This is a genomic window from Ruegeria sp. HKCCD7303, assembly GCF_013111185.1.
In the GTDB taxonomy this organism is placed as follows: domain Bacteria; phylum Pseudomonadota; class Alphaproteobacteria; order Rhodobacterales; family Rhodobacteraceae; genus Ruegeria.
In genome coordinates, this window is the sequence record NZ_WVRE01000001.1 from 173,015 (window position 1) to 230,685 (window position 57,671).

At 57.4% G+C, this 57,671-nt stretch carries 51 protein-coding genes (2 of these 51 running past the window's edge); 33 read left to right on the forward strand and 18 right to left on the reverse strand.

Features of this window, described 5'->3' with window-relative positions:
• The 3 genes in view from bhcC to bhcA are tightly spaced (at most 12 nt apart) and all read right to left on the reverse strand, a layout consistent with a single transcriptional unit that may run on beyond the window.
• Positions 1–842, reverse strand: partial view of a 3-hydroxy-D-aspartate aldolase BhcC gene (gene bhcC / locus GS630_RS00760; protein ID WP_171620818.1) — the 5' portion only. Its footprint begins 322 nt before the window's first position; 842 of the gene's 1,164 nt are visible here — the first part of the coding sequence; the start codon lies at positions 840–842; its stop codon lies off the left edge, out of view.
• A 12-nt stretch (positions 843–854) separates the two neighbouring features.
• Positions 855–1,829 carry a beta-hydroxyaspartate dehydratase BhcB gene (bhcB, locus tag GS630_RS00765; RefSeq protein WP_171620819.1) on the reverse strand — a complete coding sequence of 325 codons (975 nt, stop codon included), beginning with the start codon at positions 1,827–1,829 and terminating at the stop codon, positions 855–857.
• 10 nt (positions 1,830–1,839) lie between these two features.
• Complete coding sequence (gene bhcA, locus GS630_RS00770; protein ID WP_171620820.1) at positions 1,840–3,030, reverse strand: L-aspartate--glyoxylate aminotransferase BhcA; 1,191 nt, start codon at positions 3,028–3,030, stop codon at positions 1,840–1,842.
• Positions 3,031–3,240: 210 nt separating this feature from the next.
• Between bhcA and GS630_RS00775 the strand changes: the two genes are divergently transcribed.
• Positions 3,241–4,056 carry an IclR family transcriptional regulator gene (locus GS630_RS00775; protein WP_171176568.1) on the forward strand — a complete coding sequence of 272 codons (816 nt, stop codon included), beginning with the start codon at positions 3,241–3,243 and terminating at the stop codon, positions 4,054–4,056.
• A 124-nt stretch (positions 4,057–4,180) separates the two neighbouring features.
• On the opposite strand, the gene GS630_RS00780 is transcribed toward GS630_RS00775, so the two are convergent.
• On the reverse strand, positions 4,181–5,110 hold the full coding sequence (locus tag GS630_RS00780) for a LysR family transcriptional regulator (protein WP_171238019.1): 930 nt from the start codon (positions 5,108–5,110) through the stop codon (positions 4,181–4,183).
• 60 nt (positions 5,111–5,170) lie between these two features.
• Between GS630_RS00780 and GS630_RS00785 the strand changes: the two genes are divergently transcribed.
• The 4 genes from GS630_RS00785 to GS630_RS00800 all read left to right on the forward strand — a co-directional run bounded on the left by GS630_RS00785 (position 5,171) and on the right by GS630_RS00800 (position 10,329).
• On the forward strand, positions 5,171–5,962 hold the full coding sequence (locus GS630_RS00785; protein ID WP_171176572.1) for a 2OG-Fe(II) oxygenase: 792 nt from the start codon (positions 5,171–5,173) through the stop codon (positions 5,960–5,962).
• Positions 5,959–7,218, forward strand: a complete 1,260-nt coding sequence (locus GS630_RS00790; RefSeq protein ID WP_171620821.1) for a Xaa-Pro peptidase family protein — start codon at positions 5,959–5,961, stop codon at positions 7,216–7,218. The genes GS630_RS00785 and GS630_RS00790 overlap by 4 nt, the downstream gene beginning before the upstream one ends.
• Positions 7,219–7,289: 71 nt before the next feature.
• On the forward strand, positions 7,290–9,086 hold the full coding sequence (locus GS630_RS00795) for a cobalamin-dependent protein (RefSeq protein ID WP_171711812.1): 1,797 nt from the start codon (positions 7,290–7,292) through the stop codon (positions 9,084–9,086).
• Between the two features lie 136 nt (positions 9,087–9,222).
• Positions 9,223–10,329 (forward strand): Hint domain-containing protein, encoded by a 1,107-nt coding sequence (locus GS630_RS00800; protein ID WP_171176577.1) that lies wholly within the window; start codon positions 9,223–9,225, stop codon positions 10,327–10,329.
• An 11-nt stretch (positions 10,330–10,340) separates the two neighbouring features.
• On the opposite strand, the gene GS630_RS00805 is transcribed toward GS630_RS00800, so the two are convergent.
• The gene (locus GS630_RS00805; RefSeq protein WP_171176579.1) at positions 10,341–11,267 is read right to left on the reverse strand and encodes a LysR family transcriptional regulator; all 927 of its coding nucleotides are present in this window, start codon (positions 11,265–11,267) and stop codon (positions 10,341–10,343) included.
• A 106-nt stretch (positions 11,268–11,373) separates the two neighbouring features.
• Here GS630_RS00805 and GS630_RS00810 point away from each other — a divergent pair, with 106 nt between their 5' ends.
• The 5 genes from GS630_RS00810 to GS630_RS00830 all read left to right on the forward strand — a co-directional run bounded on the left by GS630_RS00810 (position 11,374) and on the right by GS630_RS00830 (position 17,896).
• Entirely contained in the window at positions 11,374–12,750 is a 1,377-nt protein-coding gene (locus GS630_RS00810) for an aminotransferase (protein WP_171176581.1), read from the forward strand.
• A gap of 109 nt (positions 12,751–12,859) precedes the next feature.
• The gene (locus GS630_RS00815; protein ID WP_171711813.1) at positions 12,860–14,344 is read left to right on the forward strand and encodes an aldehyde dehydrogenase family protein; all 1,485 of its coding nucleotides are present in this window, start codon (positions 12,860–12,862) and stop codon (positions 14,342–14,344) included.
• A complete protein-coding gene (locus GS630_RS00820) occupies positions 14,341–15,603 on the forward strand; it encodes an aminotransferase class I/II-fold pyridoxal phosphate-dependent enzyme (protein ID WP_171620823.1) in 1,263 nt (420 codons plus the stop codon). Before GS630_RS00815 ends, GS630_RS00820 begins: the two co-directional genes overlap by 4 nt.
• Positions 15,604–16,617, forward strand: coding sequence for a glutamate cyclase domain-containing protein (locus GS630_RS00825; protein ID WP_171176587.1), 1,014 nt, complete (start codon positions 15,604–15,606; stop codon positions 16,615–16,617).
• A gap of 19 nt (positions 16,618–16,636) precedes the next feature.
• Positions 16,637–17,896, forward strand: a complete 1,260-nt coding sequence (locus GS630_RS00830; protein WP_171176589.1) for an aminotransferase class V-fold PLP-dependent enzyme — start codon at positions 16,637–16,639, stop codon at positions 17,894–17,896.
• Positions 17,897–17,939: 43 nt separating this feature from the next.
• Here GS630_RS00830 and GS630_RS00835 read toward each other — a convergent pair whose 3' ends face one another.
• The 8 genes from GS630_RS00835 to GS630_RS00870 all read right to left on the reverse strand — a co-directional run bounded on the left by GS630_RS00835 (position 17,940) and on the right by GS630_RS00870 (position 30,273).
• A complete protein-coding gene (locus tag GS630_RS00835; RefSeq protein ID WP_171176591.1) occupies positions 17,940–20,354 on the reverse strand; it encodes an FAD-dependent oxidoreductase in 2,415 nt (804 codons plus the stop codon).
• A 5-nt stretch (positions 20,355–20,359) separates the two neighbouring features.
• On the reverse strand, positions 20,360–22,777 hold the full coding sequence (locus tag GS630_RS00840; protein ID WP_171620824.1) for an FAD-dependent oxidoreductase: 2,418 nt from the start codon (positions 22,775–22,777) through the stop codon (positions 20,360–20,362).
• 4 nt (positions 22,778–22,781) lie between these two features.
• Entirely contained in the window at positions 22,782–24,200 is a 1,419-nt protein-coding gene (locus tag GS630_RS00845) for a trimethylamine methyltransferase family protein (protein ID WP_171238020.1), read from the reverse strand.
• A 261-nt stretch (positions 24,201–24,461) separates the two neighbouring features.
• The gene (locus GS630_RS00850; RefSeq protein ID WP_171620825.1) at positions 24,462–25,700 is read right to left on the reverse strand and encodes a Tm-1-like ATP-binding domain-containing protein; all 1,239 of its coding nucleotides are present in this window, start codon (positions 25,698–25,700) and stop codon (positions 24,462–24,464) included.
• A gap of 25 nt (positions 25,701–25,725) precedes the next feature.
• Positions 25,726–27,210, reverse strand: a complete 1,485-nt coding sequence (locus GS630_RS00855) for an aldehyde dehydrogenase family protein (RefSeq protein WP_171620826.1) — start codon at positions 27,208–27,210, stop codon at positions 25,726–25,728.
• Positions 27,211–27,216: 6 nt separating this feature from the next.
• Positions 27,217–28,737, reverse strand: a complete 1,521-nt coding sequence (locus tag GS630_RS00860) for a tripartite tricarboxylate transporter permease (protein ID WP_171620827.1) — start codon at positions 28,735–28,737, stop codon at positions 27,217–27,219.
• A 7-nt stretch (positions 28,738–28,744) separates the two neighbouring features.
• Positions 28,745–29,281: a tripartite tricarboxylate transporter TctB family protein gene (locus GS630_RS00865; RefSeq protein WP_371809099.1), complete on the reverse strand. Its 537-nt coding sequence runs from the start codon at positions 29,279–29,281 to the stop codon at positions 28,745–28,747.
• 62 nt (positions 29,282–29,343) lie between these two features.
• On the reverse strand, positions 29,344–30,273 hold the full coding sequence (locus GS630_RS00870; RefSeq protein ID WP_171620829.1) for a tripartite tricarboxylate transporter substrate binding protein: 930 nt from the start codon (positions 30,271–30,273) through the stop codon (positions 29,344–29,346).
• 108 nt (positions 30,274–30,381) lie between these two features.
• On the opposite strand from GS630_RS00870, the gene GS630_RS00875 reads away from it, so the two are divergent.
• Entirely contained in the window at positions 30,382–31,161 is a 780-nt protein-coding gene (locus GS630_RS00875) for an IclR family transcriptional regulator (RefSeq protein WP_171620830.1), read from the forward strand.
• A gap of 34 nt (positions 31,162–31,195) precedes the next feature.
• Entirely contained in the window at positions 31,196–32,548 is a 1,353-nt protein-coding gene (locus GS630_RS00880; protein ID WP_171620831.1) for an aminotransferase class III-fold pyridoxal phosphate-dependent enzyme, read from the forward strand.
• Between the two features lie 33 nt (positions 32,549–32,581).
• Here the strand turns inward: GS630_RS00880 and hpaR are convergent, their stop codons facing one another.
• Positions 32,582–33,022, reverse strand: coding sequence for a homoprotocatechuate degradation operon regulator HpaR (gene hpaR, locus GS630_RS00885; protein ID WP_171620832.1), 441 nt, complete (start codon positions 33,020–33,022; stop codon positions 32,582–32,584).
• Positions 33,023–33,127: 105 nt separating this feature from the next.
• Here hpaR and GS630_RS00890 point away from each other — a divergent pair, with 105 nt between their 5' ends.
• From GS630_RS00890 to GS630_RS00925, 8 genes are all read left to right on the forward strand, one after another.
• Positions 33,128–33,526 carry a 5-carboxymethyl-2-hydroxymuconate Delta-isomerase gene (locus GS630_RS00890; RefSeq protein WP_171620833.1) on the forward strand — a complete coding sequence of 133 codons (399 nt, stop codon included), beginning with the start codon at positions 33,128–33,130 and terminating at the stop codon, positions 33,524–33,526.
• A gap of 3 nt (positions 33,527–33,529) precedes the next feature.
• Positions 33,530–35,038, forward strand: coding sequence for a 5-carboxymethyl-2-hydroxymuconate semialdehyde dehydrogenase (gene hpaE, locus GS630_RS00895; protein ID WP_171620834.1), 1,509 nt, complete (start codon positions 33,530–33,532; stop codon positions 35,036–35,038).
• Between the two features lie 57 nt (positions 35,039–35,095).
• Complete coding sequence (hpaD, locus tag GS630_RS00900; protein ID WP_171238023.1) at positions 35,096–35,938, forward strand: 3,4-dihydroxyphenylacetate 2,3-dioxygenase; 843 nt, start codon at positions 35,096–35,098, stop codon at positions 35,936–35,938.
• Between the two features lie 111 nt (positions 35,939–36,049).
• Positions 36,050–37,447, forward strand: coding sequence for a pyridoxal-dependent decarboxylase (locus GS630_RS00905; RefSeq protein ID WP_171620835.1), 1,398 nt, complete (start codon positions 36,050–36,052; stop codon positions 37,445–37,447).
• Positions 37,444–38,298 (forward strand): fumarylacetoacetate hydrolase family protein, encoded by an 855-nt coding sequence (locus GS630_RS00910; protein WP_171620836.1) that lies wholly within the window; start codon positions 37,444–37,446, stop codon positions 38,296–38,298. Before GS630_RS00905 ends, GS630_RS00910 begins: the two co-directional genes overlap by 4 nt.
• Positions 38,295–39,095 carry a 2-oxo-hept-4-ene-1,7-dioate hydratase gene (hpaH, locus tag GS630_RS00915; protein WP_171620837.1) on the forward strand — a complete coding sequence of 267 codons (801 nt, stop codon included), beginning with the start codon at positions 38,295–38,297 and terminating at the stop codon, positions 39,093–39,095. The genes GS630_RS00910 and hpaH overlap by 4 nt, the downstream gene beginning before the upstream one ends.
• Positions 39,096–39,106: 11 nt before the next feature.
• On the forward strand, positions 39,107–40,162 hold the full coding sequence (locus GS630_RS00920; RefSeq protein ID WP_171176625.1) for an aldolase/citrate lyase family protein: 1,056 nt from the start codon (positions 39,107–39,109) through the stop codon (positions 40,160–40,162).
• Positions 40,163–40,413: 251 nt separating this feature from the next.
• Positions 40,414–41,004 (forward strand): hypothetical protein, encoded by a 591-nt coding sequence (locus GS630_RS00925; RefSeq protein ID WP_171235800.1) that lies wholly within the window; start codon positions 40,414–40,416, stop codon positions 41,002–41,004.
• Between the two features lie 24 nt (positions 41,005–41,028).
• Here GS630_RS00925 and GS630_RS00930 read toward each other — a convergent pair whose 3' ends face one another.
• The 4 genes from GS630_RS00930 to paaG are packed head-to-tail and all read right to left on the reverse strand — an operon-like array spanning position 41,029 to position 44,177.
• Positions 41,029–41,625 carry a TetR/AcrR family transcriptional regulator gene (locus tag GS630_RS00930; RefSeq protein WP_171176628.1) on the reverse strand — a complete coding sequence of 199 codons (597 nt, stop codon included), beginning with the start codon at positions 41,623–41,625 and terminating at the stop codon, positions 41,029–41,031.
• 3 nt (positions 41,626–41,628) lie between these two features.
• On the reverse strand, positions 41,629–42,939 hold the full coding sequence (paaK, locus tag GS630_RS00935; RefSeq protein WP_171620838.1) for a phenylacetate--CoA ligase PaaK: 1,311 nt from the start codon (positions 42,937–42,939) through the stop codon (positions 41,629–41,631).
• 24 nt (positions 42,940–42,963) lie between these two features.
• The gene (gene paaI, locus GS630_RS00940) at positions 42,964–43,389 is read right to left on the reverse strand and encodes a hydroxyphenylacetyl-CoA thioesterase PaaI (RefSeq protein WP_171176632.1); all 426 of its coding nucleotides are present in this window, start codon (positions 43,387–43,389) and stop codon (positions 42,964–42,966) included.
• A 2-nt stretch (positions 43,390–43,391) separates the two neighbouring features.
• Positions 43,392–44,177: a 2-(1,2-epoxy-1,2-dihydrophenyl)acetyl-CoA isomerase PaaG gene (paaG, locus tag GS630_RS00945; protein ID WP_171711814.1), complete on the reverse strand. Its 786-nt coding sequence runs from the start codon at positions 44,175–44,177 to the stop codon at positions 43,392–43,394.
• Between the two features lie 103 nt (positions 44,178–44,280).
• Here paaG and GS630_RS00950 point away from each other — a divergent pair, with 103 nt between their 5' ends.
• From GS630_RS00950 to GS630_RS01010, 13 genes are all read left to right on the forward strand, one after another.
• A complete protein-coding gene (locus tag GS630_RS00950; protein WP_171620839.1) occupies positions 44,281–46,314 on the forward strand; it encodes an FAD-dependent oxidoreductase in 2,034 nt (677 codons plus the stop codon).
• Positions 46,315–46,384: 70 nt separating this feature from the next.
• Positions 46,385–47,404: a TRAP transporter substrate-binding protein gene (locus GS630_RS00955; RefSeq protein WP_171176638.1), complete on the forward strand. Its 1,020-nt coding sequence runs from the start codon at positions 46,385–46,387 to the stop codon at positions 47,402–47,404.
• Positions 47,405–47,461: 57 nt separating this feature from the next.
• Positions 47,462–47,965: a TRAP transporter small permease gene (locus tag GS630_RS00960; protein ID WP_171176640.1), complete on the forward strand. Its 504-nt coding sequence runs from the start codon at positions 47,462–47,464 to the stop codon at positions 47,963–47,965.
• Positions 47,965–49,317: a TRAP transporter large permease gene (locus GS630_RS00965; protein ID WP_171095159.1), complete on the forward strand. Its 1,353-nt coding sequence runs from the start codon at positions 47,965–47,967 to the stop codon at positions 49,315–49,317. The genes GS630_RS00960 and GS630_RS00965 overlap by 1 nt, the downstream gene beginning before the upstream one ends.
• Entirely contained in the window at positions 49,317–50,504 is a 1,188-nt protein-coding gene (locus tag GS630_RS00970) for a cytochrome P450 (RefSeq protein WP_171620840.1), read from the forward strand. The genes GS630_RS00965 and GS630_RS00970 overlap by 1 nt, the downstream gene beginning before the upstream one ends.
• A 117-nt stretch (positions 50,505–50,621) precedes the next feature.
• Positions 50,622–52,652, forward strand: a complete 2,031-nt coding sequence (gene paaZ / locus GS630_RS00975; protein ID WP_171620841.1) for a phenylacetic acid degradation bifunctional protein PaaZ — start codon at positions 50,622–50,624, stop codon at positions 52,650–52,652.
• Between the two features lie 61 nt (positions 52,653–52,713).
• Positions 52,714–53,529 (forward strand): PaaX family transcriptional regulator C-terminal domain-containing protein, encoded by an 816-nt coding sequence (locus tag GS630_RS00980; RefSeq protein ID WP_171176648.1) that lies wholly within the window; start codon positions 52,714–52,716, stop codon positions 53,527–53,529.
• Between the two features lie 221 nt (positions 53,530–53,750).
• The gene (pcaF, locus tag GS630_RS00985; protein WP_171176650.1) at positions 53,751–54,953 is read left to right on the forward strand and encodes a 3-oxoadipyl-CoA thiolase; all 1,203 of its coding nucleotides are present in this window, start codon (positions 53,751–53,753) and stop codon (positions 54,951–54,953) included.
• A gap of 15 nt (positions 54,954–54,968) precedes the next feature.
• Positions 54,969–55,946, forward strand: coding sequence for a 1,2-phenylacetyl-CoA epoxidase subunit PaaA (gene paaA / locus GS630_RS00990; protein WP_171620842.1), 978 nt, complete (start codon positions 54,969–54,971; stop codon positions 55,944–55,946).
• Between the two features lie 18 nt (positions 55,947–55,964).
• Entirely contained in the window at positions 55,965–56,249 is a 285-nt protein-coding gene (paaB, locus tag GS630_RS00995; RefSeq protein ID WP_171620843.1) for a 1,2-phenylacetyl-CoA epoxidase subunit PaaB, read from the forward strand.
• Positions 56,249–57,016 (forward strand): 1,2-phenylacetyl-CoA epoxidase subunit PaaC, encoded by a 768-nt coding sequence (gene paaC / locus GS630_RS01000; protein WP_171620844.1) that lies wholly within the window; start codon positions 56,249–56,251, stop codon positions 57,014–57,016. The genes paaB and paaC overlap by 1 nt, the downstream gene beginning before the upstream one ends.
• Before the next feature lie 6 nt (positions 57,017–57,022).
• Entirely contained in the window at positions 57,023–57,481 is a 459-nt protein-coding gene (gene paaD / locus GS630_RS01005; RefSeq protein WP_171176656.1) for a 1,2-phenylacetyl-CoA epoxidase subunit PaaD, read from the forward strand.
• A gap of 13 nt (positions 57,482–57,494) precedes the next feature.
• Positions 57,495–57,671, forward strand: the 5' end (the start) of a protein-coding gene (locus GS630_RS01010; RefSeq protein ID WP_171620845.1) for a 2Fe-2S iron-sulfur cluster-binding protein. Its footprint extends 897 nt past the window's final position; the window shows 177 of its 1,074 coding nt (coding positions 1–177); it begins with the start codon at positions 57,495–57,497; its stop codon lies beyond the right edge, outside the window.

Below are 57,671 nucleotides of genomic sequence, written 5' to 3' on the forward strand. Positions count from 1 at the left end.
CACTCTCCCCGGTCGATGCGGTTGCCGTTTTCATCCAGGATGCGGCCATAATCGGCATCCATGAAGGCGTAGGAGCCGCATTGCAGTTCGTTATACACGCCCGAAGTGCTCTCGAAGTAATAAGACCCGGTACCGCCGCCGCCGACGATGTCACAGTCCAGCCCTTCGGCGGCCAGCCCGCCCACGGCGTCTTTGACTTGCGCCACGGCGATGTCGATCTTGGCTTTGCGGTCCTCATACAGATCCATGTGCTGCATCGCGCCCTGATAGGCCTGGATGCCCGCAAACTTCAGCCCCGGGGCCGCGTCGATGGCCTTGGCAATCGCGATCACTTCTGGCGTGGTGGTTACGCCGCATCGACCCGCGCCGCAGTCGATCTCGACCAGACATTCGATCTGGGTGCCGTGGCGCTGCGCGGCCTCGGACAGATCGGCGACATTGTCGATATCGTCAACGCAGCAGATCGTGCGCGCGCCCAGCTTGGGCATCCGCGCCAGACGGTCGATCTTGGCCGGGTCGCGCACCTGATTAGACACAAGCACATCCTTGATGCCGCCACGGGCAAAGACCTCGGCCTCCGAGACCTTTTGGCAGCAAATGCCACAAGCCCCGCCCAGCTCGACCTGCAGCTGCGCCACGTCGACAGATTTGTGCATCTTGCCATGCACCCGGTGACGCATGCCGTGGGCCTTGGCATAATCGCCCATCTTCTTGATGTTGCGCTCCAGCGCGTCCAGATCCAGCACCAGAGCCGGGGTTTGAATCTCGGATGCGTCCATGCCGATGGCGGCGGGGATGTCATAGCCAACCTCAAGCTGGTCGATATTCACAGGCATATTCATCTCACTTCCTCCTCAGCCCTGGGTCCAGGGCAATTTGTCCAGATCCACGTTGCCACCCGTGATGATCACGCCGACGCGTTGGCCTTTGAACACCTCGGGGTGTTTCAGGATCGTCGCCAGCGGAACGGCGCAGCTGGGCTCCATCACGATGCGCAGGTATTTCCAGGTGATCTTCATCGCGGCGATGATCTCGTCTTCGCTGGCGGTGTGGATGTCGCGCACAAAGTTCGACACAAAGTGCCAGGTGTTTTCTTTTAGCGGCACTTTCAGCCCGTCGGCGATGGTGATCGGTGCGTCGTCGGCGATGATGTGACCAGCCTTGAAGCTGCGATAGGCGTCATCGGCCTGTTCCGGTTCCGAGGCATAGATCTGCACCTCGGGCGCCAGGTTCGACAGGGTCAGGCAGGTGCCCGAGATCATGCCACCGCCGCCGATGGGCGCAACCACCGCGTCCAGCCCGTCGGTCTGTTCCAGCAGCTCCGCCGAACAGGTCGCCTGCCCCGCAATCACGCGCGGGTCGTTATACGGGTGCACGAACTCGCCGCCTGTGCGGGCCTGCACCTCGGCAAACACCACCTCGCGCGAGGTGGTCGAGGGCTCGCATTCGGTGATGATCCCGCCATAGCGGCGCACCGCGTCCTTCTTGGCCTGCGGTGCCGTGCGCGGCATCACCACGTTGCAGGGAATGCCCCGGCGGCCCGCCGCATAAGACAGGCTGAGCGCATGGTTGCCGGAAGAATGCGTGCAGACGCCGCGCTCGGCGGCCTCGTCATAAAGGCCAAAGACCGCATTGCAGGCCCCGCGCACTTTGAAAGCGCCCGCCTCCTGAAAGTTCTCGCACTTGAAGAACAGCTGCGCGCCGGTCAGATCGTCCAGATACTCCGACCGCAACACGGGGGTGCGGTTGATATGGGGTTTGATCCGCTCATGCGCCTCGCGCATATCGGCGATGGTCAGGCAATCGGCTGTGGTCATTGCATCCAACATCAGAGCCTCCTTACGCAGCAGATTGCATGGGTGTGGCACGGCCCGCGCGGAAGTATTCCTGCGCTGCGGCCACACCGCGGCCCAGCTCGATCGGATAGTCCAGATCGGCCATGGCCATTTCGATCGTGGCCAGACCGGACAGAACCATCACGTCCGTCAGGCTGCCCAGATGGCCGATGCGGAAGGCCTTGCCGTTCATCTCGCCCAACCCGATGCCAAAGCTGACACCATATGCGTTGAAGGCGTGATCCGTCAGCGCATTGCTGTCGAACCCGTCGGGCACATAGATCGCGCTGACGGTGTCCGAGTAGAGATCCGGCGACTGCGCCACCAGCTCCAACCCCCAGGCCGAGGTGGCCTTGCGCACACCTTCGGCGAGACGGAAGTGGCGGGCATAGACATTGTCCAAGCCTTCCTCGAACAGCATTTTCAGGCTTTCGCGCATGCCATAGATCAGCTGCAGCGGCGGGGTATAGGGAAAGCCGCCCGACGCGTTGGCATTCATCATGTCGCGGAAGTCAAAGAAGGTGCTCGGCAGTTGTGCCGTCTCCATCGCCGCCAGCGCCTTGGGGCTGACACACAAGATCGCCATTCCGGTGGCCAGCATGAAGCCCTTCTGCGAGCCCGAGACCGCGATATCAACGCCCCAGTCGTCAAACGCGAAGGGCATCGAGGCCAGCGAGCTGACGCAATCCACAAACAGCATCGCCGGATGAGTGCTGGCATCCATCGCCCTACGTACCGCTGCAATATCCGAACGTACGCCAGTCGCCGTCTCATTATGGGTGACCAAAACCGCCTTGATCTCATGGGCCTTGTCGGCGGCCAGAGCCTCGGCGAACTTGTTCGCCGGAGCACCGCTGCCCCATGGGCATTCGATGATCCGGACATCCAGCCCGTGACGCTGACACAGGTCGATCCAGCGATGGCTGAACATGCCATAGCGCGCCACCAGAACCGCGTCGCCGGGGCTGAGGGTGTTGGTGATCGACGCCTCCCATCCCCCCGTCCCGCTGGCCGGGAAGGTAATGACCTGACCGCTTGTCGTACCAAATACCCGCTTGGTGTGTTCCAACACAGGGGCAAACGTTTCAACAAAATTGGGCGCACGATGGTCTAGCGTCTGAACCTGCATCGCAAGACGCAGACGATCGGGGATATTTGTGGGCCCCGGAATAAAAACTGGGTTTTGTTGAGACATGGCTTGCCCCTCCTCTTTGGTAATATGATGTTACCAATGCTTGGGGTTTGCAATTTTCTCGAAAATGTTTTTCACATAGCGAAAAAATTACCTAGCGCATTGAAACACATGGGTAAGATCGTTTTTCACTTTGGAGAGGAAATTTTTCAAATTTGAAAAATTCTGCAGCGAAGCCTAAAAGCGACCTGTGGACCACATAGGAAAATCCCCATGGAGAATCACAAAAAGCCGCGCGGCAGGCCCAAGTCACTGTTCAAGGAAAGTTCAGCCGGAACACTGCAATCCCTCGACCGGGCTTTGGAGACATTGACGACCCTGGCGACGCTGGAACGCTGTACGCTGAGCGACCTCAGTCGCGAGACGGGCGTGCCAACGGCTACGACGCATCGCATACTGACGACGCTGTCCAACCGCGGCTATGTCAGTTTTGATGAGCAACGCCAGGAATGGATGATCGGGATCGAGGCGTATCGGACTGGTGCGTCTTATCTGAACCGCAACAGCGTGGTTGAGATTGGTCGACCGATCCTGCGCAGGCTTATGCGCGACTCGGGTGAGACGGCGAATATGGCAATGCCAGATGGAAGCCATGTGGTATTCGTCAATCAGATCGAAACCAGCAATCCGATCAGGGCCTTTTTCCCGCCCGGCGCGCGGACGCCGATGTACGCGTCGGGGACCGGAAAGGCATTGCTGGCCGAGCTTAGCCAGGATGCCTTGGGCAGGCTGACGTCGGACCTTACGTTTGAGCCTTACACAGATCGCACGCATAGATCGACGGCGTCTCTGTTTGAAGATCTTACACTGATCCGACAACGCGGTTGGTCCTTTGATGATGAGGAGCGTTACGAGGGAATGTCCTGCACCGGAGCGGCAATTCAAAACCAATTTGGCGTTGCATGTGCGGGTATTTCCGTCTCTGGCCCCACTGCGCGGATCAACAAAGCGAACGCTGCTTACTTCGGCGAAATGGTCCTTGAGGCGGCGCACGAAATTACATTGGCAATCGGTGGTCAGCCGCGCTGAGCAGCCTCTGCCTTTGTGCGCTATGAACGTGACATTCGAAACAAATACTCAGGGACTTGCCCTGGGCAAAGACCATCATCTAAGCGATCAAGCGTTGATTAACTAGCGGTGTGCCGGTGCTCGCTCATGCCCAATTCAGTGCCAGATGCGCGCTGAACTGACGGACGGCAGAGGTATCGAAACGCGCATGCGGGATCACGCAAACATAGTCCTTTTTCATTTTCAAGGCATGTTTCGACGGGATAACGAGTAGCCCCGATGCAAGGTCCGTTTTGGCCAGGACGGAAGGCACCAGCGCGATACCGGCCCCCCGCTTGGCTGTTGCGATGGCGAAGGTCAAATCGTTGATCGTCAAACCCGCATCAGAAAACGGCGTTGCATCAGACTCGACCTGGCGCCTCCAATCCGACCAAAGTGGCTCGCTTGCATAGTTTGAGCCCCATTTGTTGTGGATGAATTTGTTGTCCGGGACATTTGTCAGTGCTTCATCCATGTTGGGATATGCTTCACAGAACCAGGGGGCGCAGACCGGTATCGCAACATCTGAAAACAGGCGAGTTTCCCGGTAACCCGGATAAAGCGCCGAGCCATAGGTCAGACGTATGTCGATGGCTTCACGTTCAAAGTCGATCGGGTCTTCCTGAACGCGAACATCCAGCGATATTCCGGTTTCTTCGGTAAACGTGATGGCTTTGGGCAGAAACCACAACTCAGCCAATGCCGGCAGCACGCTGACAACCAACTGCCGGGTTGACGTATCGCTGCGTACGATCCGAGCGGCTTCAGACATTTCCTCAAAGGCACGAGCGAGCTTGGGGTACATCATTTCACCCGCATCCGTCAGCGAAATCCGGTTGCCTTTGCGGACGAACAGTTTTTTGCCGAGATGATCCTCAAGGGTTTTGATCTGTAAACTGATCGCGGCCGAGCTGACGCTCAGTTCTTTCCCAGCCAATACGAAACTGCCACATCGGGCTGCGGCTTCAAAGGCGCGCAACGCGGTCAGAGGCGGAAGAGTGTGCCCATAGCCCATAGTAAAACTTATGATACCCAATAATTTTCCTGGTTTCTTTTGTCATAAACTGAACTTCAATGAAGTAAAGGAGGACGCGCCATGAAGCACTTGCTGGATCTTGAAAAATACCCTTTGCACAGACCTGACAGCCGGGAATACGAGAAACTGGTGAAAAAGTGTCGGGCAGACCTGGCATCTGACGGCATGTTCAACCTGCCAGGATTTTTTAAGCCTGGCATCGCACAGCAAGCTGCAGATGCGGCGAAACCCGCGTTGGACACAGTCTCATTCAGGCATGCGCGTAAACACAACGTCTACTTCAAAGATGATATGCCCGGCATCGACGATGCGCATCCGGCGATGGTCAAATCGCAGACTGTCAACCATACACTGTGCGCCGATCAGCTAGAGGGCAACCCGGTGATCGATGTATACGAATGGCAACCCTTCGCCGACTTTCTGGCTGCAACAATGGGCAAAGAAAAGCTGTATCAGATGGATGACCCCATGGCGCGTGTGAACGTGCAGGCAACACGGGATGGCGAAGGGTTGAACTGGCATTTCGACCGCTCGGAATTCACGACGACGATCTTGTTGCAGGCCCCTGAGGTGGGCGGTGAGCTTGAGTATCGCAAAGACCTGCGCACGCCGGATGACCAAAACTATGAAGGTGTTGTCGCTGTTCTGGCCGGGAAGGACCCGGAAGTAAAACGGATCATGCCGTTGCCCGGCGCGCTTAATGTGTTCCGTGGGGTGAATACACCGCACCGTGTTGTACCTGTTCAAGGCGACACCGAACGCGTGATCGCGATTTTCTCGTTTTATGAGACCCCTGGCGTTTATTTTTCCGCCGAAGAACAAATTGGTTTCTATGGGCGTTCCGTGTCATGACTCAGGTGCGCCCTGCCTTCAAGGATGAGCGCAAGCTAACCTACCTGAACCGCGACGGTGCGGATAAGCCGCTGATCAGCCCAGTCCCACAGGCCACTCTGGATGCGGCCCGTGCCTATCGATTGGCCCGATTGCGACAGAAGATGGCACAGCATGATGTGGCAGGTCTGTTGCTCTATGATCCGATTAATATCCGCTATGCGGTCGACAGCTCGAACATGCAGATTTGGACGGGCCACAATCCGGTTCGTTATGCGATGATCCTGGCGGGCGGCCCAGCAATCCTGTGGGAGTTCAAGGGCTGTGAACACCTGAACAATGGTTTGCCCGGTATCGACGAAATTCGAACCGCCGTGTCATGGATGTTCATGACAAAGGGCGACAAAGCCCCTGTTGGCGTTGAAGGTTGGGCTGATGAAATAGCTGACGTAATCCGCCAACATGGTGGTGGCAATCGCCGCTTTGCTGCAGACAGGCTGGACGGCCCGGGACTTCACGCGCTTCAAAAGCGCGGTCTAACTTTCGTGGAAGGGGGTGAATTGACGGAGCGCGCGCGCTCGATCAAGTCCCCTGACGAAATCGAACTGATGCGTTGGACCATTCGCGTCTGCGAAGCTGGGATGGCACGTATCTACGAACATTCAGTTCCCGGCGTAACCGAACGCGAGCTATGGGCCCATCTTCATTTTGAGAATGCACGTTCGGGCGGAGATTGGCTTGAAACCAAGCTTTTGACCTGCGGTCCTAATACAAACCCTTGGTACAAAGAATGTTCGGACCGGGTATGCCGATTGGGTGAAATGATATCGTTTGATACAGATATGATTGGCCCGTACGGTTACTGCGCGGACCTCAGCCGCAGTTGGACCTGTGGTTATACCCCGATGACGGATACCCAGCGGCGGATCTATGCGACGGCTCTCGATCAGATCTACCATAACCTGGATGTGTTGAAGCCGGGGATGACATTTGCCGAGTTTAACGAAAGAAGCTGGCGCATTCCTGAACGGCATGTTGACTATCGATATTCGCTGGCGGCCCATGGCGTGGGCATGGCAGATGAATGGCCTGTCATCCCGTTGCATGTCGATTTCGATGAGACCGCCATGTCGGGAGTAATCGAGCCGGGAATGGTCGTCTGCGTCGAAAGTCTTGTTGGGGAGGAGGGCTCGGAAAGTGTCAAACTGGAAACTCAGGTGCTGGTAACCGAAACAGGGATTGAACGGTTGGACAGTTTCCCTTGGGAGAGTATCTAGGTGCCTTCGTCACCGGAAATCGCTGGGGTTAATAGACTTGCCTGCTGCACTGAATTGGCCATTGTGGCGAAATGGACGATCGAAACCTCAGAATTGACAGAGCGGCGCTTCTGCCAGAGCAGGACCTGATCAGCGGCCCAGAGCTGTTGAGCTGTGGTAAGAAAATGGTGTCGGACTGGCGTGTCGGCAGCAGTGCTTTCCAGGTCGCGACCGGGTACAAGAACGAGATTGAATACAAGAAGTCCATGATCCGGTCCGGGCAGGTTATGCAGCATGCGCATCTTGGATTTCGGGACGTGTCCCACAGTATTGATGCCATCCGAAGGGTGTATGATACCTGCGCCCAGCGCGATGCACGGGTTGATCGCTTTGGTATGTGTCTGGATTGGTCGATGGGGTTTCCGAGACATCAAAGAACCGAAAACGTGCGTGGAACAGGTGTTATCCTAAAGGATGCGGACGCGTTTGCGCGTCTTACACAAGCCAGCCCCGCGGCGATGCATTTCGGTGATTTCATGCTGGGGTTTCCGGCAGCTTTGGAAAACACATGCGCTGCACTTGCGGCTGGGGCCACAACGATCGGCAATCTGGGGCAGTATTTCACGTTTCGTCTGCCGGGCTACCAAGACGATATAGAGACCACAAAAGCCACCGTTAAGGCGCTTGGCCTGATTGCCGCGCAACCTGTTCCTGTATTGGTGCACTCAAATCTGGATGACGGATACGCCGCAATATTCGAGGACCTGACCTCGGTCTTGGGTCAGGCTTTGCTTGAGAAGCACATTGTAACCGGGCTGATCGGCGCGCCTTATGCTGTTTGCTATGGCCATCACTTTACCGAACCCCTGACGCGTCTGGCATTTCAACGCGCCTTGGCGCAGATCAGCGATGGGGTTCCGGGGTCGCAGATCTATGGCGCAACGGTGCTTTACAAAGGATCGCGTGCCGAAAACTATGCAGGGCTGTCCTCGTATCTTTTGTCCGATATTGTGGCGCAGCGGTTGCGACCAAGCGGGCACGCGCTGAACCCGGTTCCAGTAAGCGAGAATGAGCGCATCCCCGACGTGACCGAGATTTGCGACGCACAATGTCATTTGAGCAGGTTGACCGAGCTGGCAGAGGGGTATCTGCCCCTGTTTGACATGACTGAGATTGATCGGATCAGCGATATGCTGCTACGCGAAGGTCAGCGTTTTGCAGATCGGGTTCTTGCTGGATTGTCAAAAGGTGGCATCAATACAGACGATCCCTTTGAGATGCTGCTGGCCCTGCGTCGCATCGGTGGGCGCGCTTTGGAGCAAGCCTTTGGCGGAGGTGAAGAAAGGCCAGATGCGCCGCGTCGCAGAACCCCCATTGTAAGCGCTACAACATATCGCGAACTAGAAGAAGCCGCCGCGCGTTTCATGTCCTCTGAAGCCGGTCGGGCAGTGGCCCATTTGGCCAAGTCTTCTGCCCGTATTCTGACTGCAACCACAGATGTGCACGAGCATGGGAAGATGCTTTTGGATCTGGTGTTCGGCAAAGCAGGATTTGTTGTCATAGATGGTGGCGTTTCAAGCGACCCGGATCACATTGTGGCCTTGGTCAAACAAAACGCGGCCGATGCCATTGCACTTAGCACGTATAATGGCGTGGCGTTGCGGTACTCAAAAACACTGTTGCAAAAGTTGGAAGAGGCCGGGTTGGATGTGCCGGTTCTGATCGGCGGTCGGTTGAACGAGATACCAGAAGGCACGAATACAAGCCTGCCTGTGGATGTGACCGATCAGCTGACCGAGATCGGGGTCATTGCCTGCACTAATCTGGAGGCTGCCGCTGAGGCGCTGGAGAATGTGCTTGCCCGCAGCATACCAGACCGTGGATTGTAACTCTTTTCACGTAGCGCTGCTTTGGGCGAAATGTCCGTCAATAGCGAATCCGTCAATGTTTATCTGTTGTGCCTGTTTGCAAGAAGCCGACAATCCTTTAGCCTGAAAAAGCGTTCCGCAAGTGAGCTGAGGGGACATGGCTGACTATATCGTACACGCTTTGGCTGCCAGCCAGGTCTCGATCACTGGAGGTGAAAGCCTGAGCGGTATCACCCAGGGTGATGGGTCAAACCTTGTCGGTCAATTTATAACGATCGGCAATGGCCCGCTGACGGATCTAAACGTGTCAGACGCCGGATCGGACTCCGATTTTGACGACAATGACGGGAACCAGCGCTTAAACGGTGCTCAGAGCTTTGATGGTACGACCTATGCCGATGGGACGCGTATCGAGGCTGAATACAGCATCACGCTGCGTGACAACAGCACCGGGCAAACCTATCAGGTTCTTGGTGTCAACATTAACAATTCCTCTCCTTCGTTTGGCACCACCGAAGGTGTGGCCTTTGTTGGTAGTTTCCCACCGCGCGGAGTGCCGCTTGAGGTTATCTCATCCGCAGAAGGGCCAGGGTCTTCGGGACAGCCGCCTGTCGATGAGAGCAGTCTGGTACCTTGTTTCACCGGGTCAACATTGATTTCAACGACGACCGGGCCAGAGCGGGTCGAACAGATTACACTGTCGGATCTGGTCCTTACACGTCAACATGGACCTCAACCTGTGCGATGGATTGGCAGACGGCGGGTCGCTGAATCAGAGCTTCATGCCAACCCAAAGCTATACCCGGTTCGAATTCTTGCCGGGTCTCTGGGAAACGGATTTCCGCAGAGGGATCTGTTGATATCGCGGCAGCATCGAATGCTTGTCCGCTCGTCCATTGCCGAACGCATGTTTGGCGTCCCAGAGGTTCTTGTCCCGGCTATCAAATTGACAAGCCTTCCTGGGGTTTACGTGGACAAGACTGTCCAGGAAGTCGAATACTTCCACCTGCTGTTTGACCGGCACGAGATCATCTTTGCTGAAGGCGCGCCGTCAGAGAGCCTGTTTACCGGGCCCGAAGCGCTCAAGGCGATTAGCGCTGAGGCGCGAGAAGAGATTTTCGTGCTGTTCCCAGAACTGAAACAAACGGATGTGTTGCCAGAGCCTGCCGGGTTCATCCCGACGGGCAAACAGCAACGGAAACTCATTGACCGTCATGTCAAGAACGAGAAACCCCTTGTGTCATTAGCTGACATCGCACTTTAGACCTATTGCGGTCAGGTTATGTGAAACCCACAGTCAGGCAGGCTGCACCATTCCGACAACAACTTGGCGATTTGTAAAATCGGATCACCATCTTCCATATCCTCTGACCTTAATACTGCGTGCCACGGCACGGAAATACCGTCCCGAGTAACCTGAGCGCCAACGATGCGGCCTTCTTTGAGCGCTGACTGAAGCGCCCAGTTCGAAAGCACACTGGTACCCAGATCCGAGGCAACCAACTCGACAATCGCTTCGGGCAATTCGACAGTTGCAGCCCATTTCGGGTAGCTGTCCGTCGGGCGGAACAACAGCGCGAATTCGCGGTCAGGCTCTGGGATCTTGGTATAGGTGATAAATGGCTCACCCACGATATCAGACCCTTCCACATATGGGTGATCCGCCAGACGATGTGACGGTGGCATGATGTAAAGCAAAGGGTCGTCAAACAGTTTGATGCTGCTGAGCCCGGCTTGCGAGACCGTGCCAGAGGTAATCGCGATGTCCAGATGCCGGTTTAGTAGCCCGCTCAGCGGGTCGCTGCGCGCGCCAGCCATGATTTGGATATCAATCCCGTCGGTGCGCGCCTTCATGAACTTGATGAACGAGGGCAGCCAGCGATAGTTGCTGTAGGCTTCAACCGACAGACGTACGACATGTTGTACGTTGGCATTCATGCGCCGCACGTCCTCTTCCGCGCGGCTCAGATCGGTCAGGATGCGCTCGGCCACGATTGCCATGTAGTCGGCAGCGGGCGTCCGGCGCAGTTTCTTGTGCATTCGGGTGAACAGAGGCACATCCAGTCTGCGCTCGGCCTCTCGCAGACGATGCGACAGGGCCGAAGGTGTCACGCCCAGCTTTTTGGCGGCATCAGTGATCCGGCCAGTTTCATTGATGGCTTGGATCAATTGCAGGTGGCGCAGATCGAGGAGAGGTTTCATGTGTTTTTAGCCTGAAAAATATTCACAAAAACCAAAAAACTTCGAAATTGAAATTCAGTCAATAACAAGGTGAAGTCCCGGCAGGTTTTCTTTTGGAGCATACGCCATGAACGTTGACGCCCGACGCGCGATTGAACAGGACAAGGCGCATCACGTCCATCCGCAGTCTAATTTGCGTCAGCATGCCGAGAATGGCCCGACCATGATCACCCATGGTAAGGGCGTCTTCATCTACGACAGCGAAGGGCATGAGATCATCGACGGGTTTTCCGGGCTGGGTTGCGTCTCGTTGGGTTACCATAACGAGCGCCTATCCAACGCGGCCAAACGCCAGATGGATGTTCTGCCTTTTGCACCGACCTTCTACAACCGTTCGCACCCACGTGTTGCGGAATTGGGTGAGCGCCTGATTGGTATGGCTCCGGTCGACATGGACCGGGTAATGTTCCAGTGTTCCGGGTCCGAGGCGAACGATACTGCGATCAAGCTGCTGTGGTACGCCAACACCGCCAAAGGCGAGCCCAATCGCCGTAAGATCATTGGCCGCGTACGCGGTTACCATGGCAACACGATAGCCACCGTGTCCTTGTCGGGCCAACCGCATATGCATGCCAAATTTGGCCTGCCGCTGTCCGAATTCAAGCACACCGAATTGCCAAACTACTACCGCTTCCACATCGACGGTGAGAGCGAAGAAGAGTTCTCGGCCAGAATGGCGGCCAAGTTTCAAGAGCTGATTTTAGCGGAAGGCCCTGAAACCGTGGCGGCATTCTTTGCCGAACCGGCCATCTCAGGCGGTGGTGCACTGATGCCGCCCGAAGGCTATTGGCGAGAAATGCAGGCGGTTCTACGTAAATACGACATCAAGTTCCTGGCCGACGAGGTCGTTTGCGGCTTTGGTCGCACCGGCAATATGTGGGGCTCGCAGACCTGGGGGTTAGAGCCTGACATGATCTCGTGTGCCAAAGCGCTGTCGGCGGCGTTTTTCCCGATCTCGGCGCTGATGTTCAAGGATGAGATTTACGCCGACATGATGAAGAACTCGGATGAGGTTGGCACGTTCGGTCACGGCTACACATATGCCGGACACCCGGTAGGTGCTGCCGTCGGGCTTGAGGCGTTGGATATATACGACGAGATGGATCTGGTCGGCCATGTCCGCAGGGTCTCGACCCGGTTCCTGGAAAAATGCCACGCTATGGCGGATCACCCGCTTGTGGCCGAGGTGCGGGGTGTTGGCCTGTTCTGCGGTTTCGAACTGATGAAGGATGCCAAAACCCGCGAACCTTTCGATCCCTCTTGGAAAGTGGGCGAACTTGTGCAGAACTTTGCCCATGATCGGGGTCTGTACTTGCGGGCGATTGGCGACCGGATGAGCTTTATGCCGCCGCTGATCATCAATGAGGATGAGATTGATGTTGCGACTGAACGGTTCAAGGGCGCGTTGGACGACGCGTGGGCCGTGGTCCGCACCAAGATCTGATTTGCTTTAGGGTCAGATCCAAGCTCTCACCCGGTCGCTGCGCCGCTGAACTCCCTCCAGGCGGCGCGACTTATTCTGAAATACCTCTAGCCTGCCAAGGAGAACAGGGATGACGACACACCTGGAACCGAAACTGCCCGAAGCGGGTTTGGCCGGAAGCTATATCAACGGGGCATGGCACTGGCCCGAAGGGCGACTAGTGGTCGAAAATCCCTCGCGTCGCGCACCCATCTGCGAGGTTGGTCGCGGCACGTCAACCGAGGTCGACTTGGCCGTCGAAGCCGCCCGTGCCGCGCTCCCAGCGTGGCGCGTTTTGGCGGCAAGCGAGCGTGGCAAACTGTTGACCGAACTCGGCCGTCGCCTGGAAGAAAATGTCGAAGAAGTCGCCCGCGTGCTGGCTGCTGAAAGCGGGAATGCGATCAAAACCCAGTCACGCGGAGAGGCATTGGGCGCGGCGGGCGTTCTGAAGTATTATGGTGGTGTGGCGGTTGAGCAAAAGGGCGAAACCCTGCCGCTCGGCCCGGGACTGCTGAGCTATTCGACGCGCGAGCCACATGGGGTTGTGGGCTCGATCATCCCCTGGAATTCTCCATTGCAGCTTGGTGCGGTGAAGATTTCGATGGCGCTTGCCACCGGCAACTGCCTGGTGTTGAAACCTGCCGAAGATGCGCCCCTGGCAATCCTGAAACTGGCTGAACTTGCGGATGGCTTGTTTCCACCGGGTGTTTTTAATGTGGTCACTGGGTTGGGAGAGGAAGCTGGTGCAGCGCTTGCTTCGCATCCGGGTATCGACAAGGTGTCCTTTACCGGTTCAAGCGATGTGGGCAAGTTAATTGGCCATGCCACGGCTGATCGCATTGCAAAACTTACTCTGGAACTGGGCGGGAAATCCCCGACCATCGTCTTCCCTGACGCCATCGCCGATGGCCGTCTGGACAGCACCGCGCAGCAGGTGGCAAACGCGATGCGGTTCATGCGGCAGGGCCAAAGTTGTACCGCCGGATCGCGCCTGTTTGTGCACAAGGATATCTGGGATGAGTTGATGCCGAAGGTCGCCGAGAAATCGGCAGCTTTGAAAGTGGGTGATGCGCTGGATCCAGACGTGGATATGGGCGCGGTGGTTAACGCGGAACGCTATGGTGAAATCCGCGCCTATGTGGCCGAAGCTGAGGCAGAAGGGGCCACCTTCCTGATCGGCGAAACGCCAGCGGAAGACCCGGCGGGTTTCTGCCCGAACCCCACCATCGTCACCGGCGTTGATAACAATTGGCGCATCTCCCGTGAAGAGGTGTTCGGCCCGGTGATGGTCGCGATCCCCTTCGAGACCGAAGAGGAGGTGATCGCTATGGCCAATGACACTCACTATGGTCTTGCAGCCTTCCTGTTCACCCATGACGTCAGCCGCATAACGCGCCTGACGCGCGCTATCGATGCAGGCTGGATTCAGGTAAATCAGGGCGGCGGGCAAATCCCTGGGATGTCTTACGGGGGCACCAAGCAGTCGGGTATGGGCAGCGAATACTCGATTGAGGGAGCGCTAGAGGCATATACATACCGCAAATGCGTCACAATCAATATCGAGGGCGGCGCGTGAGCACGGACCGGTTCGGCAATGCAATTGACCCGGGCGTGGGATATGCTCGGGGGGCGCTGCTGCGGGGCTCGGGGGATGAGGTGCGCAGGTTGGCGCAGGCCGGTCGCGTGGCCAGAGATTTCGTGGCCCGCGAAGGCATCGACAAGATCGCTATCTGTACCGGTAACCTGCGGTTTTTTCCCGCCACACCGGACGATCTGAGCCTGCTGTGTGAGGAATGGATTGGTCCTGGCCTGTTCGGGGAAGAGCTGCGCAAGGCTGCTATCGCGCATCTGGGTGGACAGGGGCATGAGGCGGCGGCAGTGGTCAATCGCACTAGCGCGGGGATCGTGGCGACTGTGTTGGCGCATTCAGGCGGCAACCCGGTGCTTTCTTTGGTGGCCGCAGGCGACCGCAGCCATGCCTCGGTTCTGCGCGGGGCACGGCTGGCTGGCGTGCCGGTGCGAGAGGTTCATGATCTGGACGCAGTGCAAAAGGCTCTGGCAGAAGACAACCCGGCGCTATTCGTGATCACGCCTGTCACCTCGGAACTGTCGATGCTTGGCGATGATCTGATCCGCGACGCCGCTACGGCTGGGAACAAGGCGGGCTGTGTCACGTTCCTGGATGACGCCTATGGTGCGCGGTTCCGCCCGGTGCTGTACGGCGGTGGAGCGTCGCTGTCCTTTGGGGCTGATTTGATTATCACCAATGCAGACAAGGCTGGCCTGTCTGGCCCGCGCGCTGGTGTCCTGTGTGGTGAGGCTGCGGCGTTGGTTCCTGTGCAAGCGAAAGCGAGTGAGCTTGGGATGGAGGCTCGTGCCCCCGTCGCCGTGGGTGCAATGCGTAGTCTGCAAGGATTTACCCCCGATCTGTTGCTGCAAGAGGCGCGGGATGGTCAGGACCTGGCCGACGCGCTGGACAGCGTGCTGGGGCAAGGGCGCATCACTCGGTCGGCTCTTGGTCCAAAGATCGATGAACAGGAAGCGATGGAGATTGTTCTGGGCATGGCCGGGGCCGACAGGTCAGAATTGGTGCCAGCCGAGGTGACCGCGGCCATTGGTATGTTAATGCTGCAGAGCAAAGGGATTGTCACGGTCAACACCCATGGGCAACCCGGCGGGCGTGTCTCGATCCGGCTCAAACCGACATCGGGTGCTGTGGCGAGGGCTGGGGGTGCAATGGCGGTGGCTGACTGTTTGATGTCGGCAATGCGCCAGACTGCGCGGCATTTGCACGACAAGAAATGGTTTGCGGCAACACTGTTTGGAGACACGTGAATGGCCGATACGGCTTTGATCACCCGGCTGGATAATCGACTGGAACAGCTTGTGAACATCGATATGGGCGAACGCGGCGTTGAGCACCTGTTCGAGGCAGCCCGTGCGCTGGAAGGCCGGTCGCTGGTTGGGGCGGCTGCGGATGCGCTGATGGCAGTGCCAGAGGGTGGAACAGTTGTGTTGACTACCGGATCGGTCTCGCGGGCCTGGATCACGCCTGATCTGGGTGAAAACGATGGCCCCTCGGGTGCGGCAGCGATTGCGCGCGCGCTGGTACTGGCCCGCAATGTGACCTGCGTCATGCTGTGCGAGGAAACTCTGCTGCCTGCGATCCAGAACACCTGTCAGGCTGCCGGGCTTTTTCCCGTCACGGTGGAACAGGCGGCGATTGCGAAGGCAGACAAAAGCCTTGCCACGATTGTTATGCTTCCCTACGCCACCGATGATGCGGACGGGAAGGCGCAGGCCGAGACCCTTCTGGCCAAGCTGAACCCTGATCTGTTGTTCTCGACCGAGCGTGTCGGGCGCAATGAATTTGGCGTCTATCACTCAATGCGCGGTATCGACTATGGCATGGGTCGCGCGCGTGTCGATTTCCTGTTCGATCTGGCACTTGAGCGCGGCATCCCAGTAGTGGCGGTTGGCGATGGTGGCAACGAAATCGGCATGGGTAAGGTCGCCGACCATGTGAAGGCACATGTCCCCTACGGAGACACATGCCAATGTGGTTGCGGTGGTGGGATCGGCGCTGTGACAGGCTGTGATGTATTGGTGACGGCTGCCTGTTCCAATTGGGGCTGTACCGCGATTGCTGCTGCCATGGCAGCGCGTGCGGGCAACGCCAAACTTCTGCACACACCAAACCGAGAAACCCTTCTGCTGGACACCATGGTCTCCAACGGCCTGATCAATTCAACCCACGGGATCGTCGACGACAGCGTCGATGGGTTTCCCCGCCAAAGCCATGTCGCGGTGGCCGAGCTTTGCCGCACGATCGTGAGCCGCGCGCTCTGACAACTCACAGGACTAAACTATGATCCAAGACAATCCCGCCCTTATCGACGCAATCCGTGACCGTTTTGCTCATGTCGACAGCTGCCCGTTTCAGGGCGAGCGCATTTTCTTCGAAAACGCTGGTGGTGCGCTGACATTGAAATCCGTGGCTGAAACCTCAGCCTTTTATGCCGCAATCCCCGACAACCCAGGTCGCATCAACCCGGCGGGGCAGGGTACCCAGAACGTGATCAACAAGGCCAAGCAAGACCTGACCGTCTTCATGAACGCGTCATCGGGTCAGTTCTTTGCAGGGGAAAGCGGGACAGAACTTTTGTTCCGCTTGATCCGAACCGCCTGTTTGACCGCTCCAAAGGGGGCAAAGGTGATCGGGTCGTCCATCGAACACCCCGCCACTCGCAGTGCTGCGCGCCGGTGGGCCGGGATCGCCGGGCTGGACTATGTCAATGTTGCACATGACGACGATACCGGTTTGGTCACGCCCGAGGACTATGCTGCACTCATGACTCCGGACGTGGCGGTTGCAACGATCCTGCATGCGTCGCCCGTGACCGGTATGGGTATGGATGTTGCCGCAATCTCGAGCGCGATTCGCGCAGTTGCGCCGGATTGCCTGATCATCGTGGATGGCATTCAGCACGCAGCTCATGGGCAGCTGGATCTGGATGCCTACAATGTCGATGGCTATGCGATTTCACCGTACAAAGTTTTCTCACGCCACGGATATGGCATTGCGTGGATTTCCGACAAGCTAAGTGCTGTTCCGCACGACATGTTGATCGACGCTCCTGCAACCGGTTGGGAGTTCGGCACACGAGACACCGGCTCTTATGCTACTGTTTCTGATGTCGTGTCGTATTTCGACTGGCTGGGTGGAGAGGTTTCGGATGAAACCGAACCCCGCCAACGGATCGAAGCTGCGGGTCGAGCCATCCATGCCTACGAAACGCATCTGACCAACACTGCCATCAATGGCACTGGCAACCTGCCAGGTCTGCGCGATATGGATCACGTCACAATTCTGGCCGGAGCGGACAACCCCGCGCGCGAAGGTCTGGTGTCGATCGTTGTTGATGGCCATTCATCCGAGGATGTGGTCGCCACTCTGAACGCGCAGGGTATCAGAACCCATGTGCGCAAGGCCGATCATTATTCCGGCAACGTACTGAATCCGCTGGGTTTGCCGGATTGTATCCGCATCTCGTTCTGCCATTATAACACCGAAAAAGAGATCGCGCGCCTTCTGGCTGCCGTAAAAGAGATGGGTCAGGACGGCTGACACCACAGGTTTACAGCGTTAGATATTGGAGATGCGCGGTTCCTTAACCGCGCATCTTTTCGTTTCCGGGATCATAAAGTGCGCGCAGGCTCGCCGTTGTGGCGATGGTTTTTCCTGCAACCATGATTTGATAGCTGCGTTTGGCAAGCTCTTTCATGGCCATCCCGTCGGGACGTGTGACATAGCCCATGCCAATCGCACCGCCTACGGTCCACCCATAGCTGGCCGAGGTCAAACGCCCGACAATCTGGCCGTCGCACAGGATCGGCTCTTTGCCAAAGACCAGCGCCTCTGGGATTTCCAACCGGAAAGACAGCAACCGGCTTGCAGACCCCGCAGATTTGCGGGCTTCGATGGCGGCTTTGCCGGTGAACTCGGTGGCGAAGTCACAGGCAAAGGTCAGGCCGCTTTCGACCGGGCTGTCATGTGGTCCGATGTCGTGGCCCCAGTGGCGAAAGCCCTTTTCGATGCGGCATGAGTCAACTGACATGCCGCCACATAAGCGCGGTGCATCGGGCGCAGCCATGATTGTTTCGAACACCTGCTGGGCGAACTCGGCAGGGACATGCAGCTCCCATCCCAGCTCACCTACATAGGTGATCCGCTGTGCCCGGATCGGAGCATGACCGACATTCAATGCCTGCCATGTTCCAAAGGGGAACGTGTCGTTCGACAAATCGGCATCGGTCAGCTTGGCTAAAAAGTCCCGCGCGCGCGGTCCCATCAGGGCCAGTGTTGCCTCGGACGAGGTCACGTTGACCACGGATACATCCGTACCTGCCAGCTGCTTTTTCAGCCAGTAGTCCGTCTGAGGCTCAGCCCCGGCCGAGGCCATGACCATGTAGCGGTTTGCATTCAGGCGTGCGACGGTTACGTCTGCCTCGATCCCGCCTTGCGGGTTGAACATATGGGTGTAGACCAGCGCGCCTGGTGTCACGGCCATATTAGCCCCGCAGAGCCGCTGCATCTGTGCCTCGGCATCCTGCCCGTCGACGATGAACCGCCCAAAGGTCAGGTCGATGCAGCCCAGATTAGTGCGCAGAGCCTGATGTTCGGCCTGCCAATCGTCGAACCACGGCTCGCATCCGAAGCCATCCGTCATCTCGCGCCCATAGTAGAGCGGACGTTCCCAGCCATTGGCGCTGCCGAATTGTGCGCCCGCGTCGCGCAGGTGGGTGTAGTAAGGCGTCCGGCGTAGACCGCGCGCCTGTGTTTTGCGCAAGTAGGGCCAATGCATCTCATAAGCATGGCCGAGCGTTTCGGCCGCCTTGGTCGCGGTATAGCTGCGCGCGTTCAGGCCCGGCACGATGCGGCGGCTGTCCACATCGGTCAGGTCCATGGTCATGTGACCGGCCATGATCCATTCGGCCAGCGCCATGCCCGCGCCGGGGCCGTTCTGGATTCCGGTTGAGTTGAAACCCGCGGCGACCCAATAGCCCGCCGCATCCGGAACCGGGCCCAGATAGTGTTTGGCGTCGGGGGTAAAGCACTCCGGCCCGTTGAAAAACTTGCGGATACCGGACTCAGCCAAGGCTGGAACCCGCTCCATCGCGGCTTCAAGGATGGGAAAAAGGTGTTCCTCATCGCAGGGCAGTTCGTCGAATTCGAACGTCTCGGGCAAACCGTCCTTGGGCAGCCACGGTGTTGCGTTTGGCTCGGAACAACCGATCAGAAGCTTGCCCGCCTCTTCCTTGTAATAGGCGTATTCGTCCATCACCCGCAGGACAGGCAAGTCACCGGTCACACCCTCAATCGGGTCGGTCACAACGTAGTAATGGTTGGTGTAATGCAGCGGAATCTGCACCCCATGAGTCAGGCCAAACTCGCGCGCCCACATGCCGGTGGCGTTGACCACATGCTCGGCGCTGACCAGACCTTCGGCGGTTTCAACGCCGACAACGCGACCGCCTTCGATCACAACGCGGGTGACCTTGGTATCTTCAAAAACCTGCGCGCCGTGGGCCCGCGCGCCCTTGGCCAGAGCCATCGTCGTGTCGATGGGATTGGTATAGCCGTCGCCGGGAAACCAGAACGCGCCCTTTGCACCGTCGACGGACAGCAGAGGCCAGCGATCCTGCGCCTCGGTCAGGCTGATCTCTTCTGCGCGCAACCCGCATCCATGGGCATAGTCGACCTTGCGCCGCAACTCCTCCATACGCGCCTCGGTCAGCGCCACGGTCATCGAGCCGTTGCGCTTGAAACCGGTTTTCTGCCCGGTCTCATCCTCAAGGCTTTCCATCAGGTCGAGGCCATACTTCGCCAGCGCCGACGTGACCGGAACCCCCTGCGTTTCGCTGACCAGACCTGCGGCGTGCCATGTCGTTCCGCTGGTCAGTTTCTTACGCTCGAACAAGGCGGCGGACCAGCCTGCCTTGGCAAGGTGATAAGCGGTCGCGCAGCCGACAATGCCGCCGCCAATGATGGCGACCTGAACGTCCGTCGGAAGAGATTTCGCCATGGGTTTTATCCCCGCAACCGGTCGTTTTCAGGATCGTAGAACGGCACGGTCGCCACAGTCGCATTGACCGGAACGCCAAGCACTTCGATCTGGTATAAATCACTGGGCTGCGCCGCCTCGGTCAAATAGCCCAGAGCGACCCGCTTGCCGATGCGGAACCCGGTGCCGCCCGAGCTGACATAGCCTACGGGCTTGCCGTCGCGGCAGATGGGGTCGGAAGACAGCGCGTCGGCGCCGTGGCCGTCGAGTACGAAAGCGGTGAAATGGTAATCCTTCGGCTGCTCAGCCTGCGCCAGAAACGCGTCGCGTCCAACAAAGCTGTTTTTCTTTTTACTGACAAAACGATCCAGCCCTGCATCAAAGGCGGTGTATTCGATACCGAAATCCGCGCGCCAGCCGTGATAGCCTTTCTCAAGCCGCATGGCGTTCAGCCCGTAAGAGCCGAACTCGACAATACCGTGTTCAGTGCCCTGATCCATTATGGCGGTGTAGACGCGGACCAGATCGGCGTTGCGCATGTGCAGCTCCCAACCCAGCTCTCCGACATAAGACACGCGCAGGGCAATGACCGAAGCACCCGCAACAGTGATTTCGCGAACTGACATCCAAGGCGCGTTTTCTTTTGATAGATCATCCTGGGTCAGGGGTTGCAGGACGTCGCGGGATTTTGGCCCCATGACCATTAGGGCAGCGTCAAAATCCGAACCTCGGGTCAGGGTCACGCCCACGCCCGGCAGGAATTTCGACATCCAGTCGTGATCGCGCTGATCGGCCAGAGTCGGGCCGCAGAGCAGGTATTTGTTTTCATCCAGCCGCGCGATGGTGGCTTCGGACCAAATCTTGCCTTTGGGCGTCAGCATATAGGACAGCTTGACCCGGCCCACGCCAGGCATTGCACCACAGAAGACGTAGTTCAGGAACTCGGTGGCTTTTGGTCCTTCGACTTCATACCGAGTGAAGCCGCCATGATCCATCACACCAACCCGGTCCCGCACGCCTTCGCATTCAGCTTTGACCGCATCGTGCCAGACCTCGTGATGGAAACCCAGCTGCCCGTCATTCTTGATTTGATCTGTCTGGAACCAGAAAGCGCGTTCCCATCCGGCAATCTGCCCAAACACAGCGCCTTTGTCTTTGAGCGTATCGTAAAGCGGCGTGGTCTGCACCGGACGACCCGATTTCCACATACGATGTGGGTAGGGGATCGCGTATTGATGTTCGTACAACTCGCTCGAGCGTTTGACGGTGTAATCGAAGGTCGCCCATTCCTTGCCAAAGCGGCGGGGATCCCAGAAGGACATGTCCCATTCGGTTTCGCCCTCGGTAATCCACTCGGTCAGGGTTTTCGCCGCTGCTGCTGAGTGGGTGATACCCACCGGGAAACAGCAAGCGTGGTAGAAATTCGGCAGACCAAAGGCCGGACCACAGAGCGGCGCGCCATCGGGGCTGTAAGGTATCGGGCCGTTCACGAAGCGGCTGACCCCGGCCTCGCCCAATAACGGCACATGTTCCAGCGCGGCTTCGAGGATTTCGGCGATGTCGTCGACGCTGTCGGGATAAAGCTGGTTGGCAAAGCAATCGGGCATCCCGTCCAGCCACGCGGGCCGCCCTTCGTGTCCGTAAGAGCCCAGCAGCAACCCGTTCCGCTCGCGCCGAAGGTAATACATGATGTCCGGGTCGCGGACGAGGGGGAAGTTTTCCGGGTTCGCTTCCAGTTCCGGCAGGCTTTCGGTGACCAAATATTGGTGTTCCAGCGTTACGACGGGCAGTTTCTGGCCGACCATCTCACCCACCTGGCGACCGTAATAGCCCCCGGCGTTGATCACGATGTCACAGACAACATTGCCCTTGTCCGTCTGAACCTCCCACTCGCCCGAAGCGCGGCGTGAGATGCCGGTGACTGTGGTGAACCGCGCAATCGCCGCGCCCTTATCCCGAGCGCCTTTGGCCAGGGCCTGGGTCAGTTGCGAAGGGTCCACATCGCCCTCATAGGGGTCAAGGATGCCGCCGATGATGCTGTCGCCTGAACTGAAATAAGGGTGCATGTCATCCATTTCGGACGGGGTGAGCATCGCCATGTCATAGCACAGACCCTTGGAAATCCCGACAAGATGGCGGAACAGGTCCATGCGTTCGGGCGTGTGGGCGGGCCAGAACGCGCCGGTGTGGCGGTAGGTGATCGGATAATCGACCTCTTCCGCCAGATCCTTATACAGCCGCCAAGCATAATTGCCCGCGCGCATCCCGCCCCAGCTGTTGGCATAGGTGGGGATGTTGCCCGCTGCGTGCCAGGTCGACCCGCTGGTCAATTCGTTCTTTTCGATCAGCAGTGTGTCGGTCACCCCGGCTTTGGCAAGATGATAAAGGGTCGAGACACCAACCGCGCCGCCCCCGATGATCACAACTTTGGCTTGGCTTTTCATGTGCTTAGTCTTTCAAGTGGATAGGCATGCGGGCGCGCAGGGCGGCCTCGATGTCGGCGGGCAGATGGGACGGTGCGGGCTGTGCTTCGATCTCGGCAACGCGGGCTATGGCCTTGTCCCAGACAGTTTGCGCACCACTTTCAAGCCAGTCATTGACGCTCTGGCGGTCGCCCAAAGACGGATAGACGTATTCCTTGGTCATCAGATCCAGGGTCTGAGCAGTGCCGAGGAAGTGCCCCTCGCCGGTCACGACCTGTTCGATCATGTCCAGATCAATCGAGCCTTCGAACATTTCCACGCCGCGCACCGATCGCAGGATGGCCCCGCACATGTCGTTGTCTATGACCAGTGCTTCATTGCTGGCGGCCATGATCGAGCCCAGCATACCAACAGACAGGTTGATCATATCGGCTCCGCTCTGTGCCGCGAGCGCGATAGTGTATCCCTTTTCATAGCCCGATTGTGCATCGGCTGTCTTGGCATCTGTCATACCTGCTGACACGGTCGAAGGCAGGCCAAGGTTCAATAGCAACTGCGCCGCAGCAGCGTTGGCGACCGCAGCCTCGCCCGAACCGCCGGTCATGGCGCCGGTGCGCAGATCAGAGATAAAGGGCAGGAAGGCCAGAATGCAGGGAAAGCCCGGTTGCATCATGTTGACTAGCACCAGACCGGCCAAGGATTCCGCCAAACCCTGCGCCAAGGCGCCAGCCAGCGCGGCCGGGCTTGTGGCCCCAGCTTGCGCTGCGGAACAGATTTGTAGCGGCATTCCAAGTCGCACGCATTCACGCATCACCCCGCAGGCTTCCTCGGCCAGCGTCAGCGGTGGCACCACGTGGCAGACGGACGCAAAGCAGAAGGGTTGCGCCTTGAAGGCTCCGTCGCCGCCCAAAGCCGCGTCGAACATTTCAACCACGGAGGGCACGTTGGCGGGCTCGAAAAAACTTGTGCCAATAGGTTTCGAAGTCGCCTTCATCGCGGTAAATGCCGTGTTGATATCCAGCGTCAGCGGGTCTTCCAGATCCCGCGCCACAACGGGACGCAGGGAATAATGGATGTTGTTGCAGGCATCAACGATGCGCATCAGGCTGTACAAGTCTTGTAACGTGCTGTCGCGAAACGAATTTGTAGCGGCGTCCAGCACCTGCACCGCTGCACCGCCGGTACCGATATGGACGCGGCCGCCTCCAATCTCGATCCCGCGATCCCGAATGAATCCGGGCAGTTCTACGCGTTTACACGCCCCCGCGATTATGTCTTCAACCAAAGAGCGCGAAAAGGTGATGCGCCCGTCGTCCCGTTCCGTTGCGCCATGCTCCAACGCCAATACGCGAATGTCCTCCGGCGCACCGGACACACCAATCCGTTCCAGAATATCAAACGCCGTATCGGTGATATGGGCCAGTTTGCTGTTGTCCAGTGGCATGAACCGCCCTCCGACGGGCGGCGTTGTCAGCTTTGGAGTTTCGGAACCGGGGGCCCTTCTTGATCGTGTTCGCCGCATAAGCGCGTCCTAGATAAGGTGTTTTCCCGCGCATCTTAGAAAGGGTCAAGTTTTAGCTCAATTCCATTATTAGCCGATTTTTGTGAATGAATTTCATGCAAAGTGGGCGTGTGCTTTAAGGGCCTGATCGCCAGCGAAACTGCATCAAACCAGTGGTCTAGGCACTTGCGTTGGTCGTGAAGGCTAAGGCGAGGATGTCACGATGCCACGTTCGACCCACTCATCGAAAAGCGCCAAAACGGCGTCGCAGAACGCCGTATCGTTGATATGGGCTTCCAGTTCAGTCATTGGCACCTGATCCGGCATCACTTGGCGAGCTTCGTCGATCATTTCCGCCAGGGCCTGTGGGTCATGCGCCTCTTCGCCTTTCTTGTCCCAGGCCTCGATGCCTTGCAGCGGCAAAAAGAAATGCACAGGCCCCTTGGCCGCGCCCAATCGATTGGCAAGTTCCCGAATCCAGGCACGCCGTTCGGCCCCGTTGAAGACCGAGCTTTTGATCAACCGGTTGTGTTCATGAAAAGGGCGATCGGCATAGTGTTCGGGGATGTCCTGCCAGCCCGCAAAATCCAGCAAGTCCAACGCGCCGGGGGCGACCATCTGCGGGATACCCATGCGCCCGGCATTGGTAACCCGGTCCTCACCGCTGGACACGACAGAACCCGCCATCAGGTTTCCGAATTCCTGCATGCAGAAATCCATCACACAGGCGAACGCGCCTTCGCTGGCCAGTTTTTCAAAGGCCATGCCGCCCATTCCTGTGGAATGGAACACGGCCACTTCAAAACCGCGCTCTTCCAGTGCTGGTTTGAGGGTCTTCATGTACCGAAGACAGGATGATCCCAGGCTGGTCATGCCAACCAGCGGCTTGCTGCGGTCCGGTACGATCGCAGCCTTTGCCGCGCCGACCACGGCTCCAGCCGCCTGACTGAGCGAAGATTGACAGATTGAATTCATGCCGTAGAGGCCGCCCGCCCAAAGGATCATCTGAATATCGGGTGCCAGCCGATGTGGTGGGATAAGCGGTGAGAAGCTGACGGTTGAGACGATGTATTTCGGCACACCCATCGGCAGCGCCTGCGCACAATCCAGCGCAAGGTCGGTGCCCATTGTGCCACCGGTGGCCAGCATCCCGTCAAACCGTCCGTCGGCATAGGCCCGCGCAACCACTTTAGCGGCCCCGGCAGACATGATGCGGAAGGCTTTGTTTTCGTCTCCCTGGGCGATGACCTCATCAATTGTCATGCCACCAGCCGCGGCCACGTCATGTTTTGAGATGTCAACTGGCGCAGAGGGGTCTCCCAGAACGGACACATCCATCGTCAACACATCGGCACCCTGCGTTTGAATTGCCTCTTCGATGAACCGCATTTCGGGTTCTTTGGTGTCATAGGTGCCGATCAACAGGATAGTCTTATTTGTCATTTGTGCCTCCCTTACCCCTCAGCGATCAGAGTTTGATCCAGGCGGTTTTCAGGTCGAAGTATTTTTCGATCGCGTGCAGCGACTTGTCGTGTCCGTTGCCGGATTGGCGCACGCCACCAAGGGGAACAGTCAGGTCTGCGCTACCATAGGTGTTCACATGGACAACCCCGGCACGAATGCCTGCGACCATGCGATGTGCGCGGCCCAAGTTCGAGGTCCAGACCCCACCAGCCAACCCGTAAACGGTCGCGTTTGCCAGACGGATCGCGTCTTCTTCGTGCTTGAAGGGCGTGACGGCCAGAACAGGGCCAAAGACTTCGTTTTGGAACAGCGTGTCAGTTTCTTTCACCCCGGCCATGACGGTCGGCGCCATGTAATAACCACCAGTCTCGGTCAGAATACGGGCGCCACCTGTGCGGCGCTCAGCGCCTTCCGCTTCGGCTTTGGTCACGAAATCCAGATTGGCCTGCAACTCGGACAGGCTGTGAACCGCGCCGATCTGGCTGTTCAGGTCCAACGGATCGCCAACGCGAAAGGCTGAGGCGTGGTGGGTGATTTCGGAGACGAAGTCCTCGTAAATTTCCTGTTGGACCAACAGGCGCGATCCGGCGACGCAGACCTGGCCCGAATTGCGGAATATACCAGCGGCTGAAACCTTGGCCGCTTCGGCAAGGTCCGGGGCATCGGCAAAGACGATGTTCGGCGATTTGCCCCCCAGTTCCAAATAACAACGCTTTAGGTTGGAGCGTGCGGAATATTCCAAAAGCCGCCTTCCTGTCGCGCCGGACCCGGTGAAGACAATTATGTCGATATCCATCGACAGCGCCAACGCTTCGCCCACAATTGGCCCGCGCCCCGTCACCACGTTGAACACGCCGTCTGGCACCCCGGCCTCAGCTGCCAGTTCGGCGATTTTCAACAGGCTGAGCGAAGCGCTTTCTGCGGGTTTCAAGACCACGGAGTTGCCTGCCGCCAACGCCGGGGCAATTTTCCAGCTACCGATCATCAAAGGGAAATTCCACGGCACAATCGCGCCGACAACGCCGACGGGTGCGTGATGTATCAGACCCAGAACGTCGTCGCCCGTGGGGGCGATCTGGCCGTACAGTTTGTCGATGGCTTCGGCATAATACCGGAACGTTGCCGCAGCCGAGAGCGCCTCGGCCTTATAGGCCATGTTGATCTCGGTCCCGTTGTCGCGAACACCCAGAACAGCAATCTCCAGCGCTTGGGATTCGATTAGATCAGCAAGCTTCAGCAGCACTTTCTTACGGCCCGCAGGGGCCATTCGTGACCAACGCCCATCTTCAAACGATACCCGCGCCGCACGTACGGCGGCGTCGACATCTGCGGCACTGCCTTCGGCGATCAGTGCCAGTGGCTGACCGTTGATCGGTGAATGAACTTGATGCTGGGCGCTGGTTTCGCTTTGCTGAAAGCGGCCGTTTATGAAATGTCCGCGCGGAGTGATTTCCTGAGTGCGCAGCGCGTCAATCGAGAACTGATCCATGAGGCGTTATCCTTGCTGAGTAGTGTCTTCGTCGAGAACCGGTTGCGGTTTGACGCGGTCTTTGTGTTCCTGGATCAGAGAGCGGATGTGCAAAAGAATGATCCCCAGGATCATCACAAACAGGATTGCCGCTATGGGCCGGTCGATGAAATCAAGCGGTGATTTCACCCGAGCCATGGCGCTGCGCAGTTTGACCTCCATGATCCCACCCAGAACCATACCCAAAATGATGGGCACGATCGGCAGGTTCAGGCGTTTCAGGATCAGGCCGAAAACACCGAACCCGGCAGCAATCGCGCAGTCCGTGATCGAGTTTCGCAGGCTGTACACGCCCACAAATGAAAGGGTCAGGATCATAATGCCCAGAAATCGGGTAGGGATCTGGATAATTTTCAGCAGCAGATTGGTTGAAAACAGTAAAAAGATCAGAACGACCACGTTCAGAAGGATCAACGCCATATACAGCGCCATGACAAAATCCATCTGTTCTGCAAACAGTTGTGGGCCTGGGATCACGTTGTGAACGTAGAAAACCGATAGCATCATCGCCGTCAGTGCCTCACCTGGAATACCCAGAGCCAAAAGCGGGATCATTGCAGCCCCCGGAACGGCGTTGTTGGCGGCCTCAGATGCCACCAGGCCTTCGGGTGATCCTTTGCCAAACGCATCGGGATTTTTCGAAGTCTTCTGAGCGTAGGTGTAAGACAGGAACTGGGACGTGAATTCGCCGGTGCCCGGCACCATACCCATGAGAACGCCCAGTGATGACGACACGGTGGCGATGCGCTTCAGGCCCAGAAGCTCTTTCAGGCCGGTAAATATATTGCCGCGAACATGTGCTTCGCCGGGGGCGTGTTCCTTGTCGACCAGCAAAAGCAGCGCCTGGCTGATGGCAAACAGGCCCAATACAACAACGATCAGATCGACGCCCGACGATAACCAGGTTTGGTCAAAGGTGAAACGTCGCGTGTATTTGACAGGCTCAAGCCCCACCGTGTTCAGAAAAATTCCGAAAAACGCCAGCATGGCGGCGGAAAAAGTCTGCCCGCGATGGGCCAGGATCACGAGTAAAATACCCATGAAAGCGGCCAGAAAAATCTCGCGACTGCCGAAATGCGGGGCAACCCGGGCCAGAACGGGCGAAAGGACGATCAGGCAAAGGATCGAGAAAATGCCACCAAAGAACGACGCTGAATAGGCCAGCGACAAGGCCCGATGGCCTTCGCCGCGTTTGGTCATGGGATAGCCGTCATAGGTGGTCAGGGCGTTCACGGCCGTGCCTGGGGTGTTGATCAGAATGGCCGGGATTGCGCCGCCATACATGGACGACCCGTAGATGCCCAGCAGAAGGGTTAGACCTACGATGGGTTCGAAAGCAAATGTAGCAGGCAGAAGGATCGCGATGGCCACGGCGGCGCCCACGCCGGGCAAGGCGCCAATGATAACGCCCCCGACAGAGCCGATAATCAGCGCCACCATGACTTGCCACTGGGCAAGAATTGCAAAGCCGGAAATCAGATTGTCCATTGCGGCCTCATAGATAGGTCAGCGCAAAGGCGCGCAGCCCGTCGGGCAGGTATTCATAAACGCGACCAGCGGGGATGTTCACCTGCAGCAGCGCCCGAAAGACGATTGCGACCACAGCGCCAAAGACAAGGGCAATGCAAAAGGCACCTGGTAAACGAAACCCCAAACGTACCGTCAGAAGGGCTGCAAACAGTATGGTCGAGGGCAGGTATCCAAGCCATGGAACCGCCACTACATAGATCAGGAAATAGACAACGTATTCGAGCGACTTCAGCCAAAACGTGATCTCTCGCAATCGGCCGGGAATACGTGGTGACAGGAATGAGCTCAGCAAATGCAGACCGCTGAACACAACCATGCCCCAGATCGCGATGGTTGGCCACAAAGCAGGCTGCGCAAACCACTTTGTCCGTTTGACGACTTGTGTTTCGCTTCCAAGCTGGCTGAGAAGGAACAGCGAGAACAGGAAGAACAATGTCGCGAAGACGATGTCACCGGGGCGTCGATAGCGCCGGAACATGTCTTGCAAGGTCTTTGCAATCATCATGGCCTCCTGTTGGATGGAAAGAGGTCCGGCAGTGTAAAACGTGCCGGACCCGTTCCGGTTTATTCGCCCAGGATCTCTTCGATCTTGGCGAACGAGGCTTTGTCCTGCTCGATCTGAGTGTTGGAGGCATCCGGATCCTGCCAATAAATCAGAGCACCGGTTTCCTCGGCCAGTTGTTTGGCCTTGTCAGAGCTCAGCGCCTTTTGAGCCGCCGCCGAAATTTTTTCGCGGGCGTCTGCTGGGGTGTCCTTGTGGACAAACAATCCGTTCCACAGGGCCAAAGGCAGATCCGGGTTTAGTTCCACGACTGTTGGTGTATCGGGCACCAGCGAAATCCGCTCGCCGCCGATGCTGGCAAGGACGTTCACCTGATCCAGACAGGGCAGGATAAGCTGAAGGGTGGTGTTGATCACGTCGACGTCGCCCGATGCCAAAGTGTTGCAGTCCAGCGCATCAAACGCCGCTTCGCTGGCAAAGTCGAACCCGCTGCTGACGGCTGCGGCAAAGGTCACCTGAGTCGGTGGCAAGACGGAACCGAAATGGCCAAGTGCGACGTCGTTTTCCTTGCCGTGTTCCGCCAGCTCTTCCCAGCTTGAGAAAGGCGCATCCGTGCTGGCTGCGATCACGAAGGGATAGGTCAGGAAGATACCGATGGGATCAAACGGGTTGGGGTTGAGCTCAGGGATGCCGATTTCGGGTCCAATGACAGGCACGCCGATGACAAAGGAACCGATGGTGTAGCCATCTGCGGGGGCGGTTGCCACCTCGACAGCACCGGGGAACGGACCACCGCCACCGCCGGGTTTGTTCACGACGGCGGCTGGTACGCCGTACATGGCCTGAAATTCATCGGCGATCATCCGCGTCAGAACATCTTCCAGATCGCCCGGAGGCCACGGCACCACAAAGCTGACCGGCTTTTCGGGGTACTCGGCCAGTGCAGCGGTAGCTGATGCCACTAAAGCCGCAGCTGTAAGAAATTTCTTCATTGACTCCTCCCATATGTGGTTCATTATTTGATCCGCGTTAACAATAATAATGTTGCTTTGTTAAGTTAGTTCTGTCAAGTATTCCCTGAGTAAGAGGAAGTGAAACACATGGGCACAGCCCTTAATGCCTTAAAAATGCTGGATTACTTTTCAAGCGCGCGACCGGAAATCGGGCTGAGTCACTTTGCGCGACTGTCCGGATTGAACAAGGCAACCGCGCTGCGCCACCTGCGTGCGCTTGAGGAATACGGTCTGATCGAACAGAATCCTATGACCAAGTCTTATGCTATCGGACCGGCGGCCTTGCGCCTGGCAGCGCTGCGTGAAATCGCGCGGCCAGGCATCGAAAGTGCGCGCCAGAAAATGCAAATGGCGATGCAACGCGTTGGGGAAAGTCTGCATCTGTCACTGTTGGAAAAGACCGGGCTGCAAACCGCATTGGTGGTTGAAACAACGCGGCACAGCGTACGCGTCAGCCTTGACCCCAGTGAGATCCTGCCGATCAATGCAACGGCTTCGGGTCTTTGTATGCTCAGTTTTGGCCCGACCAGTCTTATGGAAGATTTGGATCACAACGAGCAGGTCCGCTTCACAGACGCCACGCTCATTGATCCTGAAATCATCAAAGAACGGGTTGCGCGGATCAGCGCCCTAGGCTGGGCCAACAGCAACGGCAGCTATGAAGAGGGCGTCTTTGGGTACGCCGCGCCGATTTTTGGCATTGATCAAGTCGCTCTGGGGACCATTGCAATTGCTGTGCCTGAAGGTCGCGCCACCGACGACCGCCTGCCATCCATTCTGTCTGCATTGCACAATCTTTCGACGGACCTGACCGCAGATTTTGGCGGTCAGTTGCCCGACACCTTTCCAACCGAATTCCACCCGTGACCCAGGGTAAGCGATACTTCCGGAGGCCCGCACCATGAAAGACTCGAACTTTCTGAAGGAAAACAACGCCCGTTATTTCTGGCACCCGATGGCACATCCTGCCGACAGTCAAAAGAACCCGCCGACCATTTTGAATGGCGGTGAAGGTGTAAGCATTATCGATGTTGATGGTCACAAAGCGCTGGATGCCGTGGGGGGGCTGTGGAACGTCAATTTGGGCTATTCCTGCGAACCGGTGAAACAGGCCATTGCCGATCAATTGAACGCGTTGCCCTATTACTCGACCTTTCGCGGAACCAGCAATGACAAAGCCATTGAGCTGTCTTATGAGCTGGCGCAGTTTTTCGCACCTGACGGTTTGACCCGCGCGTTCTTTACGTCGGGTGGATCGGACTCTGTCGAAATTGCGCTGAAGCTTGCACGGCAATATCACAAGGTGAGGAGCGATGCTGGTCGCACCAAGTTCATCAGCCTCAAGCAGGGCTATCACGGCACCCATTTCGCGGCCGCCTCGGTCAACGGCAACCAAAAGTTTCGCGCGGTCTATGAGCCGATGATGCCGGGTTGTTTCCACGTGCCCGCACCCTGGACCTATCGCAACCCGTTTGATGAGGCGGACCCCGAGCGTCTGGCGCAACTTTGCGTCAATGCGTTGGAGGCCGAGATCGCCTTTCAAGGGGCGAACACGGTTGCGGCGTTTATCATGGAGCCGGTTCTGGGGGCAGGGGGTGTGATCCCACCGCACAAAAGCTTCATGCCCATGGTGCGTGAGGTGTGTGCCAAACACGGTATTCTTTTGATCTCTGACGAGATCATTACCGCATTTGGTCGAACTGGCAGCGAAAGCGGCGCGCGACATTGGGGCGTTCAGCCGGACATCATGACAACAGCAAAAGCGATCACCAACGGGTACTTTCCGTTCGGCGCGGCAATGATTTCGGGCTCTGTCGCTGAAGTCTTCGAAAAGGACACTACGGGGCTGGCATCGGTCGATCAGGGCTACACCTACTCCGGTCATCCGGTTGGGGCAGCGGCGGCACTGGCTGCTCTGTCCGAGATCAACCGGCTGCGGGTTTGGGAAAACGCCGCAGCGCGAGGGGGTGAATTATTCGCCGGGTTGCGGAAGCTGGCCGAGAAACACGACGCGATCGGCGACGTACGCGGTGGCGAGGGATTAATGTGCGCGTTGGAACTGGTTTCCGATCGGGCGACCAAAGCTCCCATCGCTAAGCACCTGCCGTTGCAGGTTCAAAAAGCGGCTTACGAAGATGGCGTGATGGTACGAGTATCCGGAAACAACATCATTCTGTCGCCCCCGCTGGTTATCACCTCAGACGATGTGTCCAAGATTTTGTCAGCGTTGGATACTGGTCTGTCGACTCTTTGAGCTTTAGGTCTGCCCTGTCGACTGAAGGCAGGGTCAGACTTTAACCGCCTGCAATTCCTCTAGCAGGTCCAGCAATTGGTCCAGCTTTTCACGACCCATCTGAGCCTCGATATTGCTGGAAATCGCAAGTGACGTGGCCAGGTTTTCCCTAAGGATCGACCGGCCTGCATCCGTGATCGTGACCATGGTACGGCGTTTGTCGTTACTGTCCTGGCGGCGGGTGATCTGGGCATCAGCCTCCATTGTGCGCAAGATGCGGGTCACGCTTGGAAGCAGCAGACAAGCTTCGTGCGCAATAGTGCTTTGCTCCACTTCGCCCAGCTCGTCCAGCACGCGCAAGATGCGCCATTTCTGTTCGGTTATTTGGATGCCTTGCAGCATATCCCGGATCGGGGCCATGACGGTTTCACGGGCACGCAGCAGCGCGATAGGAAGGGATCGGGCGGTGCTTTTGGTATGGCTTTGAGTGGTCATGCGGCCTTCTAGAGCGGTGGTTCGGAAATTGCAAAGATTAACAAAGCAATCTCTTGACGTGAGGCTTGCAAAAAACTAAACATGTTAAGTAATAAAGGAGGAATCATGCCACATTTCCACGTCGAATATTCCGGAAACCTGGAAGGCAAGATCGACATGGGTGGCCTGTGCGAATGCATAAGGGCAACAGCTGCCGAGATCGACACCTTTCCGATGCCGGGCATTCGTGTGCGCGCAACGCGTGTGGACCACTATGCCATTGCGGATGGAAATCCGGCCCATGGGTTTGTTGATATCTCGATCCGCCTGCGTGCAGGGCGGTCGGAAGACGTCAAGCAGGACGCGACGCGGCGTATATTTGACGCGGTCAAAGCCTATCTGGCGTCCGCCCTTTCGCAACATTCCATCGCTCTGTCGCTTGAGATGCGCGACATCGACCCCAAGCTTTCGCCCAAAACCGGCACGATCCGCGACCATCTGGCCGCGACTTCGCAGGAGACCTGAAACATGAGTGCGCTGGATACGAATATTGAAAAACTGACAGGCTTTCTGGCCCGGTTCAGGGAAGCCGGCATTCTCAATCGTATCGCTGGCGAAGATCGGGACGGGTCTGGCGGTGTGTTCCAATCCACTTCGCCTGTCGACAAATCTGTGATCTGCGACGTTGCACATGGCACGGCTGATGATATTGATGCGGCGGCCAAGGCCGCCCATGCCGCGTTTGCTGAATGGCGCGACATGTCTGCCACCGAACGCCGCCGCATCTTGTTGCGCGTTGCTGATGCCATCGAAGCGCGGGCCGAGGAAATCGCGCTGTGTGAATGCTGGGACACGGGCCAGACTCTTCGCTTCATGTCCAAGGCCGCGTTGCGCGGGGCAGAGAATTTTCGGTATTTTGCAGATCAGGTGGTTCAGGCGCGCGACGGGCAACATCTGAAATCCCCGACGCTGATGAACGTCACCACGCGCGTTCCAATTGGCCCGGTCGGTGTGATTACCCCATGGAACACACCGTTCATGCTGTCGACCTGGAAAATCGCCCCTGCACTGGCTGCAGGCTGCACGGTGGTTCATAAGCCTGCTGAAGACTCTCCGCTGACGGCCCGCCTTCTGGTGGAGATCGCCGAAGAGGCCGGGCTGCCCAAAGGCGTGCTGAACACGGTCAATGGGTTTGGCCCCGATGCAGGCAAAGCCTTGTGCGAACATAAGCTGATCAAGGCGATTGCTTTTGTCGGCGAAAGCCGCACCGGCAGCCTTATTGTCAAGCAAGGCGCGGACACGCACAAGCGCAACCATCTGGAGCTGGGTGGAAAAAACCCTGTGATCGTGTTTGATGACGCCGATCTGGATCGTGCGCTGGATGCGGTGATCTTCATGATCTATTCGATCAACGGCGAGCGCTGCACCTCATCTTCGCGGTTGCTGGTGCAGGATACGATCAAAGAAGAGTTCGAGGCAAAGCTGGTCCAACGTGTGAACAACATCAAGGTGGGCCACCCGTTGGACCCGGCGACCGAGATTGGGCCATTGGTGACCGAGGAGCATTACAACAAAGTCACCAGCTACTTCGACATCGCCAAAAAGGACGGTGCAACCGTCGCTGCCGGTGGGGTCAAGGTGGGCAATGAAGGCTACTTTATCCGTCCGACCTTGTTCACCAACGCCACCAACCAGATGCGCATCGCGCGCGAGGAGATCTTTGGCCCTGTTCTGACCTCGATCCCCTTCGCAACCGAGGACGAGGCGCTTCAGATTGCCAACGACACGCCCTATGGTTTGACGGGTTATGTCTGGACCAATGACCTGACCCGTGCCTTGCGCTTTACAGACAAGCTGGAGGCTGGGATGATTTGGGTGAATTCAGAAAACGTGCGTCACCTGCCTACGCCCTTTGGCGGGGTCAAAGCGTCTGGAATCGGGCGCGACGGCGGGGATTGGAGCTTTGAGTTCTATATGGAACAAAAGCACATCGGTTTCGCAACCGGTCAGCACAAGATCATGCAATTGGGGAAATAATCGCCTCAGGTGGTTCCCCCGAACTGGGACCACCAGAACGCATTAGGAGGAACCGTCATGGGAAAGATCGTACAGGCCGCGAAAATAACGCATGTACCCAGCATCTGGATGTCCCACACGATGCCGAAATACAAAGGTATCCGGCAATCTGCCATTGATGGGTATGCCCGCCTGCGTCAGGACGCGATAGACCGCGAAGTCGAGACCTTCATTGTGTTCGATACCCATTGGATCACCAATCAGGGCTTTCACCTGAACACAAAAGAGCATCACACAGGTCGCTTCATCAGCCACGAGCTGCCGCATATGTTGGCTGATATGGAGTTCGACTATCGCGGCGATCATGAGTTGGGGGAAACGATCCTTGATGTGCTGCGCGAGCGTGGAGAGCGTGCTCTGGGTCATTCGCACCCGGATATGGGTATGGAATACGGAACCCTGTTGCCCATGCATTTCATCAACGAAGGGGTGAATGCGCGGGTCTTGCCTGTGGCTGTCAATCAATTCTCATCGATTGCGGAAAACCGGGTTTGGGGTGAGGCCATTGCCGAAGGCATCCGGCGTTCTGACCGCAATGTGTCTGTTCTGGCATCAGGGTCTCTCAGCCATGATTTCACCCCGAATGAACGATCGGTCGAGGGGCTGAACGCGGTGAATGGTGAGTTCAACCGCCAGATGGACATGCGCGTGTTGGAATTATGGGAACAGGGCCGTTTTGAAGAGTTCCTTGAAATGCTGCCTGACTACGCCAAGAAATGCACCGGAGAATGTGCCATGAACGACACCGCCCTGCTGTTCGGAGCGTTGGGCTGGGGCAGCTACAAGGGTAAGATTGACATCTATACCCCATATTTTGGCAGCTCTGGCACGGGTCAGGCAAATGTCAGCTTTTCGGTCTGACATCAGGCATCAGGGATTGCTTCATTAAATCGAAACATATCGGTTTGTTATGACCGCGTATCTCGCAGGGTCGCTCGGGTTGAGTTTTCTGCGACAACAAAAGGCTAACGCATGGATTGGGACACGTTTTCGCATTGGGGCCAGCACATTTCGAAATGGGCGGCCGACTACCATAAGACACTTGCGGAACGCCCCGTGCGCGCACAGACCGCACAGGGGGAAATCGCAGCCCAGCTTGTGGCAACCCCACCCGAGGCGGGTGAACCGATGGATGCCATCATGGCTGATTTTGAACGGATCGTGATGCCAGGCATCACCCATTGGCAGCACCCACGCTTCTTTGCCTATTTTCCAGCCAATGCTGCTCCCCCGTCGATGCTGGCCGAGATGCTGGTGACAACAATCGCGGCGCAATGCATGTTGTGGCAAACCTCGCCCGCCTCCACCGAGGTCGAAGGTGTCATGGTCGACTGGTTGCGGCAGGCCCTCGGGCTGCCCGAAGGCATGACGGGGGTTATTCAGGACAGCGCCTCGTCCGCCACTTTATCGGCGGTTCTGACGATGCGGGAAAGGGCCACGGGCTTCACTGGCAACCGCGAAGGTTTGAACACCAAGGGCGCGCTGCGGATCTATTGCTCGGATCAAGTGCATTCGTCCATCGACAGGGCCTGCTGGGTCGCGGGGATTGGACAGGACAATCTGGTCAAGCTGCCGACCTTGGGTTCCAACTTTGCGATTGATGCCTCTGCACTTGAAGCCGCCATTCAAAGCGATATCGCAGCCGGTCATGTTCCGGCCGGTATTATTGCGATCACAGGTGGAACCGGTGTTGGGGCCTGTGATGACTTGGTGGCCGTGGCGGATATCGCGCAAAAACACGACCTTTACACCCATCTCGACGCAGCTTGGGCCGGATCAGCCATGATCTGCCCCGAATTTCGCGAAGCCCTTTGGAGGGGTGCTGACCGCTATGACAGCATTGTCTTCAACCCGCATAAATGGATGGGCGCGCAATTCGATTGCGCCATCCAGTTCTTGCGGGATGCAGCACCACAGCTCAACACACTGAAGATCGAGCCGGAATACCTCAAGACAACCGGAGCAGAGGTGACGAATTACTCGGAGTGGACGATCCCACTGGGGCGCAGGTTCCGGGCGTTAAAGATCTGGTTTCTGTTGCGCTCATACGGATTGGAAGGACTGCGCGAACGCATCCGCAATCATGTGACTTGGGCGCAGGAGCTCGCTGATCGGATCGGAGCGATGGAGGGGTTCGAAATCACGACCGGCCCGATCTTAAGCCTGTTTTCGTTCCGGTGTCCGGGAGACGATGCAATGCAGCAGCGTTTAGTCGACGCGTTGAACGATGATGGGCGGATTTATCTCACCCAAGGCATGTTCAAAGGCCGCAAGATCATCCGCTTTCAGGTTGGGCAGTTCGATACCTCTCGGGACGACGTGATGTTAGCAGCCGACGTGATTCGTGACGTGTGGGAGACACTTGAATGAAGTTTGGAACTTTCTTAGCGGGTGAGGAACGGTTTTTCGGAGCAATCACTGACGACGGTGCAATAGCACTGAACCAAGTGTTCCCGGACCATGACAGCCTGTACGAGGTGATCGCCGACGGGGCGTTCGATCGATTGGCAAAAGCTGCCGAGGGCAAGCCTGTCACCCACACTGAGTTCACCTATGACATGGTAATGCCGGATGCGCGCCGTATCCTGTGTGTCGGCGTGAACTTCCCTGACCGGAATGCAGAATACAAGGACGGCAGCGAACAGCCCAAGTACATGTCGCTTTTTCCGCGCTTTGCCAGTGGGTTCACCGGCCATGACCGCCCGCTGATCCGACCGCCGGAAAACCATACGCTGGACTACGAAGGCGAGGTGGCCATCGTGATAGGAAAGGCTGGCCGCCGCATTTCGCAGGAGGACGCTTATGATCACATCGCCGCGCTGACCTTGTGCAATGAAGGCACCATTCGCGACTGGGTGCGGCACGCAAAGTTCAATGTCACGCAAGGCAAGAACTGGGACAAGTCGGGGGCCGTTGGCCCATGGCTGGTGCCATTTACGGACGCCGCCCAACTGGATGATGCCCGCATCCAAACTCGCGTGAACGGTGAGCTTCGGCAGGACGACACGCTGAACCGCATGATGTTCCCGATCCGGCGCGAGATCGAATACATCTCGACCTTTATGACGCTTCAGCCGGGCGACATTATTGTCACTGGTACACCAACCGGTGCAGGGGCACGGTTCGACCCGCCGAAGTACCTCGTGCCCGGAGATGTTGTCGAGGTGTCCGTCGAAGGTATCGGAACCCTGCGCAACACGGTGGAGGACGAACAGGTATGACGCCCGAAGACCACGCCCGAGCCGCCGCCGAACTGCTGCAGGCCGAACGCCGGCGCAAACAGATCGGCCTGCTTAGTCTGCGCCACCCCGAGATGGGTATGGATGATGCCTATGAGATTCAGAACGCCATCTATCGCCAGAAACTGGCCGAAGGGCGCAAGGTGATCGGGTGGAAGATCGGGCTGACTTCGAAGGCGATGCAATATGCCTTGAACATCGACATTCCCGACAGTGGAATTTTGTTTGACGACATGGCGTTCGACAATGGCGCGACCGTTCCGGCAGGCCGTTTCATTCAGCCCCGGATTGAGGCCGAGATCGCCTTTGTTATGAAGTCCGCCGTTGGCGGCGAAAACGTATCTCGCGACGATATTATCGCCGCTACGGACTATGTCGCCCCTGCACTGGAAATTCTGGATACTCGTATTCAAAGAGTGGACCCTGAAACCGGCAAAGCGCGCACGGTCTTTGACACGATCAGCGACAATGCCGCCAATGCAGGCATCGTTTTGGGTGCAGAGCGTCATTCTATGGATGCTCTTGATCTGCGCTGGGTTGGGGCGATTGCTTTCCGCAATAGCGAGATTGAGGAAACCGGATTAGGTGCTGGTGTGTTGAACGACCCTGTTGAAAGTGTGGTTTGGTTGGCACGTCGGATGGCGCAATACGGTCAGAGCATCGAGCCGGGGCAGATCATTTTGTCCGGCAGTTTCATCCGCCCCGTCGAATGCCCCTCGGGCACCAAAATTCACGCGGATTTCGGGCCGTTTGGCTCAGTCGATATCAATTTCGCCTGAAAGGAAAACTAATGCCTGCGCCACAAAATGCATTCAAGGCTGCGCTGACGGCCGGCTCTCCGCAGATCGGATGTTGGGTTGGTTTGGCCAATGCCTATGCGGCCGAGATCGCTGCCACAGCGCAGTTCGATTGGTTGCTGGTCGATGGCGAACACGCGCCTAACGATCTGCAATCGATCCTGGAGCAGGTGCGCGTGATTGAGGGGTCCGGCAGTGTGCCGGTCGCACGCCTGCCGATTGGCGAAACCTGGATGATCAAGCAATATCTCGACGCAGGAGTGCAGAATATTCTGGTGCCGATGGTCGAAAGCGGCGATCAGGCGCGCGAACTGGTCCGGGCCGTGCAATATCCGCCGCATGGCGTTCGTGGGGTTGGATCATCGCTGGCGCGGGCGTCACGCTTCGCTGCGATACCCGATTATTTGAAATCCGCCGACGAACAGATTTGCCTGCTTGTGCAGGTCGAGAGCAACAAGGGCATGGACGCGCTGGACGATGTTCTGGCGACTGATGTGGACGGTGTGTTTATCGGTCCCGCCGACCTCGCCGCTGACATGGGCCATCTAGGGGATGCGAACCACCCTGAGGTGGTTGCCGCAGTGCTGGATGCAATCCGCCGCATCGTGGCAGCAGGTAAAGCAGCCGGGATTTTGACGCTGGATCCAGACCTTCAACGTAAGTGTCTGGATCTCGGCGCGACGTTTGTGGCCACCAACATTGACGTGACCTTGTTTGCCAAATCAATCCGGTCTGCCGCTGTCGCGGGTCTGAGCCTGTTGCCTGATCAGACCGCAACAGGCATTGCGCAAACGAGCGCGGCCTCAAAATACCTGCAGCAGCTCTGCAAACATTGGTCGCACAAGGCCGAGGTCTCCTTTGATGGAACGCAGGGCAGCGCGTCTTTCCCTGACGGCGATCGGGTGACATTGACAGCAGATGCAACCACTTTGACGGTGACCGCCACAACCGGCCCGCGTGGCGATTTGCGTCGTTGGCAAAAGGTGATCGAGGCGCATTTGACCCGCTTTGCCTTTCGAGAAGAACTGAGCATCGATTGGACCGCTTGAAGTTTTCGATGCGGTGGCTCTAACTTCCGAAGTTGCACGTTGATTGAGTCGTAGGTTCTATGCTGAAGGTTGTTGTCCATCAAGGGTTTCACAAAACCGGAACCAGAACCCTGCAAACGATGCTGTACAGGAACCGTTTCCGGTTAAAGACCCGAGTCAAAGCTCTAGTGCCACGGAATTTGAAAGACGCTGGCGTTGCCGCGCGCCGTTTTTCAGTGGTACCGGAAGAAAGAACGCTTGAAAAATTTCGCATGAAATTCCGTCAGGTTCTGCTGTCGTTGGATGGCCACTCTGACTTGCCGTTGCTGATCAGCAGCGAAGAGTTTGCAGGCATGATCCCGGGACGCAAGGGTGTGTGGTCCTATGCCCAAACGCACATCCTTGCCGAAGTTATCTGTGAGGAAATCAACAGACTCACAGACAACAAGGCGCGGATCACATTCTTTTACACGACCAGAGATACTGCTGATTGGATCAAAAGCGTGTATTGGCAGAACATTCGCGGAAACAGAATACAAGAAGACCTTTGCGAATATACTGAACTGCTGAACCCGGGCGCGGACCTTGATGGCGTGGTGGCTCGGGTCGCCGAGCATATGTCTTCACGAGCTGACGTTATCTCTCTGAACACCTCGGGTCTGAGCGATCGTTTGTTTCCCGTCACCAAGGTGCTTTCGATATTGAATGTACGGTCGGATGATCTGACACCCGTCCGCAACCTGAATGTTCAACCGGTTGGGGCCGCAGAACATTTCTTAGAACTGAACCGATCAGACATGACGGACGAGGATGTCATGATCGCAAAGCAAGCCTATCTGGATCGGTCTAAAGCCGCGACATAACGTTTTGTGTGCAGCGTTGTGCGCCTAAAGCTTTTGCACGCCATGCACTGTCAGCGTGCTGACCAGATCGGCATAGTCTTCGCGGGCTTTGGGGCCCGCGCCGGTATTCCACATATAATACCAGTTCAGCATCCCGAAGACCGACATCGTGGCACCGCGCAACTTGTCTTTGGCATCGTCGAAAGCTTCGGGAGACAACTCTTTGAGGATGTCGCGCACAAAATTCACCAAATCAAGCTGATAGCCCCGCAGGAGTTTCTGCTGCTCGTCTGTCAGCGCGCTCATGCCGCTGATCTGTACGCGGTGCTCGTCATCTGCGCCCTGATAAGCAAACAGGATTTCGCGCACCGCTGTGCGCAGCTTCTGCTCGGGGTTCAAACCGCTAAGATCCACGTTACAGATCCGATCTCTTAACTCGCGCAGGTATGTTTCAAGGATGTCATACAGGATGGCATCCTTGCTGTCGTAGTAGTGGTAGATGTTGGCCTTCGAGATACCGCATTCTTTGGCCAGCAATGTCATCGATGCGCGATCAAACCCCTGATCGGCAAACACTTTGGCCGCCATTTTCAGGATCTGCTCCCGCTTTTGGTCGTGGTCTTTGGCGATTGTTCGGGCCACGGTTTATTCCTTATCGCGATTGTCGACGACACGCTTCGCCTTGCCCTGAGAGCGTTCGACGTCGCCGGGGTCACCTACAACAATTTCCGTTGAAACGCCAACAACGTCCTTGATCCGCTTGGTCAGCATTCGCGCCGCCGCAGTTTTGGAGAGTTCATCGGTGGAATCGGTTGAGGATTCAACAAATACACGCATCGCATCCATGCGGCCCGACTTATACAATTCGATCTGATAATACGGGGCAAGACCCCCCGTCGCCATGACCTGTTCTTCGATCTGGCTGGGGAAGACGTTGACGCCACGCAGGATCATCATGTCGTCGCTGCGACCTGTTATCTTTGCCATCCGGCGCATGGAACGTGCAGTTCCCGGCAGCAGGCATGTCAGGTCGCGCGTGCGATAACGGATCATTGGCAGCCCTTCCTTGGTCAGGGTTGTGAACACCAATTCACCAGTTTCGCCATCGGGCAGGACCTCACCGGACACGGGGTCGATGATTTCCGGCAGGAAGTGATCCTCCCAGATCACCGGACCGTCTTTGGTTTCAACGCATTCATTGGCCACCCCAGGACCCATGATCTCGGACAGGCCATAGATATCGACCGCATGCATATCAAACGCGGCTTCGACCTCGGCCCGCATCGCATCAGTCCAGGGTTCAGCACCAAACACACCAACCTTCAAAGAGCTTTCTCGGGGGTCGAGACCGGCCTTGTGGAACTGCTCAAGGATATTGAGCATATAGGACGGCGTCACCATGATCCCGTCCGGTCTGAAATCGTTGATCAGGTTGACCTGCTTCTCGGTTTGCCCCCCGGACATGGGAACAACGGTCGCGCCAAGGCGTTCAATCCCATAATGGGCGCCCAACCCGCCGGTGAACAGCCCATAACCATAAGCATTGTGGACCATGTCGCCTTTGCGCAGTCCCGAAGCCCGCAGAGAGCGTGCGCCCAGATCCGCCCAGTTGTCGATGTCATTCTTGGTGTAACCCACCACGGTCGGTTTACCAGTCGTGCCCGAGGACGCGTGAAGACGAATGATCTCGCTGCGCGGAACTGCAAACAAGCCAAAAGGGTAATTGTCGCGCAGATCGTTTTTGTATGTGAACGGAAACTTCGAAAGGTCGGTCAGTTGCTGCAGATCGTCGGGATGCACACCGGCTTCGTCAAACCGCTGTTTGTACATCGCAACGTTTTCGTATGCGTGGCGTACGGACCACTTGAGCCGTTCAAGCTGTGTGGCGCGAATTTCGTCGATCGAGGCGATCTCGATCGGGTCAAGATCCGCTTTGTTTGGGGAAAGGTCTTCCATCGCGTCACTCCTCCAGTCGCGAAGCTATTCTTGAAAATTCTGACCGCCCACTGCGCGGGACATGCCGCGAAACTCGGCGATCAGAGTGTTGTCTTGGTTTGTGACGCGAACGTCATAGATACCGCTGCGTCCGGACACAGTGACCTCTGTCGCGGTGGCTGTCAGGCGGTCGCCTTTGCTTCCGGGAGCGAGGAAGCTGATCATTGTGTGTTGCGCGACGGTTGCCTTGTTTCGGCTATTGCAGGCAAAGGCAAAGGCGCTGTCGGCCAGAGCGTGGGTGACGCCCCCATGGCATGTGCCATGACCATTGCAGTGATGGCTGGCGACGGTCAGTGCCAGAACTGCGTGGCCTTCGTCAATCTCGACAAGCTCCATGCCGAACCATTTGCTTGCCTCGTCATTTGCCCACATTGCAGCGGCGGATTTTTCGGCGCGTTCCTTTGGTGTCATCGTCACCGCCCCTGAAAGTTTGGCGCGCGTTTTTCAAGGAAACTGGATACGCCTTCGGCATAATCCACGCTTTCCCCGCAGGTTTTCATCGCGTCCGCCTCAATCTCAAGCTGATCCGAAAGCGATGTGGTGGCCGCAGATTGAATGCATTGCTTTGTCAGGCCCAGCCCAAGTGTTGGGCCGTTCGCCAACTGCGCGGTAAGCGTGCGTGCCTCACTCATCAGTTGATCGTCGGGCAGTGTTTTCCAGATCAGTCCCCAATCCTCTGCCTGTTTGGCTGAAAGGGGTTGGGCGGTCAGAGCCAACCCCTTAGCGCGTGCTTCACCTAACAGGCGCGGCAAATGCCAACTGCCACCCGTATCCGGTATCAGGCCGACCTTGGAAAAGCTCTGAATGAATTTGGCACTTTCCCGAGCCACAACCATGTCACAGGCCAACGCAAGATTTGCACCTGCGCCTGCGGCGACTCCGTTTACGGCACAGATGACCGGGAACTCCAAGGACCGGATCAACCGGACCAGAGGCGCGTAAAACGTTCGTACCGTTTTGCTCAGATCCGGAGGGCCATCCATTTTGGATGGATCGCGATCGCCCAGGTCTTGACCTGCGCAGAACCCGCGCCCGGCACCGGTCAGCAGTATTGCGCGGGCCCCGTTGTCGCGTGCGGTCTTCAATGCGTCTTGCAGGGCCGCGTGCATGTCTTCATTGAACGCGTTCAACTTGTCTGGGCGGTTCAGGGTAATTTCAACCCAGTTCCCGTTGTTTTCTACAAGTATTGTATCGCTCATGACGTTCTCTTCCGGCCTCGTTCCAACTTAATCATTGCATTAACCGAACGGTTGGTCAATATATAAACCAGTACCGAATCTGGATCGATCAAAAGGGTTGTCGATGTTGCAGTCGTCGCTGGTAAGTGTTGAATTAAAGGGTGACGTGGCTTGGGTCACGGTCAACAACCCGCCAGTGAACGCGACCTCGACCGGTGTTCGACAGGGGCTGTCCGACGCGGTTGATGCGGTTCAGGGCGCGCGCGTGGCGGTGTTGTGTTGCGCTGGCAGGACCTTCATCGCTGGTGGTGACATGTCCGAGTTTGATGTGCCGCCGATTGAGCCGCATTTACCGGATGTTGTTCAGAAGATCGAAGACAGCAAAGTACCGTTTGTCGCCTGTATGCACGGCAACGTGCTGGGCGGCGGGTTTGAGATAGCGATGGCCTGTGCGTGGCGGATCGCAGCGCGGGATACCGGTTTTGGTTTGCCCGAGGTCAATGTGGGACTGATCCCCGGGGCAGGTGGCACGCAACGCTTGCCGCGTCTTGTGGGGATGCAAGCTGCAATTGACATGGCGTGTTCCGGCAAGATCATGAAAGCTGAAGCGCTGGCGGAAATCGGGGGCATTGATTTGATCGCCGACGACCTATTGGATGCAGTTTCGGGATTTGTTGCCGACTTGCCTGAACGTCCACTGCCTGTCAGTCAGCGCACTGTACCGGACTTTGCGCCCGATCTGTTTGAAACAAGCCGTCTGGCGTTGCGGAAACGCGCCAAAGGGCAGCCATCGCCGCTGGAAAACCTGAGCGCTCTCGGTTGGTCCGTTGAGCCATTCGCCGAGGGGCAACCGAAAGAACGCGCCCGCCACTTGGCTTTGCGCCAAAGCGCTGAAAGCAGGGCGCTACGTCACGCATTCTTTGCTGAACGCACCGTATCCAAGCCTGCTTTGATCAAGGGTTCTACAGCCCGTGACATCACTCGGATAGCTGTTGTCGGCGGTGGGCTGATGGGTGCAGGCATTGCGACGGCCGCGCTGAATGGCGGGCTGTCGGTCACTTTGATTGAGCAAAACGCTGAGGCTGCATCGGCCGCTCAGCAGCGGGTTGAATCTCTGCTGAACGGGGCCGTCAAACGGGGCAAGATTTCTGAAGCGCAGTTGCGTAATCGTCTGACAAGTTTTCAGGCTGCCGAGAGCTATGCCGTTGCTGCAGATGCCGAGTTGGCAATCGAGGCTGTATTTGAGGATTTGTCCGTCAAGCAATCGGTGTTTGCGGAGCTTGCCAGCCATATGCACCGGGATGCAATCCTGGCCACGAATACGTCCTACCTAGATCCGGTAGACATCTTTGAGGACGTAGAAAACAAGGCTCGCTGCATTGGCCTGCATTTCTTCAGCCCGGCCCATGTGATGAAGCTGCTTGAGATCGTACATACGCCTGATACGTCGCCCGAAGTTTTGGCCACAGGTTTCGCCTTGGGCGGAAAGCTGCGGAAAGTGTCGGTTCTTTCGGGTATCTGCGATGGATTCATAGGCAACCGCATGCTGGCGGCGTATCGGCGCGAGGCTGATTATCTTCTGGCCGATGGGGCGCTGCCTTATCAGGTGGATCAAGCGATGCGCGCGTTTGGGATGCCCATGGGACCTTATGAGCTGCAGGATCTGACCGGTCTTCAGATCGCCTGGGCCAACCGCAAGCGCAACGCCGAAACACGAAACCCTGATGAACGCTATGTCACCATCGCCGACCAATTGTGTGAGATGGGGCGGCTTGGCCAACGTACGGGCAAAGGATGGTACCGGTACGAAGATGGCAACCGTAAACCGGTCCGCGACCCGGAAGTTGAGGCGTTGATCGAAACCTACTCGGCCGAACAGGGCATAACCCGCCGAAGCTTTACAGAGCAGGACATTTCCTCGCGTATTTTAGCGGTTCTGGCCAACGAGGGCGCTTTAATCGTTCAGGAACGCATCGCGGAAAACGCGGAATCTGTCGATATGGTGCAAATCCATGGATATGGATTCCCGCGGTGGCGTGGCGGGCCAATGAACTACAGCAAGGAAATCGGCATCGCAATTTCGCGTGCAACGATGTTGACAGTTGCGAACGAAAACCCCGGCTCTTGGAGGATCGCGGACCATTCGGGGGATCTTTAATATGTTGATGGTTACAAAAGCGACCATTAACGCATTCTCGAGTCATGTTTCACAGGGAGGAGACAGAACCATGAAATTCACCAAGCTAAGCACATTATTGGCGTCGGCCGCGTTGGCCGTTTCGGGCACAGTGGCACTGGCTGCGGATTATACGCTGACCATTTCAAGCTGGGCGCCGCCGACCCATGGCATCAACGCCAAGATGTGGCCGAAATTCGTGGAGATGGTTGAAGAGGCGACAGACGGTAAGGTTACGGCAGAACTCAAGCTGGGCATTGCGCCGCCACCGGCGCAGATGGACTTGATCATGGATGGTGCAGCTGATGCGTCGATCATCTTCCATGGTTATCAACCCGGTCGTTTTGTCACCACCAAGATGATCGAACTGCCCGGATACGAGGGTTCGGCCGAGGACGCCTCGGTCGCTTATTGGCGCACATATGACAAGTTCCTCAAAGAGGCAGACGAACATCGCGGTGTGAAGGTGATCGCTCTGCACACGCATGGCCCTGCCCAGTTACATTCCAGCAGCCCTGTGACCACGCTGGATGAGGTGTCGGGCCTCAAGGTGCGTATCCCGGGTGGCGTTGGGGGGGACGTTGGCACGGCTCTGGGTGCGACCGGCATTCAGGTCCCTGCGCCGAAAGTCTATGAAACCCTGGCCTCGAAAGCTGCTGATGGGGTTGTGATGCCCTTTGAATCCCGCAAGGGCTTCAAGCTCACGGAAGTGGCACAGAATGTTTACGAAGTTCCAGGTGGTCTCTATCGCGGATCGTTTGCCTTCATCATGAACGAAGACACTTTTGCCGATCTGCCCGAAGATCTGCAGGCTGCTTTGGAAGAGAACGTCTTTGGTGAACCGCTGAGCCGCGAGATTGGCAAAATCTGGGACGAGATCGACGCCATCGGTCGCGAAGCAACCGAAACCACCGAGGGCAACGCGATCAACGCGGCATCTGCTGAAGATCTTGAGAAATTCAACACGATTGCCGTCGACGTGCGCGCCAAGGTCATTGACGAAGTCAACGACGCGGGCATCGACGCTCAAGCCGCTTATGACATGATCGTAAATGAAATGGCTTCGCAGTAATGCAGCCCGGCTGGCGGGCATGACCCGCCAGCCCTTTTCACCCGACGGGGACCAATCATGCACTCACTCGTGACCTTTGCGCGACGCATCAGTGTCGTTCCGACGCTGCTGGCCTGTGTGGCGCTGTTCATCCTGATGGTGATGACCTTTTTCGACGTTATCTTGCGTTCTGTCTTCAACGCGCCAATCGAGGCTGCGACTGAGCTGACACGTATTCTGATGGCGATCCTAGTCTTTTCGGTCCTGCCCATAATATCGGCCGGACGCGGACAGATCGCCGTGGACCTGACAGACGGGATTTTCGCACGTCTGCGGCTGAGCCGGGTGCGGGACGCGATTGTGTATCTGGTATCCGGCATCATGCTGATCTGGCCAATTCAGCGTGTCTGGGTGTTGGCAGAGCGGGCGCGGGACTACGGCGATGTCACCGAATACCTGTCGATTCCTGTCTTCTACGTGGGTTGGTTCATCGCTGCCTTCACCGCGATCACTGCTATCGCGATGATCATCACCGGGATTTTGCACATTTTTGCCCCCCAAGCCTTGTCGGAGCACTCCTGATGACTGCAGCTTTGATCGGTTTCGCCCTTGTCCTTGTTCTGGTGTTGCTGCGCCTGCCCATTGTCTTTGCGATGGGCCTCGTTGGGACGCTTGGCTTTGCATATGAACGCGGCGGCAGCATCCTGTCCGAACGTGGGTTGAAGGCTGCGATGTCCATGGTAGGCCGCCAGATCACTGATACGGCGCAGGATTACGGGCTGTCTGTTGTGCCGCTGTTCATCCTTATGGGCCTGTTCGTCAACAAGGGTGGCCTTGCGCGTGAACTTTATGCGGTATCGAATGCCTTCCTGGGCCATTTCCGCGGCGGCATCGCCATGGCCACGGTTGCAGCCTGTGGTGGGTTTTCTGCCATTTGTGGCTCGTCGCTGGCCACAGCGGCAACGATGTCGAAAGTCGCGATGCCGGAAATGCGCCGCTACGGTTACTCGGATGAGTTGTCGACGGCGTCGATTGCTGCGGGTGGAACACTGGGCATTCTGATCCCGCCATCGGTTATACTGGTGATCTATGGCCTTTTGACCGAAACCTCGATTGGCAAGCTTTTCGTTGCGGGAATAATTCCCGGCGTGTTGGGCATCCTGTTCTATCTGCTGGCGGTGCGTTGGACCGTTTGGCGCAGACCCGACGCCGGACCAGCAGGAGAGCGGCATGGCTGGGGTGAACGCCTTTCGGCTCTGCGCTCGGTCTGGGCCGTGTTACTGCTGTTCTTCCTTGTGATCGGCGGGTTGTACGGGGTGTTTGACTTCTATCCGCTGAACCTGACCTTCAGCCCGACCGAGGCAGCTGGCATGGGCGCAATGGGTGCCTTCCTGATTGCCCTGTCTCGGGGTGGGCTAACCCTTGGTTCCACCTTTGAGGTGTTGAAAGAGACCAGTTTCACCGCCGCGGCGCTGTTCTCGGTTCTGATCGGAGCTCAGATCTTTTCGAACTTCATCAACTTGGCCGGTCTGCCCGAAGCACTGATCGCTTTGGTGACGGCCTATGAGGTTGAGCCGTTTGTGGTGATCCTGATGATCCTCGGGATCTACATCATTCTGGGCTGTGTCTTTGAATCGCTGTCGATGCTGCTGCTGACAGTGCCGATCTTCTTCCCGCTGGTGACATCGCTGGGATATGATCCGATCTGGTTTGGCATCGTCGTCGTTGTCGTGACCGAGATCAGCCTGATCACTCCCCCAGTCGGTTTGAACGTGTTCATTCTGAAGGGAGTGGTGGGGGATGTCTCGACCGGGACCATCTTCAAGGGCGTCACGCCGTTTTGGGTTGCGGATATCTTCCGCCTGGCGCTGATCGTACTGGTGCCATGGCTGGTGCTGGTTTTGCCGGAACATATGGGGGCGATGGGTCACTGATGTTCTCGCTGACCGCACTTCCAACCGGTTTTCACGCAGACCCTTATCCGGCCTATGCTGCGCTGCGCGAAGACACGCCTATCTGCTTTCAAGCCGATGGGTCTGTCATCCTGTCGCGCTATGACGATCTGGATCTGGTGTATCGGGACACAAAACGTTTCATTTCGGACAAGAAGGCGGTTTTTGGGCCGAAATACGGGGTCGACAGCCCTTTATACGAACATCACACGACCAGTTTGGTGTTCAATGATCCGCCTTTGCACACCCGTGTGCGCAAAGTGATGGTCGGTGCGATGAACCCGCGGGCGCTGGCGCAGATGGAGCCCGGCCTGGTGCAGCTGGTCGACGGCTTGCTGGACCAGATGCAGACCAAGGGCTCTGTTGAGTTGATCGAGGATTTTGCGGGGGCCATCCCGATTGAGATCATCGGCAACTTACTGGGTATTCCCCGATCCGAGCGCGGCCCCCTGCGGGATTGGTCTCTGGCCATTTTGGGCGCTTTGGAGCCTCAGCTGACCCGGGAACAAGAAGACTGGGGCAATCGCGCGGTGTCTGACTTCAAGGCATTCCTGCGCCACATCATAGATGATCGTCGCGCTAATCCAGGTGACCCGTCAACGGACGTGCTGACACGATTGATGCAGGATGACACCGATGGCGGGTTGACCGAGGTCGAGCTGTACCAGAACTGCATTTTCATCCTGAACGCAGGGCACGAGACCACGACCAATCTGATCGGCAATGCGCTGGAGTTGCTGGACCGGCACCGTGACAAGCGTGCCGAGTTGCTGGCCGACCCAGAGCTTATAAACACCGCCGTGGACGAGTTTCTGAGAATGGAAAGCCCCAACCAATTCGGCAACCGTTTAACCGCCGAGGATATCGTCTTACACGGCCAAACCATTCCCGCCGGAACAGATATCCATCTTTGCATCGGAGCCGCCAACCGCGACCCGCGACAGTTTGCGCAGCCCGATGATGTGCTCCTGGACCGACGCCCCAATAAACACCACGCCTTTGCAGGTGGACCCCACACCTGCGTTGGCCTGACTTTGGCCCGTATGGAGGGCCGCGTGGCAGTCGGGCGGTTTCTGGCTCGCTTCCCGAATTATTGCATCACCGATGGTGCTGAACGCGGTGGCCGTATCCGGTTTCGGGGTTTCGCGCGATTGCCCGCGCAGGTTTGAAGAGTACGGTTTGTGGTGTTGTTGTGCAAAAATAACGACCGACCGTACGGTTAAAGATATGACCTCACACGTTCGAATAGATGATGTGAGGATCCAGACACTGATGAGGAGACGCTCATGACCATCCAACAGATATCCAGCTTTGTCGCCGGTGCATGGGTGCCGCCTGGTGCCGGGGCGCGCAATATTGCCAGCGCCGTAACGGGCGAGGTGATTGCAACTGCGGGCAACGCGGAACTGGACGTGCAAGGAATGCTGGACTATGCGCGCGACGTCGGTGGGCCGGCCCTGCGCAAGATGACCTTTCATGAGCGGGCCAAGATGCTCAAGGCGGTGTCGCTGCATCTGGGCCAGCACAAGCAGGCGCTCTATGATCTGTCTTTCAACACAGGCGCGACGCAGTCGGACCATATGATCGACATCGATGGCGGCATTGGCACGATGTTTGTCTTTGCCTCGAAGGGACGCCGGGAAATGCCGGACGGGCATGTCTATCTGGACGGTGATGTTGAGCAACTATCGCGCAACGGGACGTTTCTGGGCCAGCACATCTGCACCCCGTTGCACGGCGTGGCGGTTCACATAAATGCGTTTAACTTTCCGGTCTGGGGTATGTTGGAGAAACTGGCGCCAACTCTGTTGGCCGGTGTTCCGGCCATCGTTAAACCGGCGACGAATTCTTGCTACGTGACCGAGCTGTGTGTGCGGTTGATGTTGGACTCCGGTATTTTGCCCGCCGGGGCGCTTCAGTTGGTGTCGGGCGGTTTGGGCGACATGCTGGACCGTTTGACCCTGCAGGATGTGGTCAGCTTTACCGGCTCGGCAGATACGGCGTTGAAATTGCGATCCAACCCCGTGATCCTTGAAAACTCTGTGCGGTTTGTGGCGGAACAGGATAGCCTTAATTGCTCGATACTTGGTCCAGATGCCAAGCCGGGTACGCCTGAGTTCGACCTTTTCGTCAAAGAGGTCCAGCGCGAGATGACGGCGAAGGCTGGTCAGAAATGTACCGCAATCCGTCGGATCATCGCGCCAGAGGTGCAGGTGCAAGCCGTGATCGAGGCGTTGTCCGCGCGGCTGGCCAAAACCGTTATCGGCGACCCAAGGCTTGAAACCACCCGCATGGGCGCATTGGTCTCGAATGGTCAGAAACGTGACGTTCTGGAAAAGGCGACGATCATTGGCCAAGAGGCCGAGCGTGTCTTTGGCAACCCGGATGATTTTGCGGTCGATGGAGCAGATCCTGAAAAAGGGGCCTTCCTGCCGCCGATGCTTTACCATTGTGCCAACCCTGACGCGGCGCAGCGTGTACACGATACCGAAGCTTTTGGGCCGGTTAGCACGGTCATGGGCTATCGCGATCTCGACCATGCGATTGAACTGGCAAACCGGGGGCAAGGATCTTTGGTGGCGTCGGTCATCACGCATGATCCTGACGTGGCGCGTCAGGTCGCCATTGGGGCAGGGGCGTATCATGGGCGTTTGTACTTCAACAACCGTGACTCGATGAAAGAATCCACCGGTCACGGTTCACCTTTGCCTCATATGGTGCATGGCGGCCCCGGACGCGCTGGCGGCGGCGAAGAGATGGGCGGCGTGCGTGGTGTTAAACACTATATGCAACGGACCGCCATTCAGGGCTCACCTGATCTGTTGACCGCGATTGGAAACAGATGGGTGCCCGGCGCGACCGAGGTCAAAGGCCCCGCCCATCCGTTCACGCGCAGGTTTCATGACCTTGCGATTGGCGAGACCATCCACACGGAACCGCGCACCATAACAATGGAAGACATTGAACACTTCGCCACTTTCACAGGCGATACCTTCTATGCCCATATGGATCAGGCGGCGGCGGAGCGGAACCCGTTCTTTCCGGGTCGCGTCGCCCATGGCTATTTGTTGCTGTCATTTGCCGCTGGATTGTTTGTCGAACCAAATGAAGGGCCGGTGCTGGCCAATACCGGTCTGGATGGGTTGCGTTTTATGAAGCCGGTTGAAGCCGGTGACAGCATCAAAGTGCGCCTGACGGTCAAGGCCAAAACTAAGCGCAATGACGAATATGGCGAAGTTCGTTGGCACGTCACGCTGACTCAGCAAGATGACGAACAGGTCGCAGAATATGAGCTATTGACGATGGTTGCTTACTAGCCACTTGGATGCTTGCGATGGGCCGGATGGTAATTCCCTTCGGCCCGATTATACTTCGTGTATGAAAGACATCAGCCCTGATTGGTTCGAAACCTGTGTCAGTCAACTGACCAACACCGGCACACAGCGGGTGTGGTCAGTGCTGGTTACGATATTTGGAGATTTGGCGCCCAGCGGATCGGACCGGGTCAGTGGCAGCTTGATCACGGCGCTCACCAGTCTGGCCGGAATCAAGTCTGAGGCGACGCGTGTTGCACTACATCGGCTGCGGAAAGAAGGTTGGATCGAAAGTACGCGGGTGGGGCGCACCAGCGTGCACCGCTTGACGGATTTTGGTCGCAGCCAAAGTGCCGCCGCCGCGCCGCGTATCTATTCCCGTGAGACCGACAAGCCGGACATCTGGCATGTGCTGATCGCCAGCGGTTCTGAAAGTTCCCGCAAAGAACTGTCAGATCTGATGCTCATTGGTGACTATATCTCAGTCAATGCCTCTACGGCCATGGCACCGGGCCCGGCCCCTGATGGGCTGGAAGACCTGCTGGGGATTGAAAGCAGTGCCATATCAGTGCCCGATTGGATGCGAGATTTGTGTGGGCCTGAACCTCTGAAAGACGCTTACAGTCAGTTCTGGACCACTCTTCAGTTCGTCGAGCATCATTTGCCCACCAAGGGGATGGAAGACCCCCTGCAAACTGCCGTTCTGCGTGTTCTGATCGTTCATGGGTGGCGGCGGCTTATCCTACGCCATCCCCCTTTGCCACCTGCCTTTCTGCCAGAAGACTGGAAAGGTGCGGAGTGCCGACAGTCCGTGGTGCAGCTGTTAGACAGGTTGCCTCGCCCGAACCTTGCGTCGCTGGAAGCCGTTTTAGACGATTGATTCCGAGCGGGACGTGAGCGTCGCCCGGTCAGCTAAGTATTGTTTGGATCACCGCCTTAGGCGGCCCCGAATATCGCAACGATAAAGTTCTGACTTTATATGTTACAAAAATGGTGAACGTGGTCAAAGAAAGGTAACATAAAGCTTGCCTCGAATCGGTTACTTTAATAAAAACCGACCAGACGGTTAATGAATACTGACGCGAACAGGAGACCTCGGACATGGACGCATTCATTTGCGACGCGACGCGTACACCGATTGGGCGGTATGGCGGAGCGCTGTCTTCGGTTCGCACGGATGATCTTGCGGCTTTGCCACTGGCGGCGTTGAAAGAACGCAACCCTCAGGTCGATTGGGCCAGTGTCGACGATGTGATCTATGGTGATGCCAATCAGGCCGGAGAGAGCAACAGGAACGTTGCGCGAATGGCGGCCTTGTTGGCCGGGTTGCCAATCGACGTTCCGGGAACAACGGTAAACCGTCTTTGCGCCAGCGGTATGGATGCCGTTGGAATGGCAGCCCGTGGCATCAAGGCAGGCGATTACGATCTGGCCATTGCGGGGGGCGTGGAAAGCATGTCCCGCGCACCGTTTGTGATGCCCAAGGCAACTTCGGCGTTCACTCGCAACAACGCGGTGCACGACACCACGATCGGATGGCGTTTCGTGAACCCGAAGATGAAGCAGGACTACGGCGTGGATTCCATGCCGCAGACTGCCGACAACGTGGCTGAGGACTATGGCATCAGTCGTGAAGATCAGGATGCCTTTGCTGCACGCAGCCAGGCCCGGTGGGCGGCCGCTCATGCGGCGGGTGTTTTCGGCGATGAAATCACTCCGGTTTCGGTGCCACAGCGAAAAGGCGACCCGATCATTGTGGATACGGATGAACACCCGCGTCCGGGAACCACAGCAGAAAAGCTGTCGGGTCTCAAAGGGGTGAACGGACCGGAAAAGACCGTCACAGCGGGCAATGCTTCAGGTGTAAATGATGGCGCGGCAGCCATTCTGATGGCGAATGAGACGGCGGCGGTCAAGAATGGTCTGACCCCGATGGCCCGTGTGGTGGGCATGTCGGTTGCGGGTGTTGCGCCGCGTGTCATGGGCATCGGCCCGGTGCCCGCCAGCCGCAAGGTTCTGGCCCGAGCAGGGTTGAGCATCGAACAGATGGACGTGATCGAGTTGAATGAGGCGTTTGCCTCTCAGGGCCTTGCCACCCTGCGCGAGTTGGGCCTGCCGGACGATGCGTCCCACGTGAACCCCAATGGAGGGGCCATCGCTTTGGGCCACCCACTGGGCATGAGCGGCGCGCGTCTGGTGCTGACTGCAGCCTATCAATTGAAGCGAACCGGGGGTCGCTATGCGCTCTGCACCATGTGTGTGGGCGTCGGGCAGGGCGCGGCCCTCATTCTTGAACGCGTGTAACGGAGGAGACGGGACATGTATGCTCAGATGGTTAAATCCGAAGCATCAAACGAAGATCCGGAGAAACTGGCAGAGTTCCAGGCGCGGATTGATGCCGATATCAAGATCGAACCAAAAGATTGGATGCCTCAGGCTTATCGCAAGACCCTGATCCGTCAGATCGGTCAGCACGCGCATTCTGAAATCGTAGGTCAACTGCCCGAAGGCAACTGGATCACCCGCGCACCGACACTGGAGCGCAAGGCGATCCTGTTGGCCAAGGTGCAGGATGAGGCCGGGCATGGGCTCTACTTGTATTGCGCGGCTGAAACGCTGGGCGTTAGCCGAGATGAGTTGACCGAGATGCTGCTGGACGGGCGTATGAAATACTCGTCGATCTTCAACTACCCAACGCTGAACTGGGCCGATATTGGCGCGGTAGGCTGGCTGGTGGATGGGGCGGCTATCATGAACCAAGTTCCGCTGCAGCGGACATCTTTCGGACCATACTCGCGCGCGATGATCCGTATCTGCAAGGAAGAGAGCTTCCATCAGCGGCAAGGTTACGACGCGATCCGCAAAATGGCCGAAGGTACGCCCGAGCAGCGCAAGATGGCGCAGGATGCAATGAACCGCTTCTGGTATCCGTCGCTGATGATGTTTGGCCCGTCTGACAAGGACTCGGTTCATTCTGCCCAGTCGATGGCGTGGAAAATCAAGATCAATACGAATGACGAACTGCGCCAGAAATTCGTCGACCAGACCGTGCCGCAGGCCGAGTATCTGGGCCTGACCATTCCCGACCCAGACCTGAAATGGAACGAAGAACGCGGGCACTATGATTTCTCAGAACCTGACTGGTCGGAATTCTTCGACGTGATCAAGGGCAATGGCCCGTGCAACGTGGATCGTCTCGCTGCACGCAACAAGGCCTGGGATGACGGGAAATGGGTGCGGGACGGTCTTTTGGCGCACGCCCGCAAGAAGCAATCCGGCAATCTGGCAGCAGAGTGAACCCAAGGAGGAAACCCGATGAATAACGAATGGCCCCTGTGGGAAATCTTTATCCGCGGCCAACACGGTATGAGCCACCGACATGTTGGATCGCTGCACGCCCCGGACGCCAAAATGGCAATCAAGAACGCGCGCGATGTTTACACACGCCGCAACGAAGGTGTTTCGATTTGGGTTGTCGAGGCAAACAACATCTCGGCCTCATCGCCCAGTGATAAAGGCCCGCTGTACGAACCCAGCGAAAGCAAAGTGTACCGCCATCCAACTTTCTTCGATATCCCCGAAGAAGTGGGGGCGATGTAATGAGTGTTTCGGTTTCCAACGACGCTTTGCATCAATTCCTGCTGCGGATGGGGGACAATACGCTGATCCTTGGCCACCGGGTCAGCGAGTGGTGCGGGCACGCGCCGGTTCTGGAGGAAGACATCGCGCTGGCCAACACTGCGTTGGATCTGATCGGACAGACCCAGATGTGGCTTGGTCTTGCGGGCGAGATTGATGGTGGCAAAAGCGCTGACGATCTGGCCTTTCTGCGCGACGCTTGGGATTTCCGCAATGTACTGCTTGTCGAGGTTCCCAACGGCGATTTCGGTCGTACACTGATGCGTCAGTTTCTGTTTGACGCATGGCATTCGATTATGCTGGGGCGCTTGATGACATCCGCGGATGATCGTGTCGCTGCCATTGCCGCCAAAGCCAGCAAAGAGGTTGCCTATCACCTCGAACGCTCGGGCGGCACCGTAGTGGGGCTGGGCGACGGGACAGAGGAAAGCCATGCCCGTATGCAGGAAGCTCTCGATTATCTGTGGCCCTATGTCGGTGAGATGTTCGCAAGCGATGAAGTCGACGCCCAGATGGTCGCCGCAGGTATCGCACCCAATCCGACTGACTTGCGAGAAGAATATGACGCTTTGGTCGGAAGGATACTGACCCAGGCAACACTGAGCATTCCAGAAAGCCAGTTTGCCCATAAGGGCGGGCGTGACGGGCGCATGCATACCGAGCATCTGGGTCATCTGCTGACGCAGATGCAATGGCTGCAACGCGCCTATCCCGGAGCCAAGTGGTGAGAGCGGATGCAATCCTCGACTGATCAGATCTGGAGTTGGTTGGATGCTGTTCCCGATCCCGAGATACCGGTGATCTCGGTCGTGGATCTGGGAATCGTTCGCGGTGTGCGTTGGGACGCCGGAACGTTGGTTGTGACCGTCACACCAACGTACTCAGGCTGTCCGGCGACTTCCGTCATCAGCATGGATATCGAAACCGCGCTGCGAGACCATGGGATCAGCGAAGTGAGGATCGAAACCAGCATTTCGCCCGCCTGGACCACCGATTGGCTAAGTGAAAAAGGCCGCGCCAAGCTGGAAGACTATGGCATTGCGCCACCGCAACCGGCGGGCGGGCCAGAACGGTGTCCGCATTGCGGCAGCAAGGCTGTTGAAAAAGTCAGCCAGTTCGGCTCGACCCCATGCAAGGCCCACTGGCGCTGCACTGACTGCCTGGAACCTTTTGACTATTTCAAGTGCATCTGAGGAGGAGTACCGGATGGCACGTTTTCATGACCTGAAAGTCACCGACATCCACAAAACCATCCGCGATGCGGTTGTTGTGACGCTTGAGCCTGTGAATGGCGCAGCGGAACAGTTCGATTTCACCGCGGGTCAATACCTGACCTTCCGGCGTGATTTTGACGGCGAAGAACTGCGCCGCTCGTATTCGATC

Coding starts and splice junctions, on each gene's coding strand:
- bhcB (WP_171620819.1), bottom strand. CDS start 1,829: ATGTTGGATGCAATGACCACAGCCGATTGCCTGACCATCGCCGATATG.
- bhcA (WP_171620820.1), bottom strand. CDS start 3,030: ATGTCTCAACAAAACCCAGTTTTTATTCCGGGGCCCACAAATATCCCC.
- GS630_RS00775 (WP_171176568.1), top strand. CDS start 3,241: ATGGAGAATCACAAAAAGCCGCGCGGCAGGCCCAAGTCACTGTTCAAG.
- GS630_RS00785 (WP_171176572.1), top strand. CDS start 5,171: ATGAAGCACTTGCTGGATCTTGAAAAATACCCTTTGCACAGACCTGAC.
- GS630_RS00790 (WP_171620821.1), top strand. CDS start 5,959: ATGACTCAGGTGCGCCCTGCCTTCAAGGATGAGCGCAAGCTAACCTAC.
- GS630_RS00795 (WP_171711812.1), top strand. CDS start 7,290: ATGGACGATCGAAACCTCAGAATTGACAGAGCGGCGCTTCTGCCAGAG.
- GS630_RS00800 (WP_171176577.1), top strand. CDS start 9,223: ATGGCTGACTATATCGTACACGCTTTGGCTGCCAGCCAGGTCTCGATC.
- GS630_RS00805 (WP_171176579.1), bottom strand. CDS start 11,267: ATGAAACCTCTCCTCGATCTGCGCCACCTGCAATTGATCCAAGCCATC.
- GS630_RS00810 (WP_171176581.1), top strand. CDS start 11,374: ATGAACGTTGACGCCCGACGCGCGATTGAACAGGACAAGGCGCATCAC.
- GS630_RS00815 (WP_171711813.1), top strand. CDS start 12,860: ATGACGACACACCTGGAACCGAAACTGCCCGAAGCGGGTTTGGCCGGA.
- GS630_RS00825 (WP_171176587.1), top strand. CDS start 15,604: ATGGCCGATACGGCTTTGATCACCCGGCTGGATAATCGACTGGAACAG.
- GS630_RS00830 (WP_171176589.1), top strand. CDS start 16,637: ATGATCCAAGACAATCCCGCCCTTATCGACGCAATCCGTGACCGTTTT.
- GS630_RS00835 (WP_171176591.1), bottom strand. CDS start 20,354: ATGGCGAAATCTCTTCCGACGGACGTTCAGGTCGCCATCATTGGCGGC.
- GS630_RS00840 (WP_171620824.1), bottom strand. CDS start 22,777: ATGAAAAGCCAAGCCAAAGTTGTGATCATCGGGGGCGGCGCGGTTGGT.
- GS630_RS00845 (WP_171238020.1), bottom strand. CDS start 24,200: ATGCCACTGGACAACAGCAAACTGGCCCATATCACCGATACGGCGTTT.
- GS630_RS00850 (WP_171620825.1), bottom strand. CDS start 25,700: ATGACAAATAAGACTATCCTGTTGATCGGCACCTATGACACCAAAGAA.
- GS630_RS00855 (WP_171620826.1), bottom strand. CDS start 27,210: ATGGATCAGTTCTCGATTGACGCGCTGCGCACTCAGGAAATCACTCCG.
- GS630_RS00860 (WP_171620827.1), bottom strand. CDS start 28,737: ATGGACAATCTGATTTCCGGCTTTGCAATTCTTGCCCAGTGGCAAGTC.
- GS630_RS00865 (WP_371809099.1), bottom strand. CDS start 29,281: ATGATTGCAAAGACCTTGCAAGACATGTTCCGGCGCTATCGACGCCCC.
- GS630_RS00870 (WP_171620829.1), bottom strand. CDS start 30,273: ATGAAGAAATTTCTTACAGCTGCGGCTTTAGTGGCATCAGCTACCGCT.
- GS630_RS00875 (WP_171620830.1), top strand. CDS start 30,382: ATGGGCACAGCCCTTAATGCCTTAAAAATGCTGGATTACTTTTCAAGC.
- GS630_RS00880 (WP_171620831.1), top strand. CDS start 31,196: ATGAAAGACTCGAACTTTCTGAAGGAAAACAACGCCCGTTATTTCTGG.
- hpaR (WP_171620832.1), bottom strand. CDS start 33,022: ATGACCACTCAAAGCCATACCAAAAGCACCGCCCGATCCCTTCCTATC.
- GS630_RS00890 (WP_171620833.1), top strand. CDS start 33,128: ATGCCACATTTCCACGTCGAATATTCCGGAAACCTGGAAGGCAAGATC.
- hpaE (WP_171620834.1), top strand. CDS start 33,530: ATGAGTGCGCTGGATACGAATATTGAAAAACTGACAGGCTTTCTGGCC.
- hpaD (WP_171238023.1), top strand. CDS start 35,096: ATGGGAAAGATCGTACAGGCCGCGAAAATAACGCATGTACCCAGCATC.
- GS630_RS00905 (WP_171620835.1), top strand. CDS start 36,050: ATGGATTGGGACACGTTTTCGCATTGGGGCCAGCACATTTCGAAATGG.
- GS630_RS00910 (WP_171620836.1), top strand. CDS start 37,444: ATGAAGTTTGGAACTTTCTTAGCGGGTGAGGAACGGTTTTTCGGAGCA.
- hpaH (WP_171620837.1), top strand. CDS start 38,295: ATGACGCCCGAAGACCACGCCCGAGCCGCCGCCGAACTGCTGCAGGCC.
- GS630_RS00920 (WP_171176625.1), top strand. CDS start 39,107: ATGCCTGCGCCACAAAATGCATTCAAGGCTGCGCTGACGGCCGGCTCT.
- GS630_RS00925 (WP_171235800.1), top strand. CDS start 40,414: ATGAAATTCCGTCAGGTTCTGCTGTCGTTGGATGGCCACTCTGACTTG.
- paaK (WP_171620838.1), bottom strand. CDS start 42,939: ATGGAAGACCTTTCCCCAAACAAAGCGGATCTTGACCCGATCGAGATC.
- paaI (WP_171176632.1), bottom strand. CDS start 43,389: ATGACACCAAAGGAACGCGCCGAAAAATCCGCCGCTGCAATGTGGGCA.
- paaG (WP_171711814.1), bottom strand. CDS start 44,177: ATGAGCGATACAATACTTGTAGAAAACAACGGGAACTGGGTTGAAATT.
- GS630_RS00950 (WP_171620839.1), top strand. CDS start 44,281: ATGTTGCAGTCGTCGCTGGTAAGTGTTGAATTAAAGGGTGACGTGGCT.
- GS630_RS00955 (WP_171176638.1), top strand. CDS start 46,385: ATGAAATTCACCAAGCTAAGCACATTATTGGCGTCGGCCGCGTTGGCC.
- GS630_RS00960 (WP_171176640.1), top strand. CDS start 47,462: ATGCACTCACTCGTGACCTTTGCGCGACGCATCAGTGTCGTTCCGACG.
- GS630_RS00965 (WP_171095159.1), top strand. CDS start 47,965: ATGACTGCAGCTTTGATCGGTTTCGCCCTTGTCCTTGTTCTGGTGTTG.
- GS630_RS00970 (WP_171620840.1), top strand. CDS start 49,317: ATGTTCTCGCTGACCGCACTTCCAACCGGTTTTCACGCAGACCCTTAT.
- paaZ (WP_171620841.1), top strand. CDS start 50,622: ATGACCATCCAACAGATATCCAGCTTTGTCGCCGGTGCATGGGTGCCG.
- GS630_RS00980 (WP_171176648.1), top strand. CDS start 52,714: ATGAAAGACATCAGCCCTGATTGGTTCGAAACCTGTGTCAGTCAACTG.
- pcaF (WP_171176650.1), top strand. CDS start 53,751: ATGGACGCATTCATTTGCGACGCGACGCGTACACCGATTGGGCGGTAT.
- paaA (WP_171620842.1), top strand. CDS start 54,969: ATGTATGCTCAGATGGTTAAATCCGAAGCATCAAACGAAGATCCGGAG.
- paaB (WP_171620843.1), top strand. CDS start 55,965: ATGAATAACGAATGGCCCCTGTGGGAAATCTTTATCCGCGGCCAACAC.
- paaC (WP_171620844.1), top strand. CDS start 56,249: ATGAGTGTTTCGGTTTCCAACGACGCTTTGCATCAATTCCTGCTGCGG.
- paaD (WP_171176656.1), top strand. CDS start 57,023: ATGCAATCCTCGACTGATCAGATCTGGAGTTGGTTGGATGCTGTTCCC.